Source organism: Dokdonia sp. PRO95, assembly GCF_000355805.1.
Taxonomy (GTDB): Bacteria; Bacteroidota; Bacteroidia; order Flavobacteriales; family Flavobacteriaceae; genus Dokdonia.
Window position 1 is genome coordinate 2056841 of record NZ_CM001837.1, and the last position, 57671, is coordinate 2114511.

The 57671-nt window shown below is 37.5% G+C and carries 54 protein-coding genes and 1 other RNA gene (2 of these 55 running past the window's edge); 33 read left to right on the forward strand and 22 right to left on the reverse strand.

Annotation, left to right across the window (positions count from 1 at the left end; genetic code table 11):
- The 10 genes from D017_RS09285 to D017_RS09330 form a co-directional block, all read left to right on the forward strand.
- A protein-coding gene (locus D017_RS09285) for a TldD/PmbA family protein (RefSeq protein ID WP_013751485.1) crosses the window boundary here: on the forward strand, positions 1 to 222 show its end. 1413 nt of this gene lie to the left of the window's left edge; the window shows 222 of its 1635 coding nt (coding positions 1414-1635); the start codon falls outside the window, past its left edge; it ends in the stop codon at positions 220 to 222.
- Between the two features lie 26 nt (positions 223 to 248).
- On the forward strand, positions 249 to 1565 hold the full coding sequence (locus D017_RS09290) for a TldD/PmbA family protein (protein WP_035336149.1): 1317 nt from the start codon (positions 249 to 251) through the stop codon (positions 1563 to 1565).
- 204 nt (positions 1566 to 1769) lie between these two features.
- Entirely contained in the window at positions 1770 to 2216 is a 447-nt protein-coding gene (locus D017_RS09295; protein ID WP_035336150.1) for a hypothetical protein, read from the forward strand.
- The gene (locus tag D017_RS09300) at positions 2216 to 2836 is read left to right on the forward strand and encodes a DUF4159 domain-containing protein (RefSeq protein ID WP_035336152.1); all 621 of its coding nucleotides are present in this window, start codon (positions 2216 to 2218) and stop codon (positions 2834 to 2836) included. Before D017_RS09295 ends, D017_RS09300 begins: the two co-directional genes overlap by 1 nt.
- Before the next feature lie 507 nt (positions 2837 to 3343).
- The gene (locus D017_RS09305) at positions 3344 to 4342 is read left to right on the forward strand and encodes a MoxR family ATPase (RefSeq protein ID WP_035336153.1); all 999 of its coding nucleotides are present in this window, start codon (positions 3344 to 3346) and stop codon (positions 4340 to 4342) included.
- Positions 4343 to 4369: 27 nt separating this feature from the next.
- Positions 4370 to 5266 (forward strand): DUF58 domain-containing protein, encoded by an 897-nt coding sequence (locus D017_RS09310; RefSeq protein ID WP_035336155.1) that lies wholly within the window; start codon positions 4370 to 4372, stop codon positions 5264 to 5266.
- 1 nt (position 5267) lies between these two features.
- Positions 5268 to 6554, forward strand: a complete 1287-nt coding sequence (locus tag D017_RS09315; RefSeq protein WP_035336156.1) for a BatA domain-containing protein — start codon at positions 5268 to 5270, stop codon at positions 6552 to 6554.
- Positions 6554 to 8773: a hypothetical protein gene (locus tag D017_RS09320; RefSeq protein ID WP_035336158.1), complete on the forward strand. Its 2220-nt coding sequence runs from the start codon at positions 6554 to 6556 to the stop codon at positions 8771 to 8773. The genes D017_RS09315 and D017_RS09320 overlap by 1 nt, the downstream gene beginning before the upstream one ends.
- Positions 8763 to 10514 carry a hypothetical protein gene (locus tag D017_RS09325; protein ID WP_035336159.1) on the forward strand — a complete coding sequence of 584 codons (1752 nt, stop codon included), beginning with the start codon at positions 8763 to 8765 and terminating at the stop codon, positions 10512 to 10514. The genes D017_RS09320 and D017_RS09325 overlap by 11 nt, the downstream gene beginning before the upstream one ends.
- A 52-nt stretch (positions 10515 to 10566) precedes the next feature.
- The gene (locus tag D017_RS09330) at positions 10567 to 10971 is read left to right on the forward strand and encodes a hypothetical protein (RefSeq protein WP_035336162.1); all 405 of its coding nucleotides are present in this window, start codon (positions 10567 to 10569) and stop codon (positions 10969 to 10971) included.
- 1519 nt (positions 10972 to 12490) lie between these two features.
- Here the strand turns inward: D017_RS09330 and D017_RS09335 are convergent.
- The gene (locus tag D017_RS09335; protein WP_035336163.1) at positions 12491 to 13156 is read right to left on the reverse strand and encodes a response regulator; all 666 of its coding nucleotides are present in this window, start codon (positions 13154 to 13156) and stop codon (positions 12491 to 12493) included.
- Positions 13156 to 14796, reverse strand: coding sequence for an ATP-binding protein (locus D017_RS09340; RefSeq protein WP_035336165.1), 1641 nt, complete (start codon positions 14794 to 14796; stop codon positions 13156 to 13158). The genes D017_RS09335 and D017_RS09340 overlap by 1 nt, the downstream gene beginning before the upstream one ends.
- 369 nt (positions 14797 to 15165) lie before the next feature.
- Here D017_RS09340 and D017_RS09345 point away from each other — a divergent pair, with 369 nt between their 5' ends.
- The 3 genes from D017_RS09345 (at position 15166) to D017_RS09355 (ending at position 17706) form a co-directional block, all read left to right on the forward strand.
- On the forward strand, positions 15166 to 16467 hold the full coding sequence (locus D017_RS09345; RefSeq protein WP_035336167.1) for a D-arabinono-1,4-lactone oxidase: 1302 nt from the start codon (positions 15166 to 15168) through the stop codon (positions 16465 to 16467).
- 3 nt (positions 16468 to 16470) lie between these two features.
- Positions 16471 to 17130: an HAD family phosphatase gene (locus D017_RS09350; protein WP_035336169.1), complete on the forward strand. Its 660-nt coding sequence runs from the start codon at positions 16471 to 16473 to the stop codon at positions 17128 to 17130.
- A gap of 357 nt (positions 17131 to 17487) precedes the next feature.
- Entirely contained in the window at positions 17488 to 17706 is a 219-nt protein-coding gene (locus tag D017_RS09355; RefSeq protein WP_035336170.1) for a hypothetical protein, read from the forward strand.
- 229 nt (positions 17707 to 17935) lie between these two features.
- Here D017_RS09355 and D017_RS09360 read toward each other — a convergent pair whose 3' ends face one another.
- From D017_RS09360 to ssrA, 7 genes are all read right to left on the reverse strand, one after another.
- Positions 17936 to 18445: a WG repeat-containing protein gene (locus D017_RS09360; protein ID WP_035336171.1), complete on the reverse strand. Its 510-nt coding sequence runs from the start codon at positions 18443 to 18445 to the stop codon at positions 17936 to 17938.
- A gap of 18 nt (positions 18446 to 18463) precedes the next feature.
- A complete protein-coding gene (locus D017_RS09365; RefSeq protein WP_035336172.1) occupies positions 18464 to 19876 on the reverse strand; it encodes a hypothetical protein in 1413 nt (470 codons plus the stop codon).
- Between the two features lie 158 nt (positions 19877 to 20034).
- Positions 20035 to 20655, reverse strand: coding sequence for a response regulator transcription factor (locus D017_RS09370; protein ID WP_035336174.1), 621 nt, complete (start codon positions 20653 to 20655; stop codon positions 20035 to 20037).
- On the reverse strand, positions 20652 to 22496 hold the full coding sequence (locus D017_RS09375; RefSeq protein ID WP_035336175.1) for a sensor histidine kinase: 1845 nt from the start codon (positions 22494 to 22496) through the stop codon (positions 20652 to 20654). The genes D017_RS09370 and D017_RS09375 overlap by 4 nt, the downstream gene beginning before the upstream one ends.
- 2 nt (positions 22497 to 22498) lie before the next feature.
- A complete protein-coding gene (locus D017_RS09380; RefSeq protein ID WP_035336178.1) occupies positions 22499 to 23071 on the reverse strand; it encodes a hypothetical protein in 573 nt (190 codons plus the stop codon).
- Between the two features lie 167 nt (positions 23072 to 23238).
- On the reverse strand, positions 23239 to 24849 hold the full coding sequence (locus tag D017_RS09385; RefSeq protein WP_035336179.1) for a hypothetical protein: 1611 nt from the start codon (positions 24847 to 24849) through the stop codon (positions 23239 to 23241).
- Between the two features lie 137 nt (positions 24850 to 24986).
- Positions 24987 to 25385, reverse strand: a transfer-messenger RNA (tmRNA) gene (ssrA, locus tag D017_RS15190).
- Between the two features lie 126 nt (positions 25386 to 25511).
- Here ssrA and D017_RS09390 point away from each other — a divergent pair.
- Both D017_RS09390 and D017_RS09395 read left to right on the forward strand, forming a co-directional pair.
- On the forward strand, positions 25512 to 26717 hold the full coding sequence (locus D017_RS09390) for an NAD(P)-dependent oxidoreductase (protein WP_035336180.1): 1206 nt from the start codon (positions 25512 to 25514) through the stop codon (positions 26715 to 26717).
- A gap of 84 nt (positions 26718 to 26801) precedes the next feature.
- Entirely contained in the window at positions 26802 to 27722 is a 921-nt protein-coding gene (locus D017_RS09395; RefSeq protein ID WP_035336181.1) for a TIGR01777 family oxidoreductase, read from the forward strand.
- A gap of 60 nt (positions 27723 to 27782) precedes the next feature.
- Here D017_RS09395 and D017_RS09400 read toward each other — a convergent pair whose 3' ends face one another.
- Positions 27783 to 28448 carry a YceI family protein gene (locus D017_RS09400; RefSeq protein WP_035336182.1) on the reverse strand — a complete coding sequence of 222 codons (666 nt, stop codon included), beginning with the start codon at positions 28446 to 28448 and terminating at the stop codon, positions 27783 to 27785.
- Between the two features lie 423 nt (positions 28449 to 28871).
- Here D017_RS09400 and D017_RS09405 point away from each other — a divergent pair, with 423 nt between their 5' ends.
- From D017_RS09405 to D017_RS14955, 11 genes are all read left to right on the forward strand, one after another.
- Positions 28872 to 29438, forward strand: a complete 567-nt coding sequence (locus D017_RS09405; protein WP_035336183.1) for a nucleotide exchange factor GrpE — start codon at positions 28872 to 28874, stop codon at positions 29436 to 29438.
- Positions 29439 to 29527: 89 nt separating this feature from the next.
- Positions 29528 to 30658 (forward strand): molecular chaperone DnaJ, encoded by a 1131-nt coding sequence (gene dnaJ / locus D017_RS09410; protein ID WP_035336185.1) that lies wholly within the window; start codon positions 29528 to 29530, stop codon positions 30656 to 30658.
- A 314-nt stretch (positions 30659 to 30972) separates the two neighbouring features.
- Positions 30973 to 31911, forward strand: coding sequence for an ATP-binding cassette domain-containing protein (locus D017_RS09415; RefSeq protein WP_035336186.1), 939 nt, complete (start codon positions 30973 to 30975; stop codon positions 31909 to 31911).
- Positions 31908 to 33212 (forward strand): ABC transporter permease, encoded by a 1305-nt coding sequence (locus tag D017_RS09420; protein ID WP_035336188.1) that lies wholly within the window; start codon positions 31908 to 31910, stop codon positions 33210 to 33212. Before D017_RS09415 ends, D017_RS09420 begins: the two co-directional genes overlap by 4 nt.
- Entirely contained in the window at positions 33197 to 34192 is a 996-nt protein-coding gene (locus D017_RS09425; protein ID WP_035336189.1) for a mechanosensitive ion channel domain-containing protein, read from the forward strand. The genes D017_RS09420 and D017_RS09425 overlap by 16 nt, the downstream gene beginning before the upstream one ends.
- Positions 34185 to 35081, forward strand: a complete 897-nt coding sequence (locus tag D017_RS09430; protein WP_035336190.1) for a DUF6268 family outer membrane beta-barrel protein — start codon at positions 34185 to 34187, stop codon at positions 35079 to 35081. The genes D017_RS09425 and D017_RS09430 overlap by 8 nt, the downstream gene beginning before the upstream one ends.
- Before the next feature lie 2 nt (positions 35082 to 35083).
- The gene (locus D017_RS09435) at positions 35084 to 36247 is read left to right on the forward strand and encodes a sigma-54 dependent transcriptional regulator (RefSeq protein ID WP_035336192.1); all 1164 of its coding nucleotides are present in this window, start codon (positions 35084 to 35086) and stop codon (positions 36245 to 36247) included.
- Positions 36248 to 36254: 7 nt separating this feature from the next.
- On the forward strand, positions 36255 to 37133 hold the full coding sequence (locus tag D017_RS09440) for a phosphate--nucleotide phosphotransferase (RefSeq protein ID WP_035336194.1): 879 nt from the start codon (positions 36255 to 36257) through the stop codon (positions 37131 to 37133).
- Positions 37126 to 38526, forward strand: coding sequence for a M20/M25/M40 family metallo-hydrolase (locus tag D017_RS09445; protein ID WP_035336195.1), 1401 nt, complete (start codon positions 37126 to 37128; stop codon positions 38524 to 38526). The genes D017_RS09440 and D017_RS09445 overlap by 8 nt, the downstream gene beginning before the upstream one ends.
- 85 nt (positions 38527 to 38611) lie before the next feature.
- Positions 38612 to 39103 (forward strand): hypothetical protein, encoded by a 492-nt coding sequence (locus tag D017_RS09450; RefSeq protein ID WP_035336196.1) that lies wholly within the window; start codon positions 38612 to 38614, stop codon positions 39101 to 39103.
- Between the two features lie 63 nt (positions 39104 to 39166).
- Entirely contained in the window at positions 39167 to 39727 is a 561-nt protein-coding gene (locus D017_RS14955; RefSeq protein ID WP_051583855.1) for a DUF3575 domain-containing protein, read from the forward strand.
- A 3-nt stretch (positions 39728 to 39730) separates the two neighbouring features.
- Here the strand turns inward: D017_RS14955 and D017_RS14960 are convergent, their stop codons facing one another.
- Positions 39731 to 40114: a hypothetical protein gene (locus D017_RS14960; protein ID WP_051583856.1), complete on the reverse strand. Its 384-nt coding sequence runs from the start codon at positions 40112 to 40114 to the stop codon at positions 39731 to 39733.
- Positions 40115 to 40229: 115 nt separating this feature from the next.
- Between D017_RS14960 and D017_RS09465 the strand changes: the two genes are divergently transcribed.
- From D017_RS09465 to D017_RS09475, 3 genes are read left to right on the forward strand one after another with little or no spacing between them, the layout of a single operon-like run.
- On the forward strand, positions 40230 to 41576 hold the full coding sequence (locus D017_RS09465; protein WP_035336197.1) for an MATE family efflux transporter: 1347 nt from the start codon (positions 40230 to 40232) through the stop codon (positions 41574 to 41576).
- A gap of 13 nt (positions 41577 to 41589) precedes the next feature.
- Positions 41590 to 41823: a hypothetical protein gene (locus tag D017_RS09470; protein ID WP_035336198.1), complete on the forward strand. Its 234-nt coding sequence runs from the start codon at positions 41590 to 41592 to the stop codon at positions 41821 to 41823.
- A gap of 3 nt (positions 41824 to 41826) precedes the next feature.
- Complete coding sequence (locus D017_RS09475; protein ID WP_035336199.1) at positions 41827 to 42387, forward strand: phosphatase PAP2 family protein; 561 nt, start codon at positions 41827 to 41829, stop codon at positions 42385 to 42387.
- Here the strand turns inward: D017_RS09475 and meaB are convergent.
- Positions 42384 to 43430 (reverse strand): methylmalonyl Co-A mutase-associated GTPase MeaB, encoded by a 1047-nt coding sequence (gene meaB, locus D017_RS09480; protein ID WP_051583857.1) that lies wholly within the window; start codon positions 43428 to 43430, stop codon positions 42384 to 42386. The two genes, D017_RS09475 and meaB, sit on opposite strands and share 4 nt — an antisense overlap.
- A gap of 71 nt (positions 43431 to 43501) precedes the next feature.
- Positions 43502 to 44035, reverse strand: a complete 534-nt coding sequence (locus D017_RS09485; protein ID WP_035336203.1) for a DUF2383 domain-containing protein — start codon at positions 44033 to 44035, stop codon at positions 43502 to 43504.
- A gap of 216 nt (positions 44036 to 44251) precedes the next feature.
- On the opposite strand from D017_RS09485, the gene D017_RS09490 reads away from it, so the two are divergent.
- The 4 genes from D017_RS09490 (at position 44252) to D017_RS09505 (ending at position 47872) form a co-directional block, all read left to right on the forward strand.
- A complete protein-coding gene (locus D017_RS09490; protein ID WP_035336205.1) occupies positions 44252 to 44797 on the forward strand; it encodes a sigma-70 family RNA polymerase sigma factor in 546 nt (181 codons plus the stop codon).
- Positions 44781 to 45386, forward strand: a complete 606-nt coding sequence (locus tag D017_RS09495) for a hypothetical protein (protein ID WP_035336206.1) — start codon at positions 44781 to 44783, stop codon at positions 45384 to 45386. Before D017_RS09490 ends, D017_RS09495 begins: the two co-directional genes overlap by 17 nt.
- Before the next feature lie 2 nt (positions 45387 to 45388).
- Positions 45389 to 47101: a hypothetical protein gene (locus tag D017_RS14965; RefSeq protein WP_051583858.1), complete on the forward strand. Its 1713-nt coding sequence runs from the start codon at positions 45389 to 45391 to the stop codon at positions 47099 to 47101.
- Between the two features lie 90 nt (positions 47102 to 47191).
- Complete coding sequence (locus D017_RS09505) at positions 47192 to 47872, forward strand: peptidoglycan DD-metalloendopeptidase family protein (protein ID WP_035336207.1); 681 nt, start codon at positions 47192 to 47194, stop codon at positions 47870 to 47872.
- Here D017_RS09505 and D017_RS09510 read toward each other — a convergent pair.
- From D017_RS09510 to D017_RS09550, 9 genes are all read right to left on the reverse strand, one after another.
- A complete protein-coding gene (locus D017_RS09510; RefSeq protein ID WP_035336208.1) occupies positions 47847 to 48665 on the reverse strand; it encodes a Cof-type HAD-IIB family hydrolase in 819 nt (272 codons plus the stop codon). The genes D017_RS09505 and D017_RS09510 overlap by 26 nt on opposite strands.
- A gap of 63 nt (positions 48666 to 48728) precedes the next feature.
- Positions 48729 to 52091: a preprotein translocase subunit SecA gene (secA, locus tag D017_RS09515; RefSeq protein ID WP_035336210.1), complete on the reverse strand. Its 3363-nt coding sequence runs from the start codon at positions 52089 to 52091 to the stop codon at positions 48729 to 48731.
- A gap of 95 nt (positions 52092 to 52186) precedes the next feature.
- Positions 52187 to 52408, reverse strand: a complete 222-nt coding sequence (locus D017_RS09520) for a DUF2795 domain-containing protein (RefSeq protein WP_013751528.1) — start codon at positions 52406 to 52408, stop codon at positions 52187 to 52189.
- Positions 52409 to 52585: 177 nt separating this feature from the next.
- Positions 52586 to 53161 carry a cob(I)yrinic acid a,c-diamide adenosyltransferase gene (locus D017_RS09525; RefSeq protein WP_035336211.1) on the reverse strand — a complete coding sequence of 192 codons (576 nt, stop codon included), beginning with the start codon at positions 53159 to 53161 and terminating at the stop codon, positions 52586 to 52588.
- Between the two features lie 197 nt (positions 53162 to 53358).
- Positions 53359 to 53541: a hypothetical protein gene (locus tag D017_RS09530; protein WP_035336212.1), complete on the reverse strand. Its 183-nt coding sequence runs from the start codon at positions 53539 to 53541 to the stop codon at positions 53359 to 53361.
- Between the two features lie 48 nt (positions 53542 to 53589).
- Entirely contained in the window at positions 53590 to 54690 is a 1101-nt protein-coding gene (locus D017_RS14970) for a pentapeptide repeat-containing protein (RefSeq protein WP_051583859.1), read from the reverse strand.
- Positions 54691 to 54785: 95 nt separating this feature from the next.
- Positions 54786 to 55472 carry an ABC transporter ATP-binding protein gene (locus D017_RS09540; protein ID WP_035336213.1) on the reverse strand — a complete coding sequence of 229 codons (687 nt, stop codon included), beginning with the start codon at positions 55470 to 55472 and terminating at the stop codon, positions 54786 to 54788.
- Positions 55473 to 55638: 166 nt separating this feature from the next.
- Positions 55639 to 56418: a class I SAM-dependent methyltransferase gene (locus tag D017_RS09545; RefSeq protein ID WP_035336214.1), complete on the reverse strand. Its 780-nt coding sequence runs from the start codon at positions 56416 to 56418 to the stop codon at positions 55639 to 55641.
- Between the two features lie 61 nt (positions 56419 to 56479).
- Positions 56480 to 57671, reverse strand: partial view of an ABC-F family ATP-binding cassette domain-containing protein gene (locus D017_RS09550; protein WP_035336216.1) — the 3' portion only. It continues 728 nt past the right edge of the window; the window shows 1192 of its 1920 coding nt (coding positions 729-1920); its start codon lies beyond the right edge, outside the window; the stop codon is at positions 56480 to 56482.

Genomic DNA, 57671 nt, shown 5'->3' on the forward strand with positions numbered 1-57671 from the left:
GATGGAAAAATAGTTGGGATGCTCAATGATGTAGCATACCAGTCTAATACACAAGAGTTCTGGAATTCTTGTGCAAAAATATGTGATCAGAGTGACTACCGTCTCTTTGGATCATTCTTCGACGGGAAAGGGCAGCCTTCACAAGTGAGCGCAGTATCACATGGAAGTGCCACGACACGATTTAATGATATTAATGTTATCAACACGGGTCGTAACGTTTAATCGTCAATTTTTAAAGAAGAAACACAATGGGAATATTTTCAAAAGAAGAGGCAAAAAAAGTAATGGAGAAAGCAATGAGCTTCTCTACTGCAGATGCCTGCGTTATAAATTTAGGCGGTAGCGAGAGTGGTAACATCCGTTATGCACGTAACTCTGTTTCTACCTCAGGACACCAGTCTAACCAGAGTCTTGCGGTCACTGCAAGTTTTGGTAAAAAATCAGGCACAGCAACCATAGACGAGTTTGATGATGCGTCACTTGAAAAAGTGGTAAAACGTGCAGAAGAACTTGCAAAGCTTGCTCCAGAAAACCCTGAATTTATGGAGCCATTAGGACCGCAAACGTATGACGAGTCAAAAACGTATGTAGAGGCAACGGCAAACATGACTCCAGAGTATAGAGCACAGGTAGCGGAGAGCAGTATACAACCAGCCAAAGCAAATGATGTAACCGCAGCTGGTTTTCTAGATGGTGGTGCAGGCTTTAGCGCGATGATGAATTCTAACGGACTGTTTGCTTATAACAAGTCGACTAACGTTGAGTTTACAGTAACCATGCGATCTAACGATGGTACGGGTTCTGGATGGGTAACAAGAGATTTTAATGATGTGTCAAAATTTGACGCAGCAGAAGCTTCAAAAGTTGCTATTGATAAGGCAGTAATGTCTCGTGAAGCAAAAGCAATCGAGCCAGGTAAGTACACCGTAATTCTTGAACCGTCTGCCGGATTGGGATTACTTCAAGGACTCGGTCGTTCTATAAGTGCACGATCTGCAGATGAGGGAAGAAGCTTTATGTCTAAAGAAGGTGGAGGAACAAAATTAGGAGTCAAAATTGTAGATGAGCGTGTAAACCTATGGTCAGATCCTCTTAATGAAGAAGTGCCAGCAGGTACTTGGAACGGAGAAGGACAACCGCTTAAAAAGACGAGCTGGATAGAAAACGGAGTGGTAAAAAACCTTGCATACGATCGTTTCTGGGCAAAAGAAAAGGGTGTAAAGCCAGTACCGTTTCCTAGTAATTTTATCATGGGCGGTGGTGATGCATCTCTAGAAGATCTCATCAAGTCTACAAAGAAAGGGATCCTCGTTACAAGACTATGGTACATACGTTCTGTAGATCCTCAAACATTACTGTACACAGGTCTTACCCGCGACGGAACTTTTTACATTGAGAACGGAAAAATCAAGTATCCTGTAAAGAACTTCCGCTTTAATGAGAGTCCTATTATTATGCTTAATAATCTGGAAACTCTAGGCAAGCAAGTACGCGTAGATGGTAGTTTAATCCCGTATATGAAAATACGCGATTTTACATTTACCAGTCTTTCAGATGCTGTATAAAATCATATAAATTATATAAGACTGGTTATCACAAAAGTGGTAGCCAGTTTTTATTTTAGGTTCGCTTTCGCGAAAATATTATTAATCTGAGATATCATTACATTGAAAATAGTTCCATTTTCGTTATTAGTAGTATGTTTTTTAATCATATCCTGTCAAGAAAAATCTGCTTTTTTAACTAATTGTCTGTGTAAACAGATAGATGTGAAAGAAGGGATTAGAGTAGATGATAATATTGGACGATTTAGTTTTGAGGTTCCAAATGAAGATTGGGTGCCATATTTTCATACAGATCATTTAAGTAATGGCGTCACAGTAGGCTTAATTGATGGGGATAATTTTAAAACCTTTAGTATTACTGAACTAACGAAAGCTGAGAATTGGAAGAGTAAAGAAAATACTCAAGCTGATGTTGAAGCAAATTTTAATATTATCGAATCGGGGCGCATTGTTATTGACGGTCAGGAATCTCTTTGGAATTTAGTAGATTTTAATACTGATTCGATACCATCTTTATCTCTTTACGTGACTGTTGAGCATCCTACAGAAAACTGGTTTTACACGTTAAACCTTTCTGTGAGTACAGATAAATATGGTAAAAAAGATTTGTGTGAACTTGAAAATCTAATTTTAAGATTTAGAACAAACTAATGCCAAACAAATTCTTCTTTACGCGCTTGCAATACGAATCTGGAGACTGGGACGTAGATCAGCGTATGCCTTCTAATTTGCTCAACTCACTGGTAGAGTATACCACCCTTGCGGTAGATACTACAGAGAACATTATCTCACTAGCGAGCGATGAGATTTTTAAATGTCCGTTTTGTTATATCTCAGGACATAAGCTCGTACAGTTCACAAAGAAGGAAAAAGAGAATTTTAAAAAATATATAGAAAACGGAGGTTTTGTTTTTGCAGATGACTGCAATCACGACATCGACGGATTATTTGCCAAATCATTTGAGCGCCAGATGGAAGAGATTTTTGGTCAAGATGCATTAAAAAAGATTCCCAACGATCACGAGATTTATAACGTCTTTTTTGAATTTGAAGACGGTCCACCCACCACAAGTCAAGAACTAAACGGCTGGGGAGATGATCTCGTACATGAGTACCTAAAAGCCATTGAGGTTAATGGAAGAATAGGAGTACTGTACAGCAACAAAGATTACGGCTGCGAGTGGGATTATGATTTCAGAAACAAACGTTGGTATAAAATTGATAACACAAAATTTGGAGTGAATATCGTGATGTATGCATTGACATCATAAATCGCCAACATCTCCCTGACTCCCTCTTCAAAGAGGGACACTGTTGCGATAAGAGTTTGCTTTTGCTTCGCAAAAGCAACTTAAAAAGTTCCCCTCTTCGAAGAGGGGCTAGGGGAGATGTTTTACAGGAGAAGCTAAGAGGAGAGTAATATTGATAAGATGAACCCAAACATAGAATTTTCCCACCCTTCAGGGCGGGGAGAGGAAAATTCAGAAAGAGAAAGTAAACAGCCAACATCTCCCTGACTCCCTCTTCAAAGAGGGACACTGTTGCGAGAAGAGTTTGCTTTTGCTTTTGCTTTGCAAAAAGCAACTTAAAAGTTCTCCTCTTCGAAGAGGGGTTAGGGGAGATGTTTTACAGGAGAAGCTAAGAGGAAGAAAATGATGTTTTACAGGAGTAACTAAGAGAAAGAGTACAATATTGAAAAGAACAACCAAGTCCAGAATTTTCTACCCTTCAGGGTTGGGGAGAGAAAATTTGGAACAGAGATTTAATAAGGTAAAACTATGAATAACACACTAACCGAATTACAACAAGAAGTAACCACACTCACTGGGAAGCTTAAAGATCTTAAGAAAGAGATTGCAAAGGTGATTATTGGTCAAGAGGAAACGGTAGAGCAATTGCTTATTACGTTTCTTGCTGGTGGTCACGCCTTGTTAGAAGGAGTTCCTGGGCTTGCAAAAACTTTGATGATTCGCACCTTGTCACAGGCGATAGACTTGGATTTTAAACGTATCCAATTTACGCCAGATTTAATGCCTTCAGATATTATTGGGACAGAGATTCTGGAGGAAGATCAGGCTACGGGTAAAAAGTTTTTCGAATTCAAGAAGGGACCTATTTTTGCAAATATCATCCTAGCCGATGAGATTAACCGTACACCGCCAAAAACACAAGCTGCATTACTGGAAGCGATGCAAGAATTTGAGGTGACCTATTCTGGTAAAACTTATAGTCTTGAGCGTCCATTTTTTATACTCGCAACTCAAAATCCTATTGAGCAATCGGGTACATTTCCATTACCAGAGGCGCAGCAAGATCGTTTTTTGTTCTATATCAAAATAGGATATCCTACAGCAGCAGAGGAAACTCATATTTTAAAAAGTACTACGAGTGGCGTTAAGCAGACAGTGCATTCTGTACTCACAGGAGCAGATATTTTACGACTACAGCAACTTGTAAGAGAGGTGCCTATAAGCGATAATCTCATTGATTTTGTAAGTACGATAGTACGTGCGACCAGACCAGAAACTACCACAAATGACTATGTAAAACAATGGGTAGGCTGGGGCGCAGGCCCAAGAGCGGGGCAGGCAATGATTCTTACAGCAAAAGCGAGAGCGCTCTCACAAGGTAGAATGGCAGTAACACTAGAAGACATTAAAAATGTGGCCTTACCAGTATTGCGTCATAGAGTGATTGTCAACTTCAAGGCAGAGGCAGAAGGGATTACATCAGACCAAGTAACCACTCACTTACTTAAAGAAATAAACTTAGCCTAATCAGCATAATAGCAGCAAAGAATAAATATGCCAAAAGACGATTATAAATCGCTACTTAAACCCGAAGTGATAAACAGAGTTTCTGGATTATCACTTATTTCGCGCGTTATCGTAGACGGTTATCTGTCTGGACTTAATAAAAGTAGGCGAGTAGGGGCTGGGTTAGAATTTAGTCAATATCGAGGCTATGAACCTGGTGATGACCTCAGGTTACTAGACTGGAAAATGCTTGCTCGTTCCGGTAGATATTACATCAAGCAGTCAGAGATAGATACTCATATCTCTGTGAGATTTATAGTAGACGCAAGCATGTCTATGCTTCATAAGGAAGGTGATATTTCAAAAATAGAATATGCAAATGTGCTCGTGGCAAGTCTTGCACATCTAGCACAAACGCAAGGTGATGCGATAGGTTTACTTACGGTAAATAATCAAAAGTTAGAAGCATTGCAGCCGGCTATTGGGAAGCAGCATTTTAATAGATTCTTGTACCAATTATTGCAATTAAAAAATCAAGGCACTTGGCCTAAGCAGTTGGCAAGTGAGAAGCTACATAATCGTAGTCATAAAGAACTTATATTTTTCATTACAGATTTTTATGAAAAGGACGAAGAAATTATAACAATGATTAAACAGCTTAAAACTGCCAGAAACGAAGTCGCAGTGTTGCATTTGCTAGGTAAGAGCGAACTAGAATTTGATTACAAAGGACAAGTTATTTTTGAAGATCTTGAAACTGGTGCTAAGGTCAAGGTAAACGCAAAGTTTGCAAAAGCTACTTATTTACAAGCGCTAGAGCAATCTATGAGTAATACCAAGGAAGCGTTACTTACTAGCGGTATAGACTATGAGTTATTTTCACTAGAAGACCATATTGGCGAAGCATTGCATTTATTCTTAAAAAAGCGAAGCGCTATTTTTTGATATGACACTACTACAGCCATCATATCTCTGGGGACTACTCGCACTCGCAATCCCAATTATCATCCACTTGTGGAGTCGCAAGAAAGTGCGCACCATCAAAGTGGGCAGTATACAATTTATCGCGCCTACAAAATCTAAAGAGAGTAATAGTATCCAGCTTAATGAATGGTGGCTGCTACTATTGCGTTGCTTGATTATTAGCACGCTGGTTGTGATTCTTGCAGAACCTCATATTACAAAAGCTCCCGATAAGGAGGAGGTTGCTTACCTCTTTGAGCCTTCGCTACTTTCCACAGCAGATGGTCTAGCGAGGTTTGAACAAATACCGCTGGAAGGAAGGCGATTATTACAAGAAGATTTTCCACTGTGGGAGACTGGAGATGTAATAGCAAATAAAGAGGTGGTGCCTAATTATTGGCAGCTCGCTAGAGAGATGGAAGAGTTAGCTACAGATAGTATTGTGGTTTTTACACACGCTTTCGCGAAAGCGTTACAAGGCAAAAGGCCTACTATAAAAAAGAACATCACTTGGATTCTTGTGGAAACTAATAAGCAGGATGAGCAGTCACTAGTTGCAATTGCTCGTAAGGATAGTTTAGAAATCATTAATGTGTTAAGCGAGGCACAACTACTTGGTATAAATAAAGAGAAAATAGCAGTACGTGATGCAGCATTAAATCTTGCAAAAGACAGCGTCGAGATCAGAACGAATGGTAATTCTAGAACCATTGCTATAAAAGAGTATTATCCTATTGAGATTACAATTATCTATAATAAAAAACATGATGCCGAACGTAGTTATCTAGAGGCTGCCTTACGTGCGATTAGTCAGTTTACTCAGAGAGAGATTACAATTACTACAATATTAGACGGTGAAGAAATAGATACGACGACTATTGATTATTTGATTGACTTGAGTGATAAATCTATGGTAGCTCGCGAGATGCCTACGCTATATTATCGACCGAATGAAATTGCAAATTCGCTTATTGTTACAGGACCTACAGCAACTACCTCGATACTTACTAAGAAACTAACGCCCAAACTCATAACCGAAGAGCCGCTAGTAACACAATTACTTACATGGCTCCATCTTGACCAAGAATTGAATACAAAAATAACAGACCTTGATAATCGAGTGATGAGTTTAGAGCAACTACAAACCATTAATAGTCCCGCTACCACAATGAAAAAAGAGGTAGAAGCAGATATGTCAAGTATCTTCTGGATACTGCTTTTAGTACTCCTCGTAACCGAGCGCATACTCTCTAGAATACGTAAACAATAATGCAAGAAGGGATAAAACTCATACAGAAGTACATGAAGCGCTGGCAGTTATTGCGAAGCTTAGAAGCCGTGCTTTATGGTGTCGGAGCTGGACTTTGTAGTGCACTGATTACCACAAATCTCTCAATAGGTGTTGTCGCTTTTATAGTAGTAACTGCAATAGCAGTGCTCATGATTAAACCTTGGAGAATCAATCTAAGTACAGTGAGTGCGTACATTGATAAACATCTCGATAATGCCGAATATAGTAGTAGTTTATTGTTGGCCTCATCAGAGGGAATGTCAGGGCTTGCACAATTACAACAACAGAAAATTACCACACTCTTATCAAAGGAAATTACCACTGTCAAACCTAAAACGAGATTGCGATATGCTGCGATTACAGCAAGCGCATTAATACTGGTGGGTGTTATAGTTTTTTATGCATTAGGAAAGAGCATAAATCGTACTAATGGAACTACACCTGAGCGGGAGATTATCACATTTTCTGTGACAGATTCTGTTGCTCTGGCATATAAGCCGCCTATGCTCATTAATCAGAAGCTTACCATTCGTTATCCAGCTTACACAAAACTTGGTTCACGTACTTCTAGTTTGATGAACACAAAAGCTGTTGAGGGATCACAGCTATATTGGCAATTAGATTTTGACAGTAAGGTGAGTGAGGTTATGGTGGAAGGAATAGGAGTTAATGATCAGATGAGGGGTGATGGTACCGCTTTCGCGAAAGCGTACAAACCCACACAATCTGGTTACTATAATTTTAAATTTACAGATACGCTTGGGGCTAGTTACGCATCAGATATTTATGCGATTGAAGTGGTGAAAGACAAGGCACCATTAGTAGAAATTAAAAACATCCCACAGTTCACTTCATTTGATCATGCGGATAATAAAAAGCTCTCATTTACTGCCGAAATAAGTGACGATTATGGAGTGGCAGCAGCACACATTATTGCCACGGTAAGTAAAGGAGAAGGAGAGTCTGTAAAATTTAGAGAGGAAAAGTTGGCTTTTAATCAGTCGGTTCAAGTAGGTGAGAAATCCATGCGATTATCTAAAAATATTAATTTAGATCAGCTGAAGATGGAGCTAGGAGATGAGTTGTATTTTTATGTTGAGGTAAGTGATCAAAAAACACCAAGACCTAATATCACACGTAGCGAGACATACTTTGCAGTAATAAAAGATACGGTGAGCGATGGTTTTGGAGTAGAGGGAACCCTAGGAGCCGATTTGATGCCAGATTACTTTAGGAGCCAGCGACAGTTGATTATCGATACGGAGAAACTCATAAAAGAACAACCACAACTCACAGAAGAAGAGTTTAAAAAGCGAAGTAATGATTTAGGTTTTGATCAGAAAGCATTACGATTAAAGTACGGTCAGTTTATGGGTGATGAGGCAGATTCTGGTATCGCGGTAACTCCAGAAATCTCTCACGAAGATTTTGATGCAGATGATCCCACGGCAGGTTTTAGACATGATCACGATAGTGAGAATGAGCATAATCTTGTTCCAGAAGAACATGATCATGAAGAAAGCGGTGAGGAAGAAGGTGAAAAATCTATACTTGAGGGATATGTGCACAATCACGATGACCCTGAAGAATCAACCCTTTTTACAGAATCCTTGCGCGGCAAACTCAAACAAGCCATGGCCGAAATGTGGGATGCAGAGCTACACCTTCGTCTTGCAGATCCTAAGAAGTCCTTACCTTATCAATACAAGGCATTGACATTAATACAAGACATAAAAAACAGTGCGCGTATCTATGTGCATCGCATAGGATTTGATCCGCCGCCTATTAAGGAAGACAAGCGACTTTCTGGAGATCTCAAGGAGATTGAAAATTTTTACAAAACCGAACAAATAGCGGCTAATAATCCCTATGTAAATATGGAGGAAAGTATTGCGCTTCTTGAAAATCATATTGCTGAACAGACGCCTTTGACAGCTTCAGATAAGACGATACTTGCTAATGCAGGAGAAGAGCTAGCAATAATTGCAATACAAGAACCTGCACGACATCTTAACACCTTGCAACAACTCAAAAGACTCACAGAGGAAAAGCAACAACCAGCAACTACACTGCGACAAGTACAACGCGGTTTGTTACAAGCATTGCCAGTAAATGATGCAATGCCAATTACTCCTAAGCCATACAGAGGAAAACTAGAAGATATATTCATTAAAGAACTACAGACGGGTGATCGATAATATATCATTTATACATGAAGAGTGGATGTTGCCTGTAATTGCTGGCGCCGCAGTATTGTGGGGTCTTTTTATATGGAAAGAACTCCGCGTTACAGGCATTAAATACGTGTTTTTAAAGGCAATAGTAGCTATTATTGCAGTAGCTAGTCTTGCATTGATGTTACTGCAGCCAGTAAAAGCTGTGCCACGTACAATGGGCGTTGGTATAATTCTCACAGAAGCTTATAAACAACAGCAGGTAGATAGCTTACAGGGACTCTACAAGGACATAGAAATTATCAATTATGATGGTGATGGTTTTAATCCCTCACAACTTGAGGCTATAAGTACTGCTTATATACTCGGGAATGGTATTGCTTCTTATGATATTTGGCAATTACGACCTATGGCAACTACCTATTTAACAGGTGAAAGATTGAGCGGTATTACAAAACTTGCTTATAATAAATCTGCAACCGTAGGAGATTCCCTTTCAGTTCGCGGGATTTATTCATTACCTGCAAAAGGGCATCGCTTGTTACTAGAAGATGCTGGAGGAAATACTCTTGATTCGGTAACGGTTTCTGGAGGTGATGCATTTGATTTTGAGTTACAAGCCACAACTTCAGTAAGTGGAAGGTATGTGTATAAACTTATTGAAAAAGACAGTCTGGGTTCAATTATTACTGAAAATCCATTACCTCTAATTATCAAAGAAAAAGAACGCTTAAGTGTTTTAATTATAAATGGTTTCCCCACGTTTGAAACTAAGTACTTAAAAAATTACCTAGCAGACGAAGGGCACGAAGTGCTAGTACGCAGTCAGCTTACCAAGGAACGGTACAAATTTGAGAATTTTAATAGGAAGCAAGGGACTATTTATGGATTTACGAGCGCAAATCTTTCAGCGTTTGATGTGGTGATTATGGACGCTAGTTCTTATAATGGTCTGTCTAGCGGTTCTCGCAGAGCACTTAATAATCAAGTATCGCGTGAAGGTCTTGGTGTATTTATACAGCCAGATTTGGCAGTAGTAAATAATGGTAAACAATTTGGTTTTCGCTTTAAGCGAAACAATAAAAAAGAAGCCTCACTCTCAGCCTGGCCAAAGGTTAAGATGGCTACCCTGGAACATAGTTTTGACGCAGGAGCACTAGTACAACCTATTATTTCAAAAAATGGAAATGTGTGGGCAGCTTATGCTCAGCGAGGTGCTGGCAGATGGGGAAGTACTACACTTACAGATACCTACCAGCTCGTACTTGATGGTAATGAGGCTGCTTACAATTACTTATGGTCTTCTATATTGAGCGCAATAAGCCAGAGAGAATTACCCGTTTTACACTGGGAGTTTCAAGAAGAGCTAGGGGTAAAGAATGCACCTTTTCGCTTTAAGCTACGCACAGCAATACCTGCTCCAAAGGTTCTAGATAGTAAGCAGGTTGCTATATTATTGCGACAAGATCTTTTACTAGAAGATCAATGGGAGGGAACGGTCTACCCATCACAAACAGGCTGGAATGAATTACATCTAGAGAAAGACACCACGGCAATAAGAAACTATTATATTCCTCTTGATACTGACTGGAAAACGCTAAAAGCGTCTACTCAAATTGCGCATAATAAGCGCACATTTACCGAAAAGCAAGAAAGTGTAGCCACTCAATCAGTCTTGAAACCTGTGGAACGTTTATGGTTATTTATCATATTTATTTTAGCTATGGGCTATTTATGGCTAGCACCTAGACTAGAAGGTGGGTGAGACTACTTGCCTTTTTTGAGTGATTATTTAATCTCTAACAAAACATCAATTTATGAGTTCGAAAATTATTTCTAAGCTTTTTGTAATGGCTGGCTTCTCTAATGTGCTAGGTGTTTTACTATTATCTAGAGGGTTAACAAATCAAGTTATGATGGATGCACAGCCAGAAGTAATGGGCTACTTTGGACTTATAGCTATCGTTTTATGGGGACTTGCGTATATAGCAGTAGCAAAAAGTTATGCAGCTGTGCCATGGCTCATAGCGGTATTTGCTGTAGAGAAGTTGGCTTACGTTATTGTATATCTGCAGTGGTTTACAAGTCATTCAATCTCTACAGTATATGAGCGGGACGCCTTTGCAGGAGTGTTTTATAGCATTTATGGTCTTAATGATTTTATCTTTATGCTCTTTTTTGGATGGGTATTTATACGCGTGTTTAGAAAAACTAAGACATAATTATTACTCTTATAATTAAATTGATTTACGATTATCTATAAATCGCAAAAGGCTATCCATATGGATAGCCTTTGCAAAACAATCAGGTTAAATTAAGTATGGTAACAAATCATTACTCAAAACCAAATTGAAAATTTGGGGGAATTCAATCTAATAAACAATCTATAAAAACATCTTTTCTGCAGGGATAATCAAACTCCTTTTTCTATTCTAGTGTCGAGTAATACTCGATATGCTAGGTGAGTAAGTCATTCTGCACTGCTAAATTACCTATACATGATCTTCTCCATCATTTTTAAAATAACAAGTCGTATGTATTCTATGAAATACCTAATTAATCGACAAAATGCATAAAATAAGAGTGTGGAGCTTCTAAGTTTTGAGCTTGATCATTTTATGAAAGAATAGGAAAGATTGAAAAAGCGGGTTGTTGAGGTTCGCTTTCGCGAAAATTGGATAGATTTTAAACTAATTATGATGAAAAAAACCATGATAATTAATCTTAGGTAGATGCTATGTCGTAGAATAGTGGTCTGAATGTAATGTTAATTACTTAATGCCTCGAAAATTTCGGCTATAGTAAAATCATTTTCCATTGCGTAAGGATAAATAAATAGAAAGGAGTAATGCTCGTCCTTCAACACTATTTCATATTTATCTAGAACGCCATTAACGGAGGACGAAAACATACTTTTAATACGACGATAACTTACGTTACTATCTAGAGCTACTAACCCATCGAGGTAAGAATAAGATGTAGCTACATCAGTTACTATAACTGGATGTTCTGCTGTGAGACCGTAGGTTTGATTTTTGCTTTGGATAGTATTAATTTAAGCTAGATACTAAAGTTAAAAAAAGAATTGAAATTTAATAAGCATACACTTTCTAAGGTGTATTCACATTCTGGAAAATTCATTAGATTTTTGAGTATTTTACAGATTGCGTAAAGCAAAAAAGGGTCTCCAAATGGAAACCCTCTACAAACAATCCCGACTTAGAAACCCCTAGCAACTAAGCCGTGACAAGGATACGAACTTTACAAAAAGATGGCGTACGGGAAACCGCATTGAGTTCATTTTTATTTTTTTTAGTCAATAGATAGTCTTAAGAAAACTATAAATGAACTAGGTTTCGTTTTGTTTTTCTTTCGCGAAAGCGGACTTCTTAGGTGTGTATTTAAAACAAAAAGGCACCCAAGTGGGTGCCCAATGCAAATAATCTTGACCTAGAAACCCCTAGCAACTAAGCCGTCACAAGGATACGAGATTTTCTTATAGGTCTTTTACGGATTTCCTTTATTTGGGCGTTTTTTATTTTTTTTTAACATTTTTATATTTGGTGATATTTGATTGTTAGGTCTTTATAAAAAAAAATAGAGGATGCCCGAATGAACATCCTCTACAAACAATCCTTGACTTAAATTCCCCCATGATTTTAAGTCGTAGTAAGATTACAAGATTTTTTAATGATTAGCTTACGGTAAACCGCATTAGGGGTATTTTTCTTAGGGATATTTCTAAATTAGACCTAAATCTTTTACTAATGCAACGAGATGGACAGCATTATTAGCTCTAAACTTTACTTTTAATTTGCTCATCTTTTTTTCAATAGCGCTTAGACTCGAGGGAGACACGTTGAGAGCAACGAGTTCTTTACTTATTTCATCATGAGAGTACCCGTAAGAAAGTAACCGCATGAGGGTAATGTCGTATTCATCTATTTCTAAATCTGCATTATTAGACATTGCCATTGCAACGCGTGGAGAAACATAACGTTCTCCATTAAAAACAGTGTTAATAGCCTCTTTAAGATCTGAGATTCCTTCTCGTCCTTTGCATACAAAGGCATCTACCCCCGTATCATTATATAGCTGCCTCACACGCTGGAAGCGATCTTCTACAGAATAAATGATAATATTGAGCTCAGGGTGTTCTTTCTTTAAAGTAGCTGCAAGATCATCTCCAGATGCAAATTGTTGCTTGCGGTGGTCTGCTACAAATGAGAGATCAGAAATTATGAGGTCATAAGGTTTACCATCCATTTCTGCTTTTTTAATGAGTTTATATGCCTCATCACAATATTGAACCTGCTTTATGTAGGGAACTTGATAGGTAGTAAGAATGTGTTGTACACCTTCATTAACGCTTCCTAAATCGTCTGCTATAATTACTTTTTGAAACATTATATCTTGATCTGTGCTTTAAAACCTTGGTTAGACTTACTTTCAAAAGTAATTGTTCCTTTTAGAGCTTCTATACGGGATTCCGCATTAAGCAAACCATTTTTAGAATTTATAGCGCCGCCTATACCATTATCCTTATATAGAATATGCAATTTTTTACCTTCCTTTGAAATCTCAACAAAGGCTATAGTTGCTTTACTATGTTTCTTAGTGTTAGTAATGAGTTCTTGCAATACCCTATAAATAGTGGTCTTGTGGGCTTTTGGAATTTGATTCCAATCTATCTTGTCGATACCTTTTGTAATGATATTGAGAGAGGGAGTTTTATAACCCACTAACAAATCATTTAAGGATGTTTGGAAAGATTCTTCTGTCTCAATAAAACTATTTTCTCTAGATATATCTCGAGTTCGACTATAAATGTGCTCTAGATTGTCTAGTAAGTGACTTTCATTGTGCGTATTAGTTTGCACTTGTGAGATTAGTTTATACACATCATTTGCAACTTCGTCGTGTAATCTCTTTGAGATTTTTGTTTCTGTAATATATACTTGTTCAAGTCGCTTTCTCCTATGGCGAGATGAAAGAAAAATGATAATAACTACAGTAGTTACTGCAATAAACAAGGCTAAATATTGGTAGCGTGTTTTGTTGATTTTCTCCTGCTGCGCTATAAGCTCGCTTTCTTTTGCTTGCGTTTGGAAAGTGTCGTATTCATATTTTTGAGCTACATATTTATATTCTTGAAGAGTTTCTACTCTGTCTAAGCTGTCCGAGAGTTTTTTAAATACAACGGCGTTTGTTGTAGCACCTATATCAATTGCCAGTCCGAGGGCTTCTAGTTGATATCTAGGGTTGTTAAGGCTGTAAGCAATATTTCTTGCTATCAGGGCATGTTTTCTAGCTAGTGCTTCTTTGCCTTGCTGATGGTAGTAGTACGATAGATGTCTATTTGTAGAAAAACTTCCCGTGATATTGTTTTCTTTTTCATTAATGGTAAGGGCTTCTAGCATCAATGTCTCACCTATTGAGTCACCTAACTGCGTAATACTATACCCATAGTTGTCATATATAGTAGTCAGTGTGTTGTTATCTTCTATGCGCTCTTTATCCTTCATAAATGGACTTAAGACTTGAGCAGCTTTCTCATAAGATGAGCGCTCCATATAAATGGTGGCGATATTATTTGAAATGGTAATACTATCTTCTTTTTTTGTGGCCATTGCCAGCGCTTGCTGGTAATTTTCTAGGGCTAGTGGTAGGTTATTAAGACTTCTATGCAACCTACCCAGCCTATTTCTAAGACGAACGATAGTTTGTGTATCTGTTACAGGAATATCTTTTAAGAGGTTAATGGTGGTTTTTTCACTCTCAAAAATGTCACCATTATTGAAATATCCTAAGGATATAAGCTCAGAGTAATAGTTGTTACGGGCTGTATCGTTATTAGGGTTTTCAAGTTGGCGCTTGAAGTAATTAATTCCTGCTGTCACATTCTCTGTGTTTTTTGGATATGCAATAACTCTATAGTAGTGCTGGGTGCTATCTATAGGTGTCTGTGCCGAAAGTGGTGTTGTCCAAATACCACAAAGCGCGAGCACTAGAAATACAAGTAGGGTTGTAATAGTAGATTTCTGCATCCCTCAAAGATATTATATTTTGTAAGTGAGAAATAACGAGGTCGTAAGTAATGAAGTATTGATGTGTATAGTTACGCTTTCGCGAAAGCGTATACTTACAACTTGTATATCAATAGCAGTATAATTTAATGCCAAAACCTTGTCTATCTAGATGAGAGGTTTTAAAAATTGCAAAATATGTTGAGAAAGTGTAGTGTTATAATTATTAATGAAACTTTAATTTGATGAGGTTAGGCTTACCTAGAAATTAAATAGAAATGTTATGTAGTTTAAAAATCAGACTCTTTACTCTTTTCTATTTAATAGCGCCAATTAACTGTTCAATTACAATAGTAATTTGTTAAATCAATATAACTTTGCAATAAAAAATTGAAGAAAGAAAATACTTGGATTAGCTGGAATGAAAATGTAAAGCATCCATTCATAAATAGTTACGACGTAACTACAGAAGAAGAGTTTGCAGAAGCTATTAAAAACGCTGACAGTGTTAGGTTTTACGGTTCCAAACAATCATCATCAGACATTGCTGCTGGGACTGACTCACTTATTAATATCAAAAATTATAATCAGATAATTGGTATTGATAAAGCTTCTAAAAAAATAACTGTCCAATCTGGAATTGAACTTAAAGACCTTCTAGAAAAAATAGAGAGTTTAGACTGGTGTATTCCTTGTTTACCAGACATCAACACTATTACATTAGGTGGAGCCTTAGCAACTGGAACACATGGTACTAATGGAGGACTTATCTCTTCGTATATGACGAGTTGTAGGCTCATTCAAGCAGATGGTTCAATCCAGGTGATTGATGAAAAGGATATGCTCATGGATGCTGTGAGAGTATCTCTGGGAGTTCTAGGTGCTTTCTCTACAATTACACTGCAATGTGAGGATTCATACACACTACATTTAATTGAAGAACCTGAGAGTGATGCTACGTGGACAAAGAATCTAAGTAGCTATTTATCTAATCATGATTTCTTAAGAATATTATGGCTTCCTCATACAGGGATGGGTTATGTGATAAAAGGAAAAAAGATTTCAAAAGATCAACACGTTGAGGAAGATCTAGGACCTGCATATTTGAAAAATAGGAGAAAGGCCTCAAAATTTTTATATCAGCTTACTAAGACAGCCCCTTGGACCATCTATTTTGCAAATAAAATTCTTTACCAGCGGTTTTTTAAAAGTAGAAAAGAACATAAAGGAAGTTTATATCAGGCGACAGTTACAAAATCTAGAGGATCAACGCTTGAACTTGCGGAGTGGACAGTTGATTTTGAAAAATTCCCTTCATTACTTAAAGAACTGTCAGAAACTATAAATAGTTTTAAAAATAAATCATTCATTCACATACCTATGGATGTGCGTTTTGTAGATAGTGATGATAGCTGGTTAAGTAATGCTTACAAAAGAAAAACGGTAACGATGGGTTGCGTTTCAAGAGATGCATCAAGTGCAAATAGTTATGAAGCATTTAAAACAGTGGAGGATATTTTTCTTAAATACGGAGGAAGACCACATTGGGGAAAGCGCTTTGCTGCAAAAGACCCTGAGCTAACTAAACTCTACCCAAAGTGGAATGATTTTAAAGATTTACGTAAGTCTATGGATCCTACGAATAAGTTTTTAAACAAGTATTTAGCTTCTATTTTTTCAGAAAAATTATAATCTATGGTTAAAGGAGTATTGTTTGATTTTGATGGAGTAATAGCTCATAGTAAGCACATACATTTTGCCTCTTGGCAGTTTGCTGTAAATGAGGTGCTGGATGCTACTGTAGTAATAACTTCTGGGGATATTAAATCTGGCGCATCACCAATAATTATATCAGAGATATTGTGTGAAAAATTTGGAAGTAATTCTGAAGCCGAGGAACTACTAAAAGTTAAGAACAATTACCTAACTGAGCATATAGATGAAGTAGAGCACTATAAGGGTGTTGAAAAGCTCTTTGAATATCTAAAAAAGCACAATATACCTTATGGTATAGCCAGTAACGCGAGCAGTGATTTTGTAAAAGACTGTATAAAATTCTGGAAGTTTGAAGTACCCGTGATGTATGGCTATGAAGATTACGTAAATCCAAAACCTAACCCAGAACCTTATTTAAAGTTGGCAAATAGTTTAAATATAAAACCCGCTGATTTTAAAGATGTGTACATCTTTGAGGATAGTGCGCTAGGCTTACAAGCAGCTTTAAATTCTGGTATGAAATCTGTTTACATACAATCACATTGTGTAGTTACTGAAAATATCATAAGTCAAACTAATTATCAATTTAATTCGCTGTTTGATGCCATGGGAACTATTGATAAGCTTATAGCTTCTTAGTTAATAATAGCTCTTTTCTTGAGCATTTGAATATTTGATGGTCTTCAGTTCAGGTCGTTATTATTACTCATTCTTTAGTAAAACTTAAAATATCACCATTGTAGGTGAATCATTTATAGGTATTTAACGGTTGCTAGTTAAAATGTCATAATCCAGCTTAAAATATATTAGTGTCCAATTAAATTTATGTGAAACTAAAATAGATCACATGAAATTAGTAGGTAAAATATTCAGAATAGTGACAGTCGCTCAACTAGGTTATTATACCTACGACTGGATAAAGAACAAACGATCTTTTAATGATGAGTTTGTTCCAAATTTGAAGAAAATAAAAAGAAAACTAATATAATAAGCATTATGGACGATACTAAAAGAGCAGCAGATCTTGATAATAAGGAGCACGGTGTACATAAGGATAAGCACATAAATCAATACGGAGATCAAAACAAGGACTCATCGCAACCTAAAAGGGATGCTGGAGAGACTGATAAAGCTGGAAGCAATACACTTTCTAATAAAGAAAATGCAGTGCAAGACAATGCTCATAAGGACGCAAAACAAAAATCAAAACAATAAGATTACTGACTAAATTATTTCAAAATACTACAGTAGAAATTTATAATCAATACTGTAAAAAATGATTTGAGATTTCATCTCGACGATGTTAACAGATATTCATTAAAGCGAAAAACCCCGCAAACTATATAGTTTGCGGGGTTTGTATTATAAATATATAAATTCAATCCAACCTTAGCTCCACAGATAATAATTAATAGTTCTCACACTTGTTAAGTGTGGATTTATACTAGTTCATCTTCCTAGTGGCAGGGACATCCCAAACATCAACATATTTAAACTTTCTAATAATTTTACCTTTGGTGTTAATTACGCCCCACTTACGTTTATATTTTACAGCACACTGGTCATCCTTATATCCTTGTGCACCTCCAAAACCGTACAACAAGTCATCATATTTATAGTCAATGACAAGCTCTCCTTTAGTATTGATGAAGCCATATTTCTTGTTTAATTTTACAGAAAACAATCCTTGGCATCTCTCGCCTAGTTCTTTATAGATTATAGGGATAACAACTTCGTTGGCTTTGTTAATAACACCGTATTTACCCTCATATTTTACTATGGCTAGCGGTTCTTCACCTTGAAAGGTTGGTTCGTCTTCAAAGCAATCATAAAAAAAATCTAGAACTTTATCATACTCATAAACCTTTCCTATCATTTCTTTTCCGTCTTGAGCATTCAAGAGTTGTACTGCACATAGAATTACTGTTGTCAAAATTAATTTTACTGTTTTCATATTATAGTTATTAGGTTGTTAATCACACTTCTTTCCAAAAATTGGCTTCGTGCCATCTTGAAATTTTACTACTAAGCATGTCTTGCTTTTGATATATTTTAAATCTTTTTTTAATTGGTCATTATTTGCATTTTTTCTATTCTTTGGATGATAATAGAGTTCGATTTTTTCAACATATTCACTGTCTAGTAAACTTTGAGGTAGTGATTTGAGATATTTAGAGTACACAGAAAACGTTTCTAGGTTATCTAATTCTTCAAAAACAGAAGAGTCAACATTTATGTGGGTTAAGTAACCATTTCCAATAAATGTGATATCATTAAGATTACTTAACTCTTTAATCTCTGAGTTTAGGGTAAAAGACCCTCCATTTAATAGATCTGAAGTTAAATCTCCTGTAGAGTACAAGTCTAAGGTTAGGCTTTCTAGGTTTACTAATTTTTCAATGTCTTTAGGTAAACTTTTACTCTTATAGTTTCTTAGTGTGAGACGCCTTAAATTTATGAGGTTATTAATGTTTTGGCTAAGCTTATAAGAATTCCAATTAGCAAACTCGGCTTTTTTTAGACTAGCCATTTTCTCATCAGTAATAAGGCTTTGTTTTTTTGCTATTGCGGCTATATCATTATCTCTTTTTGCAACAGCGTTTTGATATGCTCTTTCTTTTTTTTCGCTCTCTATAGCTTTTCTTCTATCTCTTTCTTGTAGTCCAGAAACTATACTGTTTGAGATTTGGCTTACAGCATTCCCTAGTTGTTGAGAAGAAGTCTTAATGCTAGCGACACGATCTTGTGTTTCTTGCATAATTTCGGCTCCTCGCTCTCTATCTAGTCGAGCTGCCTTTTCTGCTGGAGATTCTTTTACGCTAAAATCAGTTGAATTTGTATCATTACTTTCGTTGGATGTTGCATTATCACTATTATCTGTTTTCGAGTTAGTATTGCTCGTATTATTTGAATAGTTTTCACTGTCCTCATCATTGGTGATATTTTGATTTGAAGTTAATAGTTTATTCCAAGCGGCATACATTTGATTCCAATACCCTTCAGCGTTTATGATTTTATCTTTGTGATAATTGTCCATACTATTACAGTACCTAGAATCATCATTACAAATCCTTTTAAAATCTTTATAGTAATTAGTTATCACTATTATATCACCGTCGATTGGGTTGTTCCAATCTGCCTTTACTTCATTTAATACTTTAATATTTGATTTGATTACAGAGACGGGGATAGTTTCGGGATTGCCTCCTGGGTATGTCACAATCGCTGTAGTACCATAGATGTCCTGAAAAAATAATTTTCCAGTTTTCAAATTGGTGCCACGATATATTTTGTCTTGGGCTTTTTCTGCTTTGTCATAGTCGTACGACTGAGAAAACCCATAGTTGCTGATTAAAATTAGAATGGTTGTTAAGAAGATTCTCATTTTGAATGGTTTTAATTCACTCAAAAATAAAATCTTAGATACCCAAGATAAATACCCAAACTTGGGTAAATATGGTATGTAAGTGATTACTTGTTTTATAGATTTAACTCGTTCTCAACGCAGTTAAAGTTTCTTAAGAAGATACTAGGATGTTATCGCTAGTCAAAATCGTATCGCTTTTGTAACCCATAGCGCAATAATTCTCCTGAGCCACTAAGGCCTAATTTCTGGATCATATTCTTACGATGTGTTTCTACTGTGCTTCTCGATATAAATAGGAGTTCGGCTATTTCAGGATTGTTTTTTCCTTCTGTAATGAGTTTTAGGATTTCCTTTTGTCGCTGTGTGAGCACATTAATTCCTACATTATTTTGAGAGGAGGCGGGAGTAGCAACACCTTTGTCATAATAATCTTCGCCAGCATTTACTTTACGCACGGCTTCAAGTAGTATGGAGAGACTAGAGTTTTTGAGTACATAGCCTTTTGCACCTGCAGCAATCATCTGGTCAATCGCTTTCTTTTGATCAAACATTGTGAAGGCAATCACCTTAGTTTCTGGAAATTCTTTTAAAATTTGTGTCGTTGCTGCTATGCCATCTATAATGGGCATTCGTACATCTGTGACTACAATCGATGGTCTCTTTTTGCGAACTAAGTCAATTAATTCCTCACCATTTTTTGCAAAGCCTACGAGCTCAATATCTGTCTCATATTTTAGGAAGAGTGCAATCCCTTCACTAAAACTCAAATGATCTTCTGCAATGGCGAGTCGTATCATACTATTGGGATGTTGATTATGATTGACGTTCCGCGACCTTCTTTGGCGTCTATTGTTAAGTTTCCGTCAAGCGCCTTTATACGTCTTTCTATAGAAGATAAGCCCATTCCGTCTGTTTTTAATGATGTTCTTTCTGGATCAAATCCTTTGCCGTCATCTTCAAATACAAGATTAATTTTATCTTCAAAATAAGTGAGGTCGATGGTTACCGCTTTCGCGAAAGCGTGCTTAATTGTGTTTGTAATAAGTTCTTGAATAATCCTGAAAAGCGTAAGCTCCACCGCATTACCTATACGAGTGTCCTCCCCGTGAGAAAACACCTCAATGACCAGTTGGTTTGCACCTGAAACCTGTGCCGCATACTCCTTAATAGCAGGAAGCAAACCTAGAGAAATAGGATTTCCAGAGTTGCGCTCGTGAGCAATGCTGCGTACTTTTTGATAGGCAAGCTCAAGTATATCATCTGTTTTTTTAATGAGTGTGTCTTGCTCTTCTTCAAGCCTATTTTTCTTAACCTTAAGATTTTCCATATACAGCTTTAAGGTTGCAAGAAGCCCACCTAGGTTGTCGTGTAGATCCTCTGCTATACGCTGTCTTTCCTTTGCTTGACCTTCCACCATCGCGTCTATGCTGGAGAGTTCTTGATTTCTTAAAAGTATCTCGTTTTCTCGCTCCGTGAGTAATCTCTTTTTACGCTGATTTTTAATCAAGAAGATAGCTGTAATGGCGATTGCAATAAGCGCAAGGATTGCGGCAATAAGGAGCGAGCGATTAAGTAAACGTTTCTTTTTCTCGAGCTCATTTTCTAGTTCTAGTTCGCGCGTTCTATACAAGGTCAAGTTTTTATTCTGACTTTCTATTTGTGCGCTATCGGTATACTGTATGTATAATTCTTGATAGTAGAGCGCACTATCAAGAGCTGCAATATTTTTATAATCTGAAGAGAGGTAATTATAGAGATTACGTTTATTATTTATCTTGAACTGTTTTATCCCAATCTTATCTGCTCGGCGCATATAGGTAATCGCCTCTTTGTAATTTTCATTAGAGCGAGGTACGGTAGCTCTATTGAGATATGCATAAAACAGATCGTCTGAAGTTCCATATAATTCTGAAAGCTGCAACGACTTATCAAAATGATAAATAGCCGAATCCTGTTGCGTCGTAAAACTTGAATAATACAAGCCTATGTAGCTGTGATAAAGCTCCACTCGCGATGAATCTCCTATTCTTCTGGCAATTGCTTTTGCCTTATTCATTTGAGAGAAAAACTCTTTTTTGTGAGTAGCATCAAATTTTGCTGCTGCAAGGCCTATTCTAGCAAGTAACTCGCCTATTGGGTCATTGAGCTGCTCGCTATTAGTCAACAACGTATTGAGCAAATTTTTGTTTTCTATAGCTAGATGCTTTTGCGAACTGATAATATAATGCAGCTCATAGTTTAATCTATTTGCTTGAATGGGAGCGTTAGATTGTTCAAACAATTTCTGGGCAATAGTGAGATTGCGATAGGCAAGATCTTCTTGGTTAGCATAGCTATAAGATTTACCAAGGCTTTTGTAGTAGTATGCTCTGTCTATACCTGAAAGTGCTGTGCTATCGATCTTTTTAAGATAAACAGACGCTGTATCCATTTTCTTTTCATACATTTTGAATAAGACTTGTATGTTAAGAAGAACATCTTTGTCAGCTTTTGAGGACTCAAAACCTTCCAATACTAAGGCAGCTTTATCTACTTGCTTGTATTGTAGCAAAGAGTCTATAGTTTTAATCTGCGCATTAAGCTGGATGCTCAAAGCGCAGATTAAGAGTAGTAATTTGTAGTATTTTTTTACAGGCATTTTTATTTTGTGCCTGGTTTTAGTACACCGCCGTTTGAAGTGAGAGGGGAGACTGATTTTTCCTTTTTTATTAGTTTAGAAATAGCCTCTTGAATTTCTGTAGCATCAGGAATTTTTTGAGTTTGACCACGTCCAATTATGAAATTTTCACTCATGAATTTTGCAATTCCTTTTCTAACTTTTTTTGTAAAAAGGTCTTCGTCTTCTTCGTGTACTACTATTATGGCAAGGTTTTCATTGAATTCCGGGTCTATTCCTACAAGCTTACCATCTTCAGATATTGTGATCAATTGAGTAGCTCTATCTTTAACCTCTTTTTCTACAACTTGAAAGTTATATACTACTAAAATCCCAACAGGTTTTTTCTTGTAGAATAATGTTCTGCAAATATTTACTGTTTTATTTTCAGATGAAAGTAAGCTATAGTCCGTGCCATCCTCAGTATATACTTCATTAGGTATATTGATACTTACTTTATAATCAAAATATTGCTTTCCTCTTTTGTATTCTCCTTCAATATTTTCAAAATTCGCCATCTCTTGTTTTAGTTTTTGGTTAGTTGTAATATTTATCATAGTGCAGTGTTCTTGATTGCCAATCTTTTAAAAATAATAGAGTTGATCTATAAATAGGGTAGTGATATTTTAATGATTTGTTATGGTCTTGGATTACAATATATTGAAAATAAAGTGATTGTTGAAAAGCATGTGAGGATGTAATCTTCTATAAGTAGATTTAAGAATCATAACTTTTGTGTGAAATTGAAAGGCAAGCCTAGCTTAAATCCAAATCTCAAATCTTTATCGGTACTATTAGGAGATAAACTTAGATCAGATCTGTCTGCAAATAATTGGAGTGTAGCAAAGTTTTTCTTTTTGTTCTTGAGATTTATAACTGTCCCAAGACGCAGCTTGTATATCTCCATATCTTTACCTTGGCCTACATCAAAATTTTGATTGTTATAGCCTACTTGACCAAAAAGACCAAAATGTGTTGTAGTAAACCAGAAAAGCTCTACACCTAAAGCAGTGGTAAAGGCATAGTTATAATCAAAGCCATTCTTATTTAGATTACCTTGAATGAGATTAGGTGTAGAAATTATACCAGAAGTCAAGGTGTCAATGGGAGTAGCAGGGAAGGAATAAGTTTTCTTATTAAAAGCAGCTGCATTTGAACCTCTAGCTATATTTACACTAGCTCTAGCAAATATCATCTTTGTATAATATCTTCTCTCTTTTGATTCATAAAAAAATCCTAGCTGTCCCTCTACACCAAATAAATCTCCCTTTGTGTCGATAAATTGATCACTAAAACTCAGTGATTGATTAGCGGTATAGACACTTTTGATTTGTTCACGTATATAAAATGGTGACGCTCCTAAATAAAAAAGGCGCTTGCTGTTCCAGTACGGTTGAGCATTTTTTTGTTCTAAATCAGCTAGTTTTGTAGAGATGGAATCCATACTAGCAATTGTTTCTTCATATCGGTTAATCACAGCGTCTATGTCATAGGTTGCATTTAAATTGTTCGAGAGTTTTTCATCTTCAACAATTCTAGTCTCTGAGTTATCTTTTATTATGAGATTAAAACCATTATTGTTGTTTTTGCTTTCTAATTTATTAGAAGTAATATATGCTGTGTCAGACATTATGGAAGTCTGGTCTATAGCTGCTACATCAAGAGTGTAATTAAAGTTTTTGATTATTTTATTAAAAGTCACCAGCTTTGAGTTACTACAATCTTGAGCGTTACACTGTTTTGCATTAATATCTTTAATTTTGATGGATGTTACAGGTATGCCGGCATCTTCTAGAAGGGTAGTGGTGTAATAAAAATCTTTTACAAGTTGCGCGATCTTTAACTGTTTTGCTTTTTCTATCTTATAGAAACCTCTCTTCACATCTAGGTCTGATGAGGGTTTGTTATACGACCTCACTCCACCAAAACTATGGTAGTAGTTTAAAGAAAACTTTGCGTTTGTACTTCCATTATTTTCATCTATAAAATAAATTCCATTATCTGTAGCACTGAAGTCCCCTTTTACGGTTAGCAAGGAATGATCACCAGTATATACTGTCCCGCTTATCGCAATCTTAGACTTACTTTCATCAAAGGTTGCTTCTATCCCTTCGCTAGGCGTAGTACCTCCCAGTAATAATGAAGAAAGATCTGCAAGAACAAGTTTGTCAAAAGAATAGTAAGAAACCAATTCGCCCGAAGGGATTACGCTTACTTTATTAGAAAAATCTAGGGAGGCGTTTTTGTCAAATACTAAGGTGTCGTTTACACTTTGAGCTATTGTTACCTGTGTAAAAAATAACACAATGACAATTGAAAGAATTGATTTAAACATCTAGAATGGTTTTAATGATGTGGTAAACTTAAAAATCCATTCATCCCACTTCCATACCCAATTGTAGGTATTTTATAGTTTATTTTTTTAGTTGATAAAATAAAAAACCCCATGAACACAAGTGTTACGGGGTTTAAAAGTGGAGTCGGAGGGATTCGAACCCTCGTCCAAACAAGCAATATTACTGCTTTCTACGTGTGTAGTTTCTGTTTGAATTTTCGTGAGATTGCCGGTTAGAAACTACCAACGCACCCCTTATCTTCAATTAGGTGTCTCTCTCGCATCAAAGCCCTACGAGGGATAGGTTTACTTTTACGAAGTCACTATATCGATTGCCGTAAACCAAGGCTCTCGAGTGACTTCCTGCTTGTCTACCTTGTAGACCGAGGCGTAATCTTACTATAATTCAGATTATGCAGCTAGGGCGTAGTTGTTCTCGCCGTTTAAAAAGATGAAAAATGAGATTTACGAGCTGTTTTCCAGCGCTCGACACGCTTACAATACTATTGGTCTCGCTGTCAAAACCAGTCGACCCCAGTATTAAAATTTCCACCTTGCTTTCGCGAAAGCGGAACTACAAATATACTACTAAAGCTTATATTTGCTATTAATATTATGCAAAAGCTGTACCAACTACAGACACTGCCAAAACTTCACACACTATGAAATTTGCCATCATCACAGAACGTAAGAATCCACCAGACAGAAGAGTTGTTTTCTCTCCTGAAAAACTGGCAGAAGCACGAGAGCAGTTTGAAGATGCAAGCTTTGTAGTAGAGGCATCAGATATCCGTATATTTCCTGATATGGCTTACACCATTAATGGATTTGATGTAGAAGAAGATGTCTCTGATGCAGATGTGATGATTGGAGTAAAAGAAGTGCCTATAGATGCTCTAGTGCCTAATAAAAAATATTTCTTCTTTAGTCACACCATTAAGAAACAGCCATATAATCGTGAGTTGCTCAAGGCTATTCTTGATAAAAATATCGAGATGTATGATCACGAAGTAATCACGGAGGCTAGCGGAGCACGACTTATCGGTTTTGGTCGTTACGCTGGGCTCGTAGGTGCCTATAATGGTTTTAGATTATTGGGATTACGTGATGGGCTTTTTGAACTTCCTAAAGTAGAAACGCTACTAGATCTTGACGCTGTAAAAAGCCAACTCGATAAAATTAAACTCCCTGCTATTAAGATTTGTCTATCAGGTAGTGGGAAAGTTGCCCGCGGAGCACAAGAAATTCTAGACCATCTCAATATTAAGGAGGTGACAGATCACGCTTACTTAAATGAAGAATTTAGTGAGCCAGTTTATTGTACGATTGACGTATTAGAATACAATAAACGTATAGATGGAACAGAGGGTTCTCGATTTGAATTTTATAAAGATCCTTCCGGATATGAAAGCGACTTTATGAAGTATGCAAAGGTGACAGATTACTTTATTGCTGGACATTTTTACGGTGATGGTGCGCCTTATCTATTCACTAGAGAAGATGCAAAAGATCCAGGGTTTAAGATTAACCTTATTGCAGATATTTCTTGCGATATAGATGGTCCCGTAGCTAGTACGATTAGACCATCTACAATTGCAGACCCTTTTTATGGATACAATCCTGTTACAGAACAAGAAGATGATTATAATAAGGATGGTGTGATTGCTATGATGGCTGTAGATAATCTACCATGTGAATTACCTAAGGACGCTAGTGAAGGTTTTGGCGAGATGTTCTTAAAGCATGTGATTCCAGCATTTTTTAATGGAGATAAGACAGGACTTCTTGATCGCGCCAGAATGACGCAAGATGGGAAGCTCACTGAGCGTTACAGCTACCTTCAAGACTATGTAGACGGGAAAGAGTAACGTTAAAATTGCACTAAATTCCTACAAGTGTTAAAATATAAATGAGCTGTTATTGTATCTTTATCGCTCATCAATTAATTAATAATGAAAGTTCTTATCACAGGCGCAACGGGATTAGTAGGGCGCGCGCTTACAGACTTATGTCATAAAGATGGCATAAGTGTACATTATCTAACTACCTCAAAAGATAAAATTGAGGATACACCTAATTATAAAGGATTTTACTGGAATACAAAGACAGACGAGCTAGACGAAGCATGTTTTGATGGAGTCGAAACAATTATCCACCTTGCTGGAGCATCCATTGCGCAGCGCTGGACATTAGAAAATAAAAAGGCAATTTTTGAAAGTAGAGCCACAACAGCGAGATTGTTGTATAGTGCGCTTTCGCGAAAGCGGTCTAAAAACCAACCTATTTCTATAAAGCATTACATATCTGCCAGTGCAGTAGGTGGCTATCCATCATCATTTACAAAATTGTATGATGAATCTTATCCGGAATATGCTAAAGGCTTTTTAGGACAAGTTGTTGAAGAGTGGGAAAATGCTGCTTTAGAGTTTCAAAAGCTCGATATCATTACTAGCCGCGTGAGAACGGGGATTATTCTCGATAAAGACAGTGGAGCATTACCTAAAATTATGCAACCTGTAAAATATGGAGCAGGTGCACCATTAGGATCAGGAAAACAATGGCAATCATGGATTCATGTAGATGATATGGCAGGGATTTACTTCCATATATTAAAAAATAAATTGGCTGGTATATATAATGGGGTAGCACCACATCCAGTTACAAATAAAAATCTGACAGAGGTGGTAGCAGACACTATGGGCAAACCACTTATAATATCTAGGGTTCCTAAATTTGCACTTAAACTTATGCTAGGCGACATGGCAGCAATTGTGCTTGAAAGTCAAAAAGTAAGCGCTCTTAAAATTAAAACAGATGGATATAAATTTAAATACCCAAAAATCGATCAAGCTATTGAAAGCTTATTAGACTAACCAAAAAAAGAAAAGCCACTCGCGAGAGTGGCTTTTTTTATGCTCTATAAAAAGTAAGTCTTAAGCTTTAGTAGCTTTAAGATTTACAGTAAGCTCGATATCGTCAGATATAAATTTATCTCCTAGATTGTCAAATACAGATTGTGACCCGTAGTTTACTCCCCAATCAGTACGATCAATAGTAAATGGCTCGCTTGTAAGTGTCATATTTTCACCATCTACAGAGTAAGAAACTGGGAACTCAATGTTCTTCTTCTGGTCTCTCATAGTAAGATTACCTTGCATCATTTTTTTACCATCTTTTTCTGTAACTCCAGTTACTTCAAAAGCAGCTGTAGGATATTTTGCAACGTTAAAGAAGTGATCTTCTTTTCCTTCTGCCATTCCTTTTAGGTGTCCTTCAAGACTTTCTTTTCCGTCGCCAGCCTCAAGGTCAGTTACAGTAATAGAAGTCATGTCAATAAGAAATGTTCCAGTAATAGCATCTCCAGCAACATTTACAACACCATTCTCTATGTTGATAGTTCCGTTGTGCGTTCCTGTAGGCTTGCTTCCTACCCATTCAATTGTAGAGCTCGCAGCATCTACCTTGAATTTTGCAGCATTTTCTACCACAGCAACTTCTTGAGCATCTTTTGCTTCAGTTTCATTTTTTTCTCCTTTACAAGAAACTACTCCTGCTACAAGAGCTACGGCAGCAAGTGTATTTAAAATTTGTTTTTTCATGTTGATAATATTATTTAGTGAATTGCAAAATTAACATTTATACATAGCGCTTATCATAATGTTATCTTAAATAGTAGTACGCTTTCGCGAAAGCGTAACAAACCCCATCTTAGTTATTTGCCACATAACCCATGCAGGAGTAGAGCTTTAGTCTTGATGCTACTGGCAAAAGTAGTTAGGCAAGTAGCCGGGATATGATTTTAGTCATAACTGTAATAATATGATCATCTAAGAAGGAATGAAACCTTTGTAAGGCTACTGAGGGAAGTCTATTTATTGATAAATCGTTTTATTGAGCTGTTCGTTTATATGTATTATAAAAATCGCGATACTATTAGTTTTAAAAAGCCAGTGACATTTTGACATTTTAATACAATTGGCAGTACTTTTGCCACCTCAATAAAAATTGAATTTAAGACCACTATGGCAACAGAAGATAAAACACCAGATAATACAGTAGACGAAGCTGCTCAAGAGCAATTTGTAAACGAAGCAGAAGATGCAACGGTAGAGCCTACAGAGGAGGTAAAAGATGAAAGAAGCGAGCTAGAAATCGTTCAAGATCAACTGGCAGAGGAGAAGGATAAATTCTTACGCCTTTTTGCCGAATTTGAGAATTATAAAAGACGTACTACTAAGGAGCGTATAGAGTTATACAAAACTGCAGGACAAGAAGTCATACAAGCGATGCTTCCAGTTGCAGATGATTTTGATCGTGCTCTTAATGAATTTAAAGGCGATAAAGATGACGTTCACGTAAAAGGAATGACACTTATAAGCAATAAATTCAAGGAAACACTTAAGTCTAAAGGGCTTGAGGAAATGAGTGTGAAAGCTGGAGATGATTTTAATGCAGATCAACATGAGGCAATAACTCAAATACCAGCACCTAACAAGAAATTGAAAGGTAAAATTGTAGACGTAATAGAAAAGGGATATAAACTAGGAGACAAGATTATCCGGTTTCCTAAAGTAGTTACGGGACAATAAATTTAAAATGATTTATGTCGTAGTGTGGTGTAAAAGCGATATTACGATTGCAATAGATTAAGAGTGCTCAGTAACGCTGAGCTTTGATTATGAAAGAAGATTTTTACGACATATTAGGTATCTCAAAAGGAGCCACAGCAGCCGAAATTAAAAAAGCATACCGAAAGAAAGCGGTGCAATATCACCCAGATAAAAACCCTGGCGATGATACTGCAGAGGCAAACTTTAAGAAAGCTGCAGAGGCATATGAAGTGCTTAGCGATGATAACAAGCGTGCTCGTTATGATCAATACGGACATCAAGCCTTTGAAGGAGGCGCTGGTGGTGGTGGCTTCGGTGGCGGAGGTATGAATATGGATGATATTTTCAGTCAGTTTGGAGATATTTTCGGCGGTGCTTTTGGCGGCGGTGGAGGTGGTTTTTCTGGATTTGGTGGTGGCGGCGGTCAGCGTCGAGTGAAGGGAAGCAACCTACGTATTCGTGTAAAACTTACTATTGAAGAAATTGCAAACGGCGTTGAGAAAAAAATCAAGGTCAAGCGTAAAAAGCAAGCGGCAGGAGTTTCATATAAAACGTGTACAACCTGTAATGGTGCTGGACAAGTAACAAAAATCCAGAATACTATTTTAGGTCGTATGCAAACAAGCGCTCCTTGTACTACTTGTGGTGGAGCAGGGCAGATGATTGATAAACGTCCAGCAGGGGCAGATGCACAAGGTCTTGTAGTTGAAGAAGAGACAGTAAGTATCAAAATACCAGCAGGAGTTGTAGATGGAATGCAGCTCAAGGTTACGGGAAAAGGTAATGAAGCACCAGGAAATGGTATTGCAGGAGATTTACTTGTAGCAATAGAAGAAAAAGATCACGAGTTCTTACAAAGAGAAGGCGATAACCTTCACCTAGATCTTTACATTAGTATTAGTGAAGCAGTGCTAGGTACTTCAAAAGAGATTGATACTGTTACTGGAAAAGTACGCATCAAGATAGAAGAAGGCGTGCAGAGTGGTAAAATATTACGCTTGCGTGGTAAAGGTATTCCATCTATAAATGGCTATGGTAAAGGAGATTTACTTGTACATGTAAATGTATGGACGCCTAAAACACTTAATAAAGAGCAAAAGCAGTTTTTTGAGAAGATGGCTGCAGATGATAACTTTACACCAAACCCAGAAACTGGAGATAAGTCATTCTTTGAAAAAGTTAAAGATATGTTCTCATAATGTGAAACTTTCAAATTTTGTGAAACCAAAATTATTAGGTTCATAAAAAAAACTTATATTTGAATAACGTTAAACAATGTTTGACGTTATTTTTCTTTTTCATAGCAATTTTTTTTCCCATCCTGAACTTACGTCTAGGGTGGGTTTTGCTTTTAGGACGTTTTGTAATTATCTTTTTTATAACGTACAGCCGCTTTCGGCGTTGTAATAAGATCATTTTCTGTGTAGTGTCTTTAATAAAACTCCTAAATTATAGCTAACAGTTATGTCTTCGTCAGGTCATATTCCTATCTTAGCTTGATTAACTATTATCTATGAATTCATTACTCGTTGCAGATACTGTCTCAAAGAAGTTTGGTGACTTTACCGCACTTAATAACGTTTCCATTGCTGTCCCAGAAGGAAGCATTTTTGGGCTACTGGGCCCTAATGGCGCTGGCAAGACAACACTCATTCGTATTATCAACCAGATTACTATGCCAGATACGGGTAGTGTAACGCTAGGAGGTGAGCCATTACAACAGCATCACATACGCGACATAGGCTATATGCCAGAGGAGCGTGGCTTATATAAATCTATGAAAGTAGGGGAACAGGTGCTCTACCTAGCCCAACTTAAAGGTTTATCAAAAGCAGATGCAAAAAAACGAGCCAAACACTGGTTTGAAAAACTAGAAATAGGCGACTGGTGGGATAAAAAAATTCAAGAACTTTCTAAAGGACAGGCGCAGAAAATCCAATTTGTGGTGACCGTAATGCACCAGCCCAAGTTGCTCATTTTTGATGAGCCCTTCAGTGGTTTTGATCCTATAAATGCAAACCTCATTAAAGATGAGATTTTGCAATTACGTGATGAGGGAGCTACCGTTATCTTCAGCACGCACCGTATGGAATCTGTAGAGGAGCTATGCGATCATATTGCACTTATCAATAAGTCTAATAAAATACTAGATGGTGAGGTAAACAGTATTAAGAGAGCATACCAGAATAATACGTTTGATGTGGGAGTGCAGGTTGTAGATGAGACCGCTTTCGCGAAAGCGGAACAAGAACTCAAAGCTGCTTTTAAAGTAACTCAAGCGCATTTTAAAAGTCTTGGTAATGAACGTAAGCTTCGTGTGGAAATGGGCGATAAGTCTACACCAAACGAATTGCTTACTACCTTAAAAAATTATGGACAAGTCACTCATTTTATGGAAGTGATACCAAGCGTAAACGATATCTTCATTCAAACAGTTAGCCAAAACAAATGAGCATACTTAAGTTAATCATAAAGAGAGAGTACATTGCGAGAGTGCGTAATAAGTCGTTTTTAATAATGACATTTTTGAGTCCGCTTATACTTGTGGGGATGATTTTATTAATCTCTTACCTTACTCAACTTAATAGCGAGGATAAACGCACTATTGTAGTAGTAGACGACTCTGGGAAATTTGAAACTGTATTTTTTAATACAGAACAGACTACCTATCTCAATCTTAGCGATCAGGGACTAGAAGCAGGAAAAGAGGTTGCTAAGGGTGAAGGTTATTATGGGCTTATCCATATCAATGATAATCCTGCTGTAGTAGAAGATGCTGTTACCTTTTATGGCAATGAAACACCTTCTTTTAGCTTTATAGGAGATATAGAAAAACGCATCGAAAAGAAAATGACCGATGAGAATCTCATCGCTCAAGGTATAGACTTGAATACACTAGAAACTGCCAAAAGCAGTATTGATGTGCAAATAGAAAATTTTTCTGGTGAGACGAGTTCTAAAATGAGTAACTGGGTAAAAGCTGGTTTTGGTGGTGCTGCGGGTTATTTATTAATGATGTTTATTATCATATATGGTAACATGGTAATGCGTTCTGTGATTGAGGAAAAGACCAATAGAATCATTGAAGTAATTATATCTTCTGTAAAACCCTTCCAGTTAATGATGGGTAAAATATTAGGTACTACACTCGCAGGAATCACACAATTCTCAATATGGGTTCTTGTGGGAGGGATTTTGCTAGTCGTTCTTACTACTGTATTCGGTATTGATCCTTCAGCAGCATCTGCGGCGAGTCCTGCTGCTTCACAAGCACAACAAATAGCAGAAGATCCTGGGATGGTGATTGAGTTACTACAAGAGATTCAAAAGTTACCTCTATTACAACTAGTAGGAGGCTTCTTTATTTATTTTATAGGAGGATACTTTTTGTATAGTTCTATATATGCAGCGATAGGTGCAGCAGTAGATAATGAAACAGATACACAGCAGTTTATGTTACCTATCATTATGCCGTTAATGTTGGGGATTTATGTTGGCTTTTTTGCAGTGATAGATAATCCTCATGGAACGGTAGCGACCGTTTTCTCAATCATACCACTTACGTCACCTATAGTGATGTTGATGCGTATACCGTTTGAGGTTCCGGTGTGGCAACTTGCATTGTCTATTACCTTACTAGTGGCATCATTCGTGTTTACAGTATGGTTTGGATCAAAAATATACCGTGTAGGGATATTGATGTATGGTAAAAAACCTACTTATAAAGATTTAATAAAATGGTTAAGATACTAGCACTCCTTCTTGTTATGCAGGAAGAGACTGTAGAGAAGGTAAAAGATATTATTGAACAAGACGTATGGGGCACTATTAAGGAGTGGCTGGGCTTCGAGCTTATAAGTGTAGGAAAGGAACCTAATCATATAGGGCTTACTATTGGTCATCTTATTATTCTAATAATAGCTTTTATACTCACAAGCATTCTCCTTAAGTGGATACGTGTGTTAATGACACGTAAAATGGAGGGCGATGACAAACTTAAGTTTGTAAGTGTTTTTAAGTTTATCAAGTATATCGCTTATATAGTGGTAGTGCTTGCTACGATGAGTGCTTCAGGGATTAATATTACGGTGCTGCTCACAGCATCTGCAGCATTATTTGTAGGTTTAGGACTTGCATTGCAGGAGGTATTTCAAGACGTAATAGGTGGTATTCTTATTATGATTGATAAGTCTATATCTGCAGGAGATATTATAGAAATGGATGGAAGAGTAGGTCGTGTGTTTGAAATTAAATTACGTACTACAAGAGCATTAACTAGAGATGATAAAGTAATAATTATCCCTAATCATAAGTTTATAACAGACACTGTCTATAATTACACTCAAAACCATAAAACCACCCGAGAGAATGTAAAGGTGGGCGTTGCTTATGGAAGTGATACGAGACAAGTGGAAAAAATATTACTAGAATGTGCAGTTGCACATCCTGAGATTTTAAAGCATCCAAAGCCTTTTGCACTTTTTGAAAACTTTGGTGATAGTTCGCTTGATTTTGGTTTATACTTTTTTGTGAGAGACAGTTTTGTAGACCCAAGAATTAAAAGTGCGCTTAGGTATGCTATAGACGACCGTTTTCGCGAAAGCGGGATTTCCATTCCCTTTCCTCAAAGAGATGTACATCTTTTTAATACGGCAAACCCAATATATACACCTAATAAAACAGCAGTTAATACCAATATCGAACCCCCTAAAAATGATATGATTGATGAATAAACAGACTAACATTATTATAGTATTACTACTGTTGAGTGGTACTTGTTTTGCTCAGCTTACAGATTTGGCTAGGATTGAGTACACGTACTTTCCACAGGAACAGTCTGATAATTCATTTAGAAGGTTTAGAACATTTATCAATGTTCCTATAAAACTTAAAGAAGATACGTACCTCGTTCCAGGGGTGGAGTATCGTAACGTTAATCTAAAGTTTGAAGATGTTGTGCCTTTTAGTCGTGAGGATTTAGATAGGTTTCAATCATTTAGCTTCTCCTTAGGGTATACTCAAAAAATAAGCGAAAAGTGGCGTATAGGAGCAAAACTAGGAACCACTGTAACCTCAAATTTTAGTACAGGATCTGCTGCTAGTAGTGATTATGTGCACACTGGAGCTTTATATTTTATAAATGATAAAACAAATGAAGGACTGGATAAACCGTGGCGACTTATTATTGGTGGCCGCTATGATACAGAGTCTGGAAGACCATTTCCACTACCCTTTATAAACTATTATAGAGAGTTTCATCCAGATTGGTCATTTACTTTAGGTGTTCCAAAATCGAATATAAAACGTTATTTTGGGAAAGACCGCAGGCACATTCTCCAAAGTTTTGTAACCCTAGATGGATTTTATGCAAATATTCAAGATAATGTAGATGTAGCAATACCTGCACAAGAATTTGAAACGGCAGAGAGTATCTCTATGATGGTAGCACTATTTGGTGTGGGGTATGAGTACTGCTTTACAAAACACTTAGTATTCTATATCTATGCTGGACATACAATCATAAATGACATACGATTGCGTGATGGCGATAGAGACGATGTATTTACCATAAACGACAGAAATACATTTTATGGTCGTTCAGGTATTAAATTTAAAATATAACAATGGCAAAGATTTTAATTATAGAGGATGAGGCCGCGATACGTCGTGTACTTACCAAAATATTATCAGAAGAGAGTAAGGATTATCAAGTAGAAGAAGCTGCAGATGGGCTTGAAGGTATTAATAAGATACGCGAGGAGGACTATGACTTAGTGCTATGTGATATTAAAATGCCAAAAATGGATGGAGTAGAGGTACTTGAGGCTGCTCGTAAGCTCAAGCCAGAAATCCCTATGGTGATGATTTCTGGACATGGTGACCTAGATACGGCTGTAAATACAATGAGGTTAGGTGCTTTTGATTATATCTCTAAGCCACCAGATCTTAATAGATTACTTAATACCGTACGCAACGCACTAGATCGCAAGACCCTTGTCGTAGAAAATATTCAGCTTAAGAAAAAGGTGAGTAAGAAGTACGAGATGGTGGGTAAAAGCAAGGAGATTGGTCAAATAAAAGAAATGATTGAGAAGGTTGCTCCTACAGATGCCAGAGTACTTATTACTGGGCCTAATGGTACTGGTAAAGAACTTGTTGCTCACTGGTTACACGAGAAAAGTGATCGAGCAAAAGGAGCACTTATAGAAGTAAACTGTGCTGCAATACCGTCAGAGCTTATTGAGAGCGAACTTTTTGGCCATGTAAAAGGTGCTTTTACGAGTGCAAATAAAGATCGTGCAGGTAAGTTTGAAGCTGCAAACGGTGGAACTATATTTCTAGATGAAATAGGAGATATGAGTCTTTCTGCACAAGCCAAAGTGCTTAGAGCCTTACAAGAAAGCCGTGTACAACGTGTAGGGAGCGATAAGGATATTAAAGTAGATGTACGTGTAGTGGCGGCAACTAATAAGAATCTAAAAGAAGAAATTGCAGAAGGTAGATTCCGTGAGGATTTATATCATAGACTGGCAGTAATTTTAATTAAAGTACCGGCGCTAAATGATCGTAGAGATGATATCCCAATTCTTATAGAGCATTTTGCAAAGAAAATTTCTCAAGAACAAGGAACCGCAAAAAAATCATTTTCAGATAAAGCTATTGATTTACTAAAGGCTTATGACTGGACAGGAAACATACGTGAACTGCGCAATGTAGTGGAACGACTTATTATCTTAAGTGGTCCAGAAGTGTCAGAAGGAGATGTAAAACTATTTGCTAGTAAATAATATAATTATGAGTGACATTAAACCAGAAGACTATAAAATCACTAACGGTGTGACACTTTCAGATAGAGAGACCACCTTGTTTCCAGACGTAGAAGAGAAGGAGCTAGAAAGTAAGCTCAAGAAAATACGTAAGAAATTAGGCAAACTTCAAGACACTATGTACGCGCATGATAAATATAGCGTGCTTGTTTGTCTTCAAGGGATGGATACTTCTGGTAAGGATAGCCTCATACGTGAAGTCTTTAAGGATTTTAATGCACGTGGTGTTGAGGTACAAAGTTTTAAAGTGCCTACAGAGCTAGAGTTAAGTCATGACTACTTGTGGCGTCATTACTTAGCATTACCAGAGCGTGGTAAATTTGGCGTGCATAACCGTACGCATTATGAGAATGTGCTTGTCACTCGAGTGCACCCAGAATATATTTTAGGAGAAAAATTGCCTGACGTTCACAGCATAGATGATGTAAATGAAGCATTCTGGGATAAGCGATTTGAGCAAATCAAAAACTTCGAAAAGCACCTTACAGAGAACGGAACCATTATCTATAAATTCTTTATGCATTTATCTAAAGATGAGCAAAAGGATAGATTATTACGCAGACTTAATAAGAAAGAGAAGAACTGGAAATTTTCGGCGGGAGATTTAAAGGAGCGCAAGCTTTGGGATACTTATCAAGAATATTATGAGGACGCCATAAATCGTACATCGACAGAGAAGGCTCCGTGGTATGTGATTCCGGCAGATAACAAGCCAGCAGCCAGACTTGCTGTAGCAACCATATTACTAGAGACACTGTCGCAATATGACGATATCCAAGAGCCAGAATTAGACGATAAAACAAAGGCAAATCTTGCCGATTATAAAGAACAGTTGAGCAATGAATAAAAATTTACGTTATATACTTGCGACTGCACTAGTAGTTGTTTCCGCTTTCGCGAAAGCGCAAAATGATTCAATTACCGTGAGAAAAATATACTCGGCAGCGCTTACAGAAGGGCAAAGTTACGAGTGGCTTGATCATCTTTCTAACCAAATAGGATCGAGACTAAGCGGAAGCCTAGGAGCTGAAAGAGCCGTGACGTGGACAAAAAGCGAACTAGAAAAAGCGGGTCTTGATAAGGTGTGGTTACAACCAGTGATGGTGCCAAAATGGATACGTGGTGAAGCTGAAAGAGCATTTATAGAAGGGGATAACGCAAGCACGACATCTGTACCTATTTGTGCATTGGGAGGTTCTGTTGCTACAAAGACTACTGGACTTAAAGCACATGTAGTTGAGGTGATGGGAATAGAAGAATTAAAAGGTTTAAATCCTGATGAGGTAAAAGGTAAAATTGTCTTTTTCAATAGGCCTATGGATGATGAGCTTATAAGAACATTTCAAGCTTATGGTGGATGCGTAGACCAGCGTTATGCAGGAGCGATGGAAGCGGCAAAGCTAGGCGCTGTAGGTGTAATCGTAAGATCTGTAACACATAGCTTTGATGATTACCCGCATACAGGATCGATGTCTTATGGTGACTTACCAAATTCAAAACGTATTCCCGCAGCGGCAATCAGTACCAAAGGGGCAGCGCTTTTAAGTACATCGTTGAAACTAAATCCTGATACCAAGTTTTTCTATAAAATGTCTTGTAAAAATCTCGCAGATGTTGAGTCGCATAATGTGATAGGAGAGATTACAGGAAGTGAATATCCAGATAAATATATGGTCGTAGGCGGTCACTTAGATTCTTGGGATCTAGGAGACGGCTCGCATGATGATGGTGCGGGGGTAGTGCAAAGTATGGAAGCTTTACGATTAATGAAAGCAATAGGCTATAAGCCTAAGCATAGTATACGTGTAGTATTATTCATGAATGAAGAAAATGGCCTTCGAGGAGGTAATAAGTATGCTCGAGAAGCTAAGGCAAAGGGTGAAAACCATGTCTTTGCTTTAGAAAGTGACTCTGGAGGATTTACACCAAGAGGTTTTTCTTTTGATAGTGACGATCGTAACTTTAATGAAGTGCTCACTTGGAAATCATTATTTGAGCCTTACTTAATCCATGACTTTACAAGGGGAGGAAGCGGTGCAGATATTGGTCCGCTCAAAGCTACAAATGATGGTATTGTACTCGCAGGACTGCGTCCAGACTCACAACGTTATTTTGACCATCACCATGCGGCAAATGATACCTTTGATGCAGTAAATAAAAGAGAACTTGAACTAGGCGCTGCCACAATGACCAGCCTATTATATTTGATGGATAATTATATACAGCCTTCAGGGAAATAATGCTCTTTTATTCATGGGCTAGATTATGCTAAGAATACTTTTCCTTTTAGTGACAATTAATTGTATCTCTCAGAAAACGGAGAGGATGCCGCTTTTACATATCGCTCCAGAGGTAATGTATCTCTATGACAATAACATAGAGAACAAAGACGATATAGAAGCATCAGATTTTGAACCGAGAGATAGTGATTTTGTACAGGCTTTAGGAGTCAATGTCGGCTTCAATGTGAGTGAATATCTATCGATTGGAGCTTTTTTGAGTACAGAAAAAGTATTGTCAAGAAATCTTGATTATAATGGCTGGGCAATAGTTGCAAACTTTGGAACAGAACCCCAGAAAAACGGTTGGGCAGCAAGTATGAAACTTGGTAGCCACTTTGGAAATAACTTAAGAGAAGGAGGATTTTTAGGAAGATTTGGTTTGGGTTTTAAATTTTATCTTTTTAAACTTTTCACCGCACAAACAGAGTTTATCTACTCTTATCAAGCTTTAAAATTTAAAGAAATTGTTGACGTCGAGTCTAGACAAAACTTAACCATTAATGGAATAGGCTTGTCTATGAAAATATACTTGTAGATAATTGATTTATTTGTAATGTTTTAAATACTTTTAAGAATTAATTCATCAATCAATCTTAAAATGAAAAGAAATTTAAAACTCACGTACCTCTCAATCACCCTCTTGTTATGTTCGCTTACTTTATCTTCTCAAGAAAATGCACTTGCACCACTAGAAAATTTATTTAGCGCAAATCTCAATATTGTAGGTGCAGGAGTAACTTATGAGCGTGTTCTTGGTGATAAGTTCACTACGCATTTCAATGCCTCTTATCAACTCGTAGGAGTTAGTGGAGGCAGTAATCAAGATGTTGATTTAACTTTTGCAGGTAATTTTTCTGTTGGCGCTCGTTATTATTATAACAGAGAACGCCGCTTTGAAAAAGGAAAAAAGCTCACACAGAACGCGGGTAACTTTTGGGCTGCAGAGTTTCAAGTTATTCCTGATTTCACCGTTGCAACGGAAGAACGTAATGTAAGATATCTGACAACTTATCTTGTAGGAGCAAAATATGGCCTACGCAGAAACATCACAAGAAATTTAAATTACGAATGTGAATTCGGACTAGGATATTTATTTACAGATGAGGATGCCACTGTTTATCCATTGTTAGAATTTAAACTTCAATACGTTTTATTCTAACTTTTAGCTAGAAGTCAGCAGCCCTTTTTCTTGATAAATGGCAATGCCTTTGTCTATCATAGCACTAATGGATGCCTCGAGTGAGGCATCCATTTTTTTGATATGAAAACAGCTTTTGCCTTTCAAACATTTTCTTAAGGCAGGATCGATGTCTGTAAATGCAGCTACATCTGTATAAATGGGGAAGAAGTACAACCTACAATCCTTGGGCTTTGGAATCACACTTGCAAAATAAAAACCATCTACTTTCTGTTTTCCTTGCATGGTAGGTATGGTGCCTGCCACTTCTAAGCCTGCACTATCGTCTTTTCTGAGCTGTAAGTGCTGCTCGTGGCGTTTAATAATAGCACGAAGTGCGAGGTCTATTTCGATAGGATTTGTGATCATATACAGTTCCAGTATTAATTACAAGCTTAAGATAGTAAATTGGTTGAAATCTAGGCGCTCTTTCTATGGGATGAAGTATTTTTGCGCTTTCGCGAAAGCGTATCAAATCTAATTAATGAGATTCTCAGACTACACAAAGGAATTTGGCATCAATCTTAAAATAGCATATCCTATTATGTTAGGACAGCTAGGTCATATTCTTGTAGCACTGGCAGATAATTTAATGGTTGGACAGCTGGGTGCAGCACAACTTGCAGCAGTAAGTCTAGGCAATAGCTTGGTGTTTATTGCACTTTCCATAGGTATCGGATTTTCATTTGCCATCACTCCGCTTGTAGCAGAGGCAGATGGGAAGGATGATATAGAAAAAGGTCGCTTGCACTTTCATCACGGAGTGATTATGTGTACCATAAATGGCGTGCTACTATTTATTACGCTATTAATCGCAAAACCGTTGTTATATATGCTTGATCAGCCACCAGAGGTGGTAGAGCTTGCAATTCCATATCTTGAGATTGTAGCACTGTCTATGATTCCGCTCATGATTTTTCAAGGTTTTAAGCAGTTTGCAGATGGCCTGTCACAAACCAAATATGCAATGTATGCTACCATTATAGCAAACGTGGTCAACGTTGTATTTAACTACGTCTTGATTTACGGTATTTGGGTATTCCCAAGATTAGAAGTAGAAGGTGCAGCCTGGGGAACTTTAATTTCACGTTTCTTTATGGTAGCACTGTTGATATTTATGCTTTCGCGAAAGCGTAAATTCAAACCCTATTTTCACTGGGGAAGTAAGGAGCACATCCAGCTTGCTGAGTTTAAAACCTTATTTAAATTAGGATTTCCAACAGCATTACAGATGCTTTTTGAAGTAGGCGTTTTTACAGCTGCTATATTTTTATCTGGAATACTAGGAACAAATGCACAAGCGGCAAATCAAATTGCGCTTAACCTTGCCTCTATGACATTTATGATTGCTGTAGGATTAGGAGTAACGGCAACCATACGCGTGGGAAATCAAAAAGGTAAAGCCGATTTTCCTAACCTACGACGTATCGCTTTTTCTATTTTTATACTCTGTTTCTTAATTGAAGCTGTATTTGCAGTAGGATTTATATTGCTTAAAGACTGGCTTCCTCCATTTTATATAGATAATCCAGAAGTGATTTTTCTAGCAGCCCAATTATTAATTGTGGCAGCGTTATTCCAACTAAGTGACGGAGTGCAAGTAACCATACTTGGAGCATTGCGCGGATTGCAAGATGTAAATATTCCCACAGTAATCTGTTTTATAGCCTACTGGATCATAGGATTCCCTATCATGTGGTATATGGGAAAAGAGGAGCAATTGGGTGTTCAAGGTGTCTGGGTGGGCTTACTAGCAGGGCTTACGGCCTCTGCAGTAATGTTGTACTTTAGATTTAATTACCTTAGCAAGAAATTAATAGACCAACAGTAATAATACGATATTTATGAAAGTACCTAAGTTCCTTTTAGGCGATAATTCAGATTTTTCAGATCACATCTTTGTGATACATACGGAGTTTCCTAGGTTTATTATAGACCTTACGATAGACGAGATAGAATGGTTTGAAGAGTTTGACCGTCAAGATGAAGATGAGCTAGCCTCAGAAACAGAAAATGCCATCAAAGATGCTACAGAATGGTATGATGCTGAGATGGAGAAATTTGACCAAGAGCAGTAAACGGTGGACCAACTTATCCAATACGATCAAGAGTTTTTTCTTTTCCTCAACGGTTTAGGATCACCTACGTGGGATCAATTCTGGCTTATTGTTACAAATAAGCTTAGCTCGATTCCTTTATATGCCTTGCTACTCTTCTTTATTTATAAAAAGTTTGGTGTAAAGGGAACCTTGATAACAGTGGTAGCGGTTGCGTTACTCATTACGTGTGTAGACCAACTAGCAAATGCTTTTAAGCATGGTTTTGAAAGACCACGTCCTTGTAGGGTAGAAGACTTTAAAGGAATTATAAGATATGTAGCAGAGCGCTGTGGGCGCTATGGTTATTATTCTGCGCATGCGGGTAATAGTATGGCAGTGGCTGTATTTGCAGGACTAGCTCTAAAATCTACACATAAAAATTTAATTTTCATACTGCTATTTTGGTCTGCGATGGTAGGTTATAGCCGTATTTATGTAGGTGTTCATTATCCAGGTGATGTGCTTACAGGTTGGGTAATAGGAGCGATTATAGGCTTCGCAATCTATAAGTTACAGCAGTGGGCTGTAGCAAAGTGGGCTTAAGAATCGGCGGTTGCTATCAGTGATTTTGCAGCTTTGAAAGGTGATACCTCGCCGCAAGCCACTTTTTCAAGAATCTCGGGAAGCGTTGACTTCACATCCTTGTTATTATAAAATGTGTCCTTAAGAGTGTTCTCTATAGTTTGTAATAGCCAAAACTTGTTCTGCTCTGCTCTTTTCTTGGAAAAATATCCAGAGGCCTTTGTATGATTACAGTAATCTGAAACTAAGTCCCAAGAATCTGAAATTCCTGAATGTTCTAAGGCACTACAAGTAATAACTTTTGGAGCCCAATTGCTAGGCTTTGGAGGGAAAAGGTGCAATGCTTTTGCAAAAGCAGATCTAGCCAGCCGTGCTGCCTTTTCATTACCACCATCTGCTTTATTGATTACAATGGTGTCTGCCATTTCTATAATCCCGCGTTTAATTCCTTGTAATTCATCTCCTGCTCCTGCTAGCTTTAGTAGTAGAAAGAAATCAACCATAGAGTGTACTACCGTCTCACTCTGACCTACACCTACGGTTTCAATAATAATAGTATCAAAGCCTGAGGCTTCGCATAATATGATTGCCTCTCTAGTTTTACGAGCAACGCCACCTAGAGAATCTCCAGAAGCACTAGGACGTATAAATGCATTAGGGTTTTGAGATAGCTCATACATCCTCGTTTTATCACCTAAGATACTACCATGAGAAACAGAGCTCGTAGGGTCTACCGCAAGTACAGCTACTTTTTTACCTTGGTCTGTAAGATAGTTTCCTAAGCTTTCTATAAACGTACTCTTACCTACACCAGGAACACCTGTGATTCCTAATCTAACAGACTTATTGGCATGAGGTAAACACAGTTCTATAAGTTGTTGTGCTTTTACTTGATGCTCTTGAACCGAGCTTTCTATTAAAGTGATTCCTTGTGATAATGCAGTGATATTACCAGCAATTAATAGCTGGGCCAGTTGTGATACATCAATAGTGCCTTGCCTTTTACTTTTTTTGTAAAATGCAGGATTAATACTCTTGTTTATGGATGTGTTTTTGTCGCTCACAATGGTGATGCCAAATTACTACTTTCTACATACATCTACATCAAAAAAAAACCACCATTTGGTGGTTTAACTTATTTTGAAGCATTCATTTTTTTAAAATCTATAACTCCTGAATTTTTCTTCTTGAGTTTTTTCTCTTTTGCCTTTTGTTTCTTTTTTTTCATCTTTTTCTTGAGCTTCAAGAGTTCGATGTGTGATTGCTTCATCTGGAATTCCATAGGTACAAGTACTTCTAAAATATTTACTGGAAGCCATCCATCGTCTATAATATCTTTAAGTAAGTTAAGTACAACTTCATCTTGTACCATACATTCTCCTATAAGATATTTTGGTTTGCTATTTTCTAGCGCAGCTTTTACTTCAATCCAGTCGCGATTAGAATTTCCTTTTACGATGTCTAATCTACTCGGTTCAATGCCTTCTTGCGACATACGCTCCACTATTTTATGGCAAAAGCGATTTCTATTCACACTTTCATGACTCAAAAAGCGCTTGTATTCTGTAATCTGGATATCTTCTGCGGCATTAAAGTAGCGTCGCTCTGCCCAGAAGCATTCATCTAGTAGATCATTTAATTTTTCGTACGATAAGTCAAGGTGCTTCATAGGGCTATTGTTATGGTCAAATATAATTCAGGATTAAACGTACGTGTACTAACTTAGTGTTAATACCTCTATATTTAAGAATAGTTTATTCAAAAATCATAGATTATCTTAATTTTCTGTTAATGTCGTATTTTTTTAGGTCATTTGCAACATAAAGAAAATAGTATCGTCTTTAGAGAGAATAGCAATCACAACCATCAAAACCAACCAACCATTTTGCTAGTTACTGAAATCATAGAAAAATGTAAAACTAATGATCGCAAGGCACAGCTGCAGCTGTACAATAAGTATTGTGATGGTATGTACCACGTCGCCTTTAGATTTTTAAAAAATTCATTTGAAGCAGAGGAAGCGATGCATGAGGGGTTTATAAATGCCTTTGCAAAGCTGCATCAGTTTACTGGAGAAGTCACCTTTGGAGCCTGGCTTAAGCGTATCGTGATTAATAAAAGTCTCGATATGATCAAGGCAAAGAAAGCAGTGATTATCCCGCTTAATGAAGAGGTAATGGGCAAAGTGGATGATGATGACGGTTGGGATGTAGGAGACGACGTTACTATAGAACATGTAAAAAACGTTATCAGCGAACTTCCTGAAAAGTATAAATTTCCTCTTATGCTATTCTTAATAGAGGGTTATGATCATCAGGAAATTTCAGAAATATTACAGATTACAGAAGTGGCTTCAAGAACGCTGGTGCACCGCGGGAAGAAAAAACTTCAACAACAATTAAAGACGCTTAATTATGGCACAGGATATTAGAGAGCTCATGAAGAATGATAGCGACAGTAAGGAATCACTGCGCGAGGGACATACACGTCGCTTTGAGAATTTACTTGAAGAGCGCTTGCCTATTCAGGAGCAAAAAACTTCGGCTAAAGGAGGTATCTATTTATGGATGAAAATTGCAGCAGTACTTATTGTAGCTGGTGGAATTGTATTTATGGTGTATAATAACGCTTTCGCGAAAGCGGAAGATCAACAAATAGTAGAGGTAGAGACAAGTGAAAAACAAAGTGCAGAACCAGAAGTGTTACTAAGCGCCATCTCACCAGAATTTAAACGAGTGGAGGATTATTACCTCGCAAGTGTAAATCTTGAGATTGCGAGATTAGAAATCACTGATGATAACAAAGAACTTATAGATGCTTTTATGAAGCAACTGTCTGATCTGGATGAAGAGTACAAGAGCCTCAATCGTGAGATTACCGAAAGTGGAGTAAGTGATGAAATGGTAAGTGCGATGATTGAGAATCTCAAATTACGTGTAGAGCTTATGATAAAGCTCAAGTCAAAATTGAAAGAAATGAAAAACGCTGCTCAGCAAGAAGCAGCCATTCAAACCGTATAAAAATGAAACAGTCAAACATATTTTGGACCTTCCTAGCGCTGCTTTTTGTGGCATCTGGAAGTGTATTTGCACAAAGCAAAAAAGAAAAACTAAACGAGCGCTTCTCAGTTAATAAGGATGTGTCTATCACAGTAGATACACGCTATGCAGATGTAGTTTTTGAAACATGGAATAAAAATGAAGTATCTGTAGAGGCTTATGTAGAAGGTAAAGATGCTAGTACTGCTCTCAAATCATGGGACTTAAATGTGTCAGGTAATAGTAATAATGTGCGCATTACTAGTAAAGGTGGTTATAGCGACGCAAAGGTGTATGATAGAAATGATATAGGTAACCTCAATCTAGATCTTGATCTAGACCTTGGAGAAATTATAGGTCAATCGCTTAGCCTAGTGGAGCCGGTAATGAATGGTCTTGTAGGGCCTCTGTTAGAAGGAATATCTGGACAACGATTACCAGATGAGTTTTATGAGGAAATGGGAAAGATGAAATTTGACCATGAAGCCTACAAAAGAGAGGGAAGAGCTTATCTCGATAGATGGGAGAAACAAGTGGATAAAAGCTATGGCCCAGAGTTTGAAGAAAAAATGGAGAGATGGAGCGCAGAGTTTGAGCGTAAGTCTGAGGACTGGAGTGAGCGCTTAGTAGAACGTTCTGGGATCCCTAGGTGGCCTTTTAAAAGCGGAGGTAATATGACCTTTGATAGTGATGAGTATGAAAAAGACAAACAGGCATATGTAAACAAGCTAAACAGAAAGTACAACACAAGAGTAAGTGTACGTGAGGTAGATAAATGGCTGGATGATGTAGAGGCTTGGGGAGAGGATTTTGGAAAAAAGATGGAAGACTGGGGAGAAAACTTTGGTGAGTCTATGGAAGCATGGGGAGAATCTTTTGGAGAGAACTTTGGCAAGTCTATGGAGAAGTGGGGAGAATCTTTTGGGAAAGACATGGAAAAGTGGGGTGAAAACTTTGGAAAGAAAATGGAGCGCTGGGCAGAAGAGCACGATGGAGAATGGGAAGAAAAACATACTAAGGATGAAAAAGGAAACAAGAGTAGCCACTTTAGCCTTAATTGGGATTCTGAAAATAGTGCGTCAAAAAAGTCAAATAAAAATGTAAAACGTATAATAATTATCAAGATGCCTAAAAAGGCAGAGCTAGATTTAAATGTACGTTATGGTAAAGTGAGAATGGCAGATGCTTATAATGCAAAAGCTACAATCTCACATGGAAGCCTTGTAGCAACAAACATCGATGGAGGGCAAACCTCCTTCGATGTTTCTTATAGCCCAGTTGCGGTTGCAAACTGGAACGAGGGAACTCTTGATGTGAATCATGTGAAAGAATGTAACATCTCAACTGCAAATAACATTAAGGTAACGTCAAACTCTAGTAATGTAAATATAAATCGGATTGATGGAGCTGGGATGATATCTGGATCATTTGGTAAGCTATCCATACCCCAAGTGAGTGATAACTTTGGATCGCTTACTATCTTTCTTGAGAATAGTGATCTCTCAATGAGATTACCACAATCTGCTTTTAATTTTAATTATAGCGGAGATCATAATGACTTCTTTATTCCAAAACAGCTGGAGACACAGTCTATGAAGAATGGATCTACAGAGATGGTAAATGGTTTTCATAAATCACGCAGTAGTGCAAATACCATCACTATCAATGCTAAGTATAGTGACGTAGTACTACAGTAAATAAAGATTATATAATTGATTACTTTGCAGCTATGGCTGCTTTTTGTGTTCACCCTAGATTAAGTACTTTTATGGTGTAATAGACCCTCTATGAATAACACTTTTTTAAGTTCGCTCACACAGCAATTCACACCCATCATAAATCCTACCTTTCAAAAGGAGGATTACTTTCCATTAGATTTGTCTACAGCCAATAAGGATCTAGATATTGATATGCTCACGCGGCCGCATGATCATCATGATTTTTTACAAGCGTATCTCGCACAAAATGATGCTAAAGTTGCTTATGGTGGCTATCTGGAGCAGCGTCCACTATATGATCGATCAGATTATTTTCAAGCTACAGATCCAAAGGACAAGCGTAATATCCACCTAGGAATTGATTTGTGGTGTGATGAAGGTACAGGGGTGCTCAGTCCTTTAGAGGGTGAGATACATAGTTTTAAGCGCAATGAGAATTTTGGTGATTATGGTCCTACCATAATCTTAAAACATAAGATAGGGGAGCACACATTTCACACCTTGTATGGCCATCTGAGTTTGTCTTCTCTAGAAGGTAAGGAAGTAGGGCAAAAGGTGGCAGCAGGTGAGCTTATAGCAACTTTGGGTGCTCCAGATATTAATGGTGATTATGCGCCGCACCTGCATTTTCAAATTGTGATAGACATGGAAGGCAAGGAAGGAGATTATGCAGGCGTAGGAAGCCAGAATACCTTAGATTTCTACAAGAATAACTGCCCAGACCCTAATCTGCTATTAAAAATTTATTAATCGCTTGCGCAACGGCGTGTTCTTTATTTGTAAAAGGACTCACATAATCTGCTAGTGACTTTAGGGTGTCTGTGGCATTTGCTACTGCAACACCTAGTCCTACCTTTTTTATGAGTTCATCGTCATTATGATTATCGCCAAAAGCCATTACTTCACTCATCTCATAGCCATATTGGGCTAGTAAAAGTTTTTTCAAAGCAGTTGCTTTGTCTATATTTTTTGGAGTGATCTCGAGATACGTATCCTTAGAGCGATAAAAGTGTACGGTATCTTTATAAGCGGGCGTGAGAAGTTCTATAATTTCGTCAAGCTCTTCTGGCTTACCCATACACATGAGTTTATGGATTCCAAGATGCTCCTTGTTTAAAAAATCGAGACTTTCTAAGGCTGTTTGATATACTGGAGTTGCACTGGTATTGTTTATTTCGCGCAAGCTCCACTCATCTTCCCTATCTGTAAACCAGTGTTCATGACTATAAATACTTAGGTTATAAGTATGTTCAGCGTGATGACGTACTAAGTTATCGAGTAGCGAAGTAGGGAAGGTGTTGCTTTCTATAACCGTGTTATCCTTGCCTATAATAAGCCCGCCATTAAAAGCTATTAGAGACTCACCTAGGTTGCCCAGACCTTCTTGTAAGTACCGCATAGCTTGCGGCGGTCTTGAGGATGCTAGAATGAGGGGTAATCCCGCTTTCGCGAAAGCGTAAACAGTCTCTTCACTTAACCAGCGCTCTTTATTTAATAACGTACCGTCTATATCTGAACATAGTATTTTTATAGTGTTTTCCATAATGTAAGAAACTAAAACGGCGAACTTAAAAGTTCGCCGTTGTTATATAATCAAAAGTGGTAGTTAGTTTTGTACAATTACCCATTGTCCTTTTGCAAGGAGTGGTTCTGCTTGTTTGAACTTTACTTCCTTAGTCTCGCCATTCATCACGTTTTTAATAGTTACACGGTCATTACGGCCTATTTTAGGTTGAGACCTTACGATAGTCTCTGTTACTTGTTGTTGCTGTGGCTGTGTGTTTCCAGCTGCTCTTGCCTGCGTAGAACGCTCATCAAGATTAGGAATTTCTTCCTTTTGAGTTTGTGTTTGTTCACGAGTTTCACGCACTTGAGAAGCATCACTTACTTGCTGCTGGTTGCCTTGTGGAATTTCTCCTTTAAATAAGAAAGAAATTACGTCCTTATTTACTTTATCAATCATCGTTTTGAAAAGCTCAAAAGCTTCAAACTTATAGATGAGTAAAGGATCTTTTTGCTCGTGTACAGCAAGGCGAACACTCTGCTTAAGTTCATCCATCTTACGAAGGTGATCTTTCCAAGCGTCGTCTATGATGGCAAGAGTAATATTCTTTTCAAAATCTGTTACTAGTTGCTTACCATCAGTCTCGTAAGCTTCTTTAAGATTTGTTACTACACGTAGCTCTTTGTTTCCGTCAGAAAAAGGAACAACAATACGTTCAAACTTTGCAGCAGGATCTTCATACACTCGCTTGATGATAGGGAATGCAAGGTCTGCATTCTTAGTCATCTTCTCTCTGTAGTGCTCAAAAGAGGCTTTGTAAATGATATCTGTAAGCTCCTTTGCAGATTTACTTGCAAACTCACTTTCACTCACTGGGCTCGTCATTGAGAAATAACGGATGAGCTCGAACTCAAAGTTCTTGTAATCTTGAGCCTGCTTGTTTGACTCTACAATTACCTCAGAAGTATCATAAATCATGTTTGCGAGATCTACTCGTAAACGTTCTCCGTAAAGTGCATGGCGACGGCGCTTATATACAACCTCACGTTGCATATTCATCACATCATCATACTCAAGAAGGTTCTTACGTACACCAAAGTTATTTTCTTCTACTTTTTTCTGGGCACGCTCAATAGATTTTGAAATCATTCCATGTTGGATAACTTCTCCTTCCTTAAGACCCATTCTGTCCATCATCTTTGCAATACGCTCAGAACCGAATAAACGCATTAAGTTATCTTCAAGAGATACATAAAACTGTGAGCTTCCTGGATCTCCTTGACGTCCAGAACGACCACGTAGCTGTCTGTCTACACGACGAGAGTCATGACGCTCTGTACCTATAATGGCAAGACCACCGGCCTTTTTTACTTCGTCAGATAATTTAATATCTGTACCACGACCTGCCATGTTTGTAGCAATAGTTACCACGCCTGGATTACCAGCCTCTGCAACAATATCTGCTTCTCTTTTATGGAGCTTTGCATTAAGTACATTGTGAGGAATCTTACGTAGTGTAAGCATTTTTCCAAGTAATTCTGATATCTCTACAGAAGTCGTACCAATTAGTACAGGACGTCCAGCTTTAGAAAGCTCTGTTACTTCATCAATTACTGCATTGTACTTCTCGCGTTTAGTTTTGTAAACTAAATCGTCTTTATCTTTTCTAGCAATTGGGCGGTTAGTAGGAATCTCTACAACGTCAAGTTTGTAGATTTCCCAAAGTTCGCCAGCCTCTGTTACCGCTGTACCTGTCATACCAGATAGCTTGCGATACATACGGAAGTAATTTTGAAGTGTTACCGTTGCAAAAGTTTGTGTAGCATCCTCAATTTTTACATTTTCTTTTGCCTCAATCGCTTGGTGTAGACCATCACTGTAGCGACGACCGTCCATAATACGACCGGTTTGCTCATCTACAATCATTACTTTGTTATCCATTACTACATACTCTGTATCTTTTTCAAATAAAGTGTATGCTTTAAGCAATTGGTTCATGGTGTGGATACGCTCAGACTTAATCCCAAAATCTTTAAAAAGCTCTTCTTTTTCTGCAGCTTCTTCTTCTGGTGATAATCCTTTTGCCTCTATTTTTCCTATCTCAAGGCCTATCTCAGGCATTGTGAAGAAATCAGGGTTTTCTTTTCCAGAAAGTGTTTCTATCCCTTTATCAGTAAGTTCAATCTGGTTGTTCTTTTCGTCTATCGTGAAGTATAGTGCCTCATCTATTTGATGCATTTCACGGTTATTATCTTGCATGTAGAAGTTCTCCGTCTTTTGTAATAATTGACGTATTCCTTCTTCACTCAAGTATTTTATAAGGGCTTTATTTTTAGGTAACCCACGGTATACTCGTAAGAGTTGTTTACCACCTTCCTTTGTGTCACCAGCAGCAATAAGTTTTTTTGCTTCTGGAAGTACTTTTACAAGCTCCTGACGTTGTATGTTTACAATCTTCTCAATTTGCGGCTTAAGCGCATTAAATTCATGCACATCTCCCTTAGGTACAGGTCCAGAAATAATAAGTGGTGTACGTGCATCATCTACAAGAACAGAATCTACCTCATCTACAATCGCATAATTAGGAGGTCTTTGTACAAGATCTTCAGGTTTATGTGACATATTATCACGTAGGTAGTCAAAACCAAATTCGTTATTTGTACCATAAGTAATATCTGCCGCATATGCTGCACGACGCTCAGGGCTATTAGGTCTGTGATAATCTATACAATCTATTGTCATCCCATGGAACTGGAATATAGGAGCCATCCACGCGCTATCACGTTTTGCTAGGTAGTCATTTACGGTTACTAGGTGTACTCCATTCCCCGTAAGTGCGTTGAGATATACTGGTAAGGTAGCCACAAGTGTTTTACCTTCTCCCGTTTGCATCTCGGCAATTTTTCCTTGGTGCATTGCGATACCACCTATGAGCTGTACATCATAGTGAATCATATCCCATGTTACTTCTTTTCCAGCAGCATCCCAGCTATTTGACCAGATAGCTTTATCCCCTTCTAATGTCACATAATCTTTTGTGCCACTAAGTAAGCGATCATACTCTGAGGCAGTAACCTCAAGTGCTGTGTTATTAGTAAAGCGTTTTGCAGTTTCTTTTACAACGGCATAAGCCTCCGGTAATATTTCGGTGAGTGTTTTTTCAGATATTTCGTATGCTTCGTCTTTAAGCTTGTCAATTTCTGCATAAACGTCCTCACGTTCATCAATATCTTCGGTAGCCTCGGCTTTGATTTTTAGCGCTTCGGTAGCGTCTGTATTTTCCTTAAGCGCAGCGGCTAGCGTTCTTTTGAATTCAAGAGTTTTTTCGCGTAAGCTATCCAGAGATAATTTTTCTAAAGCTGCTTCGTGGGCTTTGATTTCGGCTACAATAGGAGTGATTGCTCCTACATCTTGTTTAGACTTATCGCCTACAAAAATCTTTAATACATTATCTAAAAATCCCATAATATGGTGTTGTTTTATGTCAATTTTGAACCCGTAAATTTAATCAAAAAAAAAGCCTCATAGAGAGACTTTTTAGTGTTTTAACGGGTATATTTTTAATATTCGTCTTCGTTCCAGAGGTAATCCTCGTCTGAGGGATAGTCTGGCCAGATCTCTTCGATAGAATCATAAGAGTCACCTTCATCCTCAATAGCCTGTAGATTTTCTACAACCTCAAGTGGTGCTCCTGTTCTAATCGCATAATCGATCAACTCATCTTTAGTAGCAGGCCAAGGCGCGTCACTTAGGTAAGAAGCTAGTTCAAGTGTCCAGTACATAGCATTTGTTTTTTTAATTTGTGCAAAAATAATTTTTCTAGGCAGAAATGCAAGTGAATTGGTGATTATTTCAAAATAAATGTAAGAACGTGGCTTTCAGACCTTGTAAAGTGGTGGATTTCGCTTTCGCGAAAATTTTCCTTCCTCTTAATAGTGCTTTTTCTGTAATCGGTACTCTTAATCTAGCTTTGTAGGTATCCATTTAACCTCATCTGCTTGTAAGTCTTTAGACAACTTTCGTGCCAGCACAAATAGGTAGTCAGAAAGGCGGTTAAGGTATTTAAGTGTATGCTTGTCAAACGGCTCTAGCTCATAAAGTGCTGTTGCTAAACGTTCTGCGCGTCTACACACCGTACGTGCTACGTGACAATATGACACGGTAGTGTGACCGCCAGGGAGTACAAAATGTGTCATTTGAGGTAGCGTTGTTTCCATCCAGTCTATCTCCTTTTCTAGCAGTTCAATGTCCTCTTCATTAATTTTTGGAATATTGAGTCTATCCTTTCCATTTTTGAGTACCATTTTTTCTGGATCTGTTGCCAGTACAGCACCTACAGTGAATAGTTTATTTTGGATATGCGTGAGTATTTCTTTGCTGCGTACATCAATTTCTTGATCGCGCACTAGCCCTATAAACGAGTTAAGCTCGTCTACAGTACCATAACTATCTATTCTTATGTGATGTTTTGGGACGCGCGTTCCGCCAAATAAAGCGGTAGTTCCTGCATCTCCAGTCTTTGTGTATACTTTCATTATCTTTTTTTTCTAAACTAGTGTCTAATACTAGTGTTTAAGATTGAGATTTCTTTTTAATGGTGCTCATGGCGCGGTAACTTATAGCCATAAGTGCTCCAAATAGCATTGCTTTAAAAATAGGATTCACTTGTGTTTTTAGATTGTCATATGCATGACGAGAATTTTACAAATTTTACGAGTAGTATGTAAAAGAGTTACTTGTTTTCCCTTTCCTTCATTTTCTTGCTCAGACCTTCACCAAATTTACGTGTTCTTCTCCCTCGTTGATTTGCAGTATTACGTTTGCTATTTGCAAATACTAGAAGAAATAGAAGCGATACACCTATAATACTGACTATAATCTGTGTGGTAGGGGAGAGGTCATCAAAAAAATCCATATTCATGTGGTTTCAGAGTGATAGTAATTTCATAAATATTACTTACCCTTATTTTTGTTTTAAAGATACGACAAAGTACTGTTTATTCTCTTCATTACTTTCAGGTCCCTGTACTTGGTAAGTTGCAATGAGCTCATCTGCTCCTAAGACATTTGCGTCTTTTAATTCTTCTAACCAGTCTTTACTATCTACATGAACGTTTATAAGAGAGACGCCTCTCATATCACTATCAGCTAGTTTTGTGTTTTCTAAGAAAGCACCGTCTAGTACCGCTTTGATTAAAGTAGCCCCATTGAGTTGAGCGCCTTTAAGGTCTGCATTTGTAAGAATGGCGTTGTTTAATTGAGATCTCGTAAAATCAGTGTTTTTGAGATTTGCTCCTTTTAGATTTGCGTTCCATAAGTCTGCATAAGATAGATCTGCATCGGGCATATCAATATTGGCAAGTTGCGCTCCAAAGAGATTAGCTCTTTTTAAATACACATTACTAAAGGATGTGGTAAAAATATTTTGAAGACTTTTCTTGTTCATCCCACTATTAATAATGGCGAGTAGAAATTGTCCTTTTTCTGGACTCAGCGGTTTTGTGAGAATTTCATCTTCTAGAAAGCGATAAGGTCTAAAACCATAGAGCAATGCTTGAATACGAGCTATAAGAGGTTTAGATATGGATGCCGAATTTTGTAGTTCATCATGTACTTGATCGAGTACATTGTCCATGAGAAAGACTAGGTTATTTCTTCTGCTAGCCTCTTCTAGATAGACTTGTTGTTGTATCCTTTCATTCTGGATGTCTAATTTTTTATTCTGCTGGAATAATATGCCTGTTTGAATTAAGATTAAGAATACGGGAATCACTGCAAATAGTAAAGTAAATAGACCTATACGAGTGATGCGTTTGACTAGACTGGCAGAAAGTTGGGCAAATGAAGATTTTGACACATTAGGTAGCTCATGATATACGCGATCAAAACTTTCCTTTAAGTCGGCGCCTGCCCATAGATGAATGCCTTTGAGTGTGGTTGTAAAAACTGCTTTTTTATTTGATGAAGACTGCTCTTTGAGCTGTGATTTTAAAAGATCATTTTCCTTACTTAGTAACTCATTTTTATCGAGTGCTTGTCTAAGCTCATCATTCATTAAACTCATAGTTGCAATTTTTCACCAAAATACTATCAAATTCGTAAAGGAGCCCCTATGTTGAGAATAAATATGATTAATAATTCACTCACGAAATAAGCAAATTATTTATTTCTAGTGTCACTCTCAATGACTCCATCACGCAATCTAATCACACGATGTGCATGCTCTGCAATATCTTCCTCGTGTGTTACTAGGATTACGGTATTTCCTGCAGCATGGATTGCATCAAAAAGTGCCATAATCTCAACACCAGTTTTTGAGTCAAGGTTACCTGTAGGTTCATCTGCAAGGATGATGGATGGTTTATTTACTAGAGCACGACCTACTGCAACACGCTGTCGTTGTCCTCCTGAAAGTTGGTTAGGTTTGTGGTCCATACGATCGGCAAGACCTACATCTGTGAGAACCTCTTCGGCACGAGCATTACGTGCAGATTTTGAAAGCCCAGCATAAACCATTGGTAAGGCTACATTGTCAAGAGCTGTGGTTCTAGGAAGTAAATTAAACGTTTGGAATACAAAACCTATTTCTGTGTTGCGTACTTCAGCTAGCTCATCATCTGTCATCTGGCTTACATCACGTCCATTAAGAACATAGGATCCAGCGGTAGGAGTATCAAGACAACCCAAAAGATTCATAAGTGTAGACTTACCTGAACCAGAAGGCCCCATGAAAGCAACATACTCGCCCTTATCAATATCAAGATCTATACCCTTGAGCACGTGCACAGTTTCTGTTCCCAATGGGAAGTCACGAATGATGTTTCTAATTTTAATAAGGTTGCCCATAGAATGTTCGGTTTGCTATAAGAAGAGATTAACGCCTAAATGTTACACAATTTATGTAAAAAATTATCTAGTAGATAGGAACCGTAACGTTTTAAAATTAGCATTTGCTATTGTCTAATAACTATCCTAGTGGATTGTGTGCTATTAGTAGCGTGATGAAATGGCATTACAGTCTAATGTAAAAGTCTTCCTTAGCCTGCTGTGGTCTGAAGAATACCATCCCAAAATGAAAAGCATCTATGGTCGCAGATATTTCTGGTATTTTCTTAATAGTTTGCCAGGCTTCTGTCATTTCTGGTGACCAGTGAATGTCGTCAAACATCCAGACAGTATCTGCTGTAGTTGTGCGAAGAAGTGATGATACATAATCTAGCGTGGCTTGCTTAGAGTGATTTCCGTCAAAATATATGAATTCAAACTTTTTATGATTGTGTTTTACAATCTCATCATTAAAGTCTCCTACGCAAAGCGTTACGTTAGTCACGTTTGCAGCATCTAGCTCCTTTTTTGCTACGGCCGCAGTATTAGGGCAGCCTTCTATAGTAGTGACATGTGCTGTGTTTTGAATAGCGAGTGCTGCCGTGGCAACCCCTAGCGAAGTACCAAGTTCTAATACCTCTTTAGGTTGAAAATATGCCATAAGACGTTGCAGTAAAAGCACTCTTTTATGAGTAGCTCCAGCATATCTAGCAATGTCTCTTACTTTTCGTTGAGCCGATTTAAACACTCGTGAACCTGCACCAAAATCCATGACCTCAATGCTCGTCTCGTTATCTAGTAGGGCTTTCTTGTATGTGTTGATTTTTTGTGAAATAGCAGGATCAGACGTGCCACGCAATACCTCTTTCTCTAACTTAAATATAAACGGAGAATGTATCCCATGCAGGTGAAATGTCTTTGGGAGCCATTTTAAATAGGTGATTATGGAGTGTTTGTACTGGTTCACTTTGTAGGATATGAGCTATTTTGAGGTGTTCTTTATAATTGAGGTGGTCGTTTATAATGGTTTATCCTTCCATCTTAGATGATAATTCAAACCATCGCTCCTCTTTTGAGGATATAGCGTCTATTATTTTCTGTAATTTCAGGCTTTCTTCGGTGATTTGATCTTGAGTAAGGTCAGGGTTTAAAAATACCTTCTGCTTTTCTTCTTTCTCGCGTTCTAGTTTTGCTATATCACGCTCTAATTTTGTATGTTCTTTTTGCTCATTATAACTAAGCGTTCCTGTGTGCTGTTGCTCTTTCCAAGATTTTGTTTCGGCAGCAGCGGCGTCCATAGATTCGTTAAACTTCTGCTTATTCTCTAGCTGTGCTTGTTCTTTTTCTGCTTTCGCGAAAGCGTTACTTATCCCTCCCTCGTAAGCTCTAAAATCTGAGTAATTACCTGGAAAATCTTCTACTACAGCGTCACCTTTAAAAACAAAAAGGTGATCTACAATCTTATCCATAAAGTATCGGTCGTGAGAAACCACCACGAGGCAACCTGGGAAATCTAGTAAAAATTGTTCTAATACGTTAAGTGTTACAACGTCCAGGTCGTTTGTAGGTTCATCAAGAATCAAGAAGTTAGGATTCTGGATAAAAATAGTACATAAGTAAAGACGCTTACGCTCTCCACCACTCAATCGCTCTACAAAATCATATTGTTTTTTACGGTCAAAAAGGAAGCGTTCTAGTAACTGTCCAGCAGAGATTGTTCTGCCTTTTTTAAGTGGGATGTGATCGCCAAATTCTTTAATAACATCTATTACCTTTTGTCCTTCTTTGATGTTTATTCCTTTCTGAGTGTAGTAGCCAAACTTTACAGTGTCGCCCACAATAACTTTTCCAGAATCTGGTGCCAGCTCACCCGTCATCATGTTGAGAAAAGTAGTTTTACCTGTTCCATTTTTACCTATAATCCCAACGCGCTCTCCAGTTTTAAAAACGTACTCAAATTGATCAAGCAATTTGAGATCACCAAAGGATTTACTGATTTTATGAAACTCAAGAATTTTACTTCCCATACGCTCCATATTAATCTCAAGCTGCACAGTATGGTCATTGCGACGCTCATGTGCACGAGATTTAATCTCTGCAAAGTCATCTATACGTGACTTTGACTTTGTGGTACGTGCCTTAGGCTGGCGACGCATCCACTCGAGTTCTTTCTTGTAAAGTTGCTTTGCTTTTCCCGTTTCTGTCTCCCATGCTGCAATA

Coding starts and splice junctions, on each gene's coding strand:
- D017_RS09290 (WP_035336149.1), top strand. CDS start 249: ATGGGAATATTTTCAAAAGAAGAGGCAAAAAAAGTAATGGAGAAAGCA.
- D017_RS09300 (WP_035336152.1), top strand. CDS start 2,216: ATGCCAAACAAATTCTTCTTTACGCGCTTGCAATACGAATCTGGAGAC.
- D017_RS09305 (WP_035336153.1), top strand. CDS start 3,344: ATGAATAACACACTAACCGAATTACAACAAGAAGTAACCACACTCACT.
- D017_RS09310 (WP_035336155.1), top strand. CDS start 4,370: ATGCCAAAAGACGATTATAAATCGCTACTTAAACCCGAAGTGATAAAC.
- D017_RS09315 (WP_035336156.1), top strand. CDS start 5,268: ATGACACTACTACAGCCATCATATCTCTGGGGACTACTCGCACTCGCA.
- D017_RS09320 (WP_035336158.1), top strand. CDS start 6,554: ATGCAAGAAGGGATAAAACTCATACAGAAGTACATGAAGCGCTGGCAG.
- D017_RS09330 (WP_035336162.1), top strand. CDS start 10,567: ATGAGTTCGAAAATTATTTCTAAGCTTTTTGTAATGGCTGGCTTCTCT.
- D017_RS09335 (WP_035336163.1), bottom strand. CDS start 13,156: ATGTTTCAAAAAGTAATTATAGCAGACGATTTAGGAAGCGTTAATGAA.
- D017_RS09340 (WP_035336165.1), bottom strand. CDS start 14,796: ATGCAGAAATCTACTATTACAACCCTACTTGTATTTCTAGTGCTCGCG.
- D017_RS09350 (WP_035336169.1), top strand. CDS start 16,471: ATGGTTAAAGGAGTATTGTTTGATTTTGATGGAGTAATAGCTCATAGT.
- D017_RS09355 (WP_035336170.1), top strand. CDS start 17,488: ATGGACGATACTAAAAGAGCAGCAGATCTTGATAATAAGGAGCACGGT.
- D017_RS09360 (WP_035336171.1), bottom strand. CDS start 18,445: ATGAAAACAGTAAAATTAATTTTGACAACAGTAATTCTATGTGCAGTA.
- D017_RS09365 (WP_035336172.1), bottom strand. CDS start 19,876: ATGAGAATCTTCTTAACAACCATTCTAATTTTAATCAGCAACTATGGG.
- D017_RS09370 (WP_035336174.1), bottom strand. CDS start 20,655: ATGATACGACTCGCCATTGCAGAAGATCATTTGAGTTTTAGTGAAGGG.
- D017_RS09375 (WP_035336175.1), bottom strand. CDS start 22,496: ATGCCTGTAAAAAAATACTACAAATTACTACTCTTAATCTGCGCTTTG.
- D017_RS09380 (WP_035336178.1), bottom strand. CDS start 23,071: ATGATAAATATTACAACTAACCAAAAACTAAAACAAGAGATGGCGAAT.
- D017_RS09385 (WP_035336179.1), bottom strand. CDS start 24,849: ATGTTTAAATCAATTCTTTCAATTGTCATTGTGTTATTTTTTACACAG.
- D017_RS09390 (WP_035336180.1), top strand. CDS start 25,512: ATGAAATTTGCCATCATCACAGAACGTAAGAATCCACCAGACAGAAGA.
- D017_RS09395 (WP_035336181.1), top strand. CDS start 26,802: ATGAAAGTTCTTATCACAGGCGCAACGGGATTAGTAGGGCGCGCGCTT.
- D017_RS09400 (WP_035336182.1), bottom strand. CDS start 28,448: ATGAAAAAACAAATTTTAAATACACTTGCTGCCGTAGCTCTTGTAGCA.
- D017_RS09405 (WP_035336183.1), top strand. CDS start 28,872: ATGGCAACAGAAGATAAAACACCAGATAATACAGTAGACGAAGCTGCT.
- dnaJ (WP_035336185.1), top strand. CDS start 29,528: ATGAAAGAAGATTTTTACGACATATTAGGTATCTCAAAAGGAGCCACA.
- D017_RS09415 (WP_035336186.1), top strand. CDS start 30,973: ATGAATTCATTACTCGTTGCAGATACTGTCTCAAAGAAGTTTGGTGAC.
- D017_RS09420 (WP_035336188.1), top strand. CDS start 31,908: ATGAGCATACTTAAGTTAATCATAAAGAGAGAGTACATTGCGAGAGTG.
- D017_RS09425 (WP_035336189.1), top strand. CDS start 33,197: ATGGTTAAGATACTAGCACTCCTTCTTGTTATGCAGGAAGAGACTGTA.
- D017_RS09430 (WP_035336190.1), top strand. CDS start 34,185: ATGAATAAACAGACTAACATTATTATAGTATTACTACTGTTGAGTGGT.
- D017_RS09435 (WP_035336192.1), top strand. CDS start 35,084: ATGGCAAAGATTTTAATTATAGAGGATGAGGCCGCGATACGTCGTGTA.
- D017_RS09440 (WP_035336194.1), top strand. CDS start 36,255: ATGAGTGACATTAAACCAGAAGACTATAAAATCACTAACGGTGTGACA.
- D017_RS09445 (WP_035336195.1), top strand. CDS start 37,126: ATGAATAAAAATTTACGTTATATACTTGCGACTGCACTAGTAGTTGTT.
- D017_RS09450 (WP_035336196.1), top strand. CDS start 38,612: ATGCCGCTTTTACATATCGCTCCAGAGGTAATGTATCTCTATGACAAT.
- D017_RS14955 (WP_051583855.1), top strand. CDS start 39,167: ATGAAAAGAAATTTAAAACTCACGTACCTCTCAATCACCCTCTTGTTA.
- D017_RS14960 (WP_051583856.1), bottom strand. CDS start 40,114: ATGATCACAAATCCTATCGAAATAGACCTCGCACTTCGTGCTATTATT.
- D017_RS09465 (WP_035336197.1), top strand. CDS start 40,230: ATGAGATTCTCAGACTACACAAAGGAATTTGGCATCAATCTTAAAATA.
- D017_RS09470 (WP_035336198.1), top strand. CDS start 41,590: ATGAAAGTACCTAAGTTCCTTTTAGGCGATAATTCAGATTTTTCAGAT.
- D017_RS09485 (WP_035336203.1), bottom strand. CDS start 44,035: ATGAAGCACCTTGACTTATCGTACGAAAAATTAAATGATCTACTAGAT.
- D017_RS09495 (WP_035336206.1), top strand. CDS start 44,781: ATGGCACAGGATATTAGAGAGCTCATGAAGAATGATAGCGACAGTAAG.
- D017_RS14965 (WP_051583858.1), top strand. CDS start 45,389: ATGAAACAGTCAAACATATTTTGGACCTTCCTAGCGCTGCTTTTTGTG.
- D017_RS09505 (WP_035336207.1), top strand. CDS start 47,192: ATGAATAACACTTTTTTAAGTTCGCTCACACAGCAATTCACACCCATC.
- D017_RS09510 (WP_035336208.1), bottom strand. CDS start 48,665: ATGGAAAACACTATAAAAATACTATGTTCAGATATAGACGGTACGTTA.
- secA (WP_035336210.1), bottom strand. CDS start 52,091: ATGGGATTTTTAGATAATGTATTAAAGATTTTTGTAGGCGATAAGTCT.
- D017_RS09520 (WP_013751528.1), bottom strand. CDS start 52,408: ATGTACTGGACACTTGAACTAGCTTCTTACCTAAGTGACGCGCCTTGG.
- D017_RS09525 (WP_035336211.1), bottom strand. CDS start 53,161: ATGAAAGTATACACAAAGACTGGAGATGCAGGAACTACCGCTTTATTT.
- D017_RS09530 (WP_035336212.1), bottom strand. CDS start 53,541: ATGGATTTTTTTGATGACCTCTCCCCTACCACACAGATTATAGTCAGT.
- D017_RS14970 (WP_051583859.1), bottom strand. CDS start 54,690: ATGAGTTTAATGAATGATGAGCTTAGACAAGCACTCGATAAAAATGAG.
- D017_RS09540 (WP_035336213.1), bottom strand. CDS start 55,472: ATGGGCAACCTTATTAAAATTAGAAACATCATTCGTGACTTCCCATTG.